The organism is Streptococcus suis (assembly GCF_017601095.1).
Classification (GTDB): Bacteria; Bacillota; Bacilli; order Lactobacillales; family Streptococcaceae; genus Streptococcus; species Streptococcus suis_Z.
Genome location: NZ_JAGFUX010000004.1, coordinates 173,014 through 230,684, shown reverse-complemented (window position 1 = coordinate 230,684; position 57,671 = coordinate 173,014). Strand labels below are relative to the sequence as shown.

Annotated in this window: 62 protein-coding genes (2 of these 62 only partly in view); 5 read left to right on the top strand and 57 right to left on the bottom strand. The window is 42.5% G+C overall.

Annotated features, from left to right (window positions below):
* From J5566_RS05280 to miaA, 31 genes are all read right to left on the bottom strand, one after another.
* On the bottom strand, positions 1-591 hold the beginning of the coding sequence (locus tag J5566_RS05280) for a DUF2142 domain-containing protein (protein ID WP_208562407.1). It extends 762 nt beyond the left edge of the window; the window shows 591 of its 1,353 coding nt (coding positions 1-591); its start codon is at positions 589-591; its stop codon lies off the left edge, out of view.
* A 12-nt stretch (positions 592-603) separates the two neighbouring features.
* Positions 604-1,542, bottom strand: coding sequence for a glycosyltransferase (locus tag J5566_RS05275; protein WP_208562406.1), 939 nt, complete (start codon positions 1,540-1,542; stop codon positions 604-606).
* Positions 1,543-1,548: 6 nt separating this feature from the next.
* Positions 1,549-2,493, bottom strand: a complete 945-nt coding sequence (locus tag J5566_RS05270) for a glycosyltransferase (protein WP_208562405.1) — start codon at positions 2,491-2,493, stop codon at positions 1,549-1,551.
* Positions 2,494-2,495: 2 nt separating this feature from the next.
* Entirely contained in the window at positions 2,496-3,554 is a 1,059-nt protein-coding gene (locus J5566_RS05265) for an NAD-dependent epimerase/dehydratase family protein (protein WP_208562404.1), read from the bottom strand.
* Entirely contained in the window at positions 3,555-4,277 is a 723-nt protein-coding gene (locus J5566_RS05260; protein WP_208562403.1) for an IspD/TarI family cytidylyltransferase, read from the bottom strand. It abuts the gene before it with no gap.
* Positions 4,278-4,279: 2 nt separating this feature from the next.
* Positions 4,280-5,101, bottom strand: a complete 822-nt coding sequence (locus J5566_RS05255; protein ID WP_208562402.1) for a LicD family protein — start codon at positions 5,099-5,101, stop codon at positions 4,280-4,282.
* A 367-nt stretch (positions 5,102-5,468) separates the two neighbouring features.
* On the bottom strand, positions 5,469-6,086 hold the full coding sequence (locus J5566_RS05250) for a glycosyltransferase (protein WP_208562401.1): 618 nt from the start codon (positions 6,084-6,086) through the stop codon (positions 5,469-5,471).
* Positions 6,087-6,089: 3 nt separating this feature from the next.
* Positions 6,090-7,841 (bottom strand): hypothetical protein, encoded by a 1,752-nt coding sequence (locus tag J5566_RS05245; protein WP_208562400.1) that lies wholly within the window; start codon positions 7,839-7,841, stop codon positions 6,090-6,092.
* Positions 7,831-8,187, bottom strand: coding sequence for a DUF2304 domain-containing protein (locus J5566_RS05240; protein WP_027974737.1), 357 nt, complete (start codon positions 8,185-8,187; stop codon positions 7,831-7,833). Before J5566_RS05240 ends, J5566_RS05245 begins: the two co-directional genes overlap by 11 nt.
* A gap of 1 nt (position 8,188) precedes the next feature.
* Positions 8,189-8,911: a glycosyltransferase family 2 protein gene (locus tag J5566_RS05235; protein WP_208562399.1), complete on the bottom strand. Its 723-nt coding sequence runs from the start codon at positions 8,909-8,911 to the stop codon at positions 8,189-8,191.
* Positions 8,908-9,849 (bottom strand): glycosyltransferase family 2 protein, encoded by a 942-nt coding sequence (locus J5566_RS05230; RefSeq protein ID WP_208562398.1) that lies wholly within the window; start codon positions 9,847-9,849, stop codon positions 8,908-8,910. Before J5566_RS05230 ends, J5566_RS05235 begins: the two co-directional genes overlap by 4 nt.
* Entirely contained in the window at positions 9,846-10,994 is a 1,149-nt protein-coding gene (gene cps2T, locus J5566_RS05225) for a beta 1-4 rhamnosyltransferase Cps2T (protein ID WP_208562397.1), read from the bottom strand. Before cps2T ends, J5566_RS05230 begins: the two co-directional genes overlap by 4 nt.
* Positions 10,995-11,082: 88 nt before the next feature.
* A complete protein-coding gene (gene rfbD, locus J5566_RS05220; protein WP_208562396.1) occupies positions 11,083-11,934 on the bottom strand; it encodes a dTDP-4-dehydrorhamnose reductase in 852 nt (283 codons plus the stop codon).
* Between the two features lie 54 nt (positions 11,935-11,988).
* Positions 11,989-13,035 (bottom strand): dTDP-glucose 4,6-dehydratase, encoded by a 1,047-nt coding sequence (gene rfbB, locus J5566_RS05215; protein WP_208562395.1) that lies wholly within the window; start codon positions 13,033-13,035, stop codon positions 11,989-11,991.
* 272 nt (positions 13,036-13,307) lie between these two features.
* Entirely contained in the window at positions 13,308-13,901 is a 594-nt protein-coding gene (locus J5566_RS05210; protein ID WP_208562394.1) for a dTDP-4-dehydrorhamnose 3,5-epimerase family protein, read from the bottom strand.
* Entirely contained in the window at positions 13,901-14,770 is an 870-nt protein-coding gene (rfbA, locus tag J5566_RS05205; protein WP_208562393.1) for a glucose-1-phosphate thymidylyltransferase RfbA, read from the bottom strand. The genes J5566_RS05210 and rfbA overlap by 1 nt, the downstream gene beginning before the upstream one ends.
* 99 nt (positions 14,771-14,869) lie before the next feature.
* Positions 14,870-15,694 carry a ZIP family metal transporter gene (locus J5566_RS05200; protein ID WP_208562392.1) on the bottom strand — a complete coding sequence of 275 codons (825 nt, stop codon included), beginning with the start codon at positions 15,692-15,694 and terminating at the stop codon, positions 14,870-14,872.
* A gap of 371 nt (positions 15,695-16,065) precedes the next feature.
* Entirely contained in the window at positions 16,066-16,860 is a 795-nt protein-coding gene (locus tag J5566_RS05195; RefSeq protein ID WP_208562391.1) for a Nif3-like dinuclear metal center hexameric protein, read from the bottom strand.
* On the bottom strand, positions 16,847-17,533 hold the full coding sequence (locus tag J5566_RS05190; protein WP_208562390.1) for a tRNA (adenine(22)-N(1))-methyltransferase: 687 nt from the start codon (positions 17,531-17,533) through the stop codon (positions 16,847-16,849). Before J5566_RS05190 ends, J5566_RS05195 begins: the two co-directional genes overlap by 14 nt.
* A gap of 1 nt (position 17,534) precedes the next feature.
* A complete protein-coding gene (locus tag J5566_RS05185) occupies positions 17,535-18,221 on the bottom strand; it encodes a DnaD domain-containing protein (RefSeq protein WP_208562389.1) in 687 nt (228 codons plus the stop codon).
* A 7-nt stretch (positions 18,222-18,228) separates the two neighbouring features.
* A complete protein-coding gene (gene metA, locus J5566_RS05180) occupies positions 18,229-19,161 on the bottom strand; it encodes a homoserine O-acetyltransferase MetA (RefSeq protein WP_208562388.1) in 933 nt (310 codons plus the stop codon).
* A gap of 92 nt (positions 19,162-19,253) precedes the next feature.
* Positions 19,254-19,766: an adenine phosphoribosyltransferase gene (locus tag J5566_RS05175; RefSeq protein WP_208562387.1), complete on the bottom strand. Its 513-nt coding sequence runs from the start codon at positions 19,764-19,766 to the stop codon at positions 19,254-19,256.
* A 77-nt stretch (positions 19,767-19,843) separates the two neighbouring features.
* The gene (locus J5566_RS05170; protein ID WP_208562386.1) at positions 19,844-20,908 is read right to left on the bottom strand and encodes a DUF3114 domain-containing protein; all 1,065 of its coding nucleotides are present in this window, start codon (positions 20,906-20,908) and stop codon (positions 19,844-19,846) included.
* A gap of 11 nt (positions 20,909-20,919) precedes the next feature.
* Positions 20,920-23,136 carry a single-stranded-DNA-specific exonuclease RecJ gene (recJ, locus tag J5566_RS05165; protein WP_208562385.1) on the bottom strand — a complete coding sequence of 739 codons (2,217 nt, stop codon included), beginning with the start codon at positions 23,134-23,136 and terminating at the stop codon, positions 20,920-20,922.
* Between the two features lie 112 nt (positions 23,137-23,248).
* Complete coding sequence (gene cls / locus J5566_RS05160) at positions 23,249-24,796, bottom strand: cardiolipin synthase (RefSeq protein WP_208562384.1); 1,548 nt, start codon at positions 24,794-24,796, stop codon at positions 23,249-23,251.
* Positions 24,797-24,969: 173 nt separating this feature from the next.
* Positions 24,970-27,144, bottom strand: coding sequence for a copper-translocating P-type ATPase (locus J5566_RS05155; protein ID WP_208562383.1), 2,175 nt, complete (start codon positions 27,142-27,144; stop codon positions 24,970-24,972).
* Positions 27,145-27,287: 143 nt separating this feature from the next.
* A complete protein-coding gene (locus J5566_RS05150; RefSeq protein ID WP_208562382.1) occupies positions 27,288-28,043 on the bottom strand; it encodes an SDR family NAD(P)-dependent oxidoreductase in 756 nt (251 codons plus the stop codon).
* Positions 28,040-28,969, bottom strand: a complete 930-nt coding sequence (gene rnz, locus J5566_RS05145; RefSeq protein ID WP_208562381.1) for a ribonuclease Z — start codon at positions 28,967-28,969, stop codon at positions 28,040-28,042. Before rnz ends, J5566_RS05150 begins: the two co-directional genes overlap by 4 nt.
* A 10-nt stretch (positions 28,970-28,979) precedes the next feature.
* On the bottom strand, positions 28,980-29,609 hold the full coding sequence (locus J5566_RS05140) for a cystathionine beta-lyase (RefSeq protein WP_208562380.1): 630 nt from the start codon (positions 29,607-29,609) through the stop codon (positions 28,980-28,982).
* A complete protein-coding gene (gene hflX, locus J5566_RS05135) occupies positions 29,593-30,843 on the bottom strand; it encodes a GTPase HflX (protein WP_105106426.1) in 1,251 nt (416 codons plus the stop codon). The genes J5566_RS05140 and hflX overlap by 17 nt, the downstream gene beginning before the upstream one ends.
* Complete coding sequence (miaA, locus tag J5566_RS05130; RefSeq protein ID WP_208562379.1) at positions 30,836-31,720, bottom strand: tRNA (adenosine(37)-N6)-dimethylallyltransferase MiaA; 885 nt, start codon at positions 31,718-31,720, stop codon at positions 30,836-30,838. The genes hflX and miaA overlap by 8 nt, the downstream gene beginning before the upstream one ends.
* Before the next feature lie 68 nt (positions 31,721-31,788).
* On the opposite strand from miaA, the gene J5566_RS05125 reads away from it, so the two are divergent.
* Positions 31,789-31,959 (top strand): DUF3042 family protein, encoded by a 171-nt coding sequence (locus J5566_RS05125; RefSeq protein WP_032502441.1) that lies wholly within the window; start codon positions 31,789-31,791, stop codon positions 31,957-31,959.
* 427 nt (positions 31,960-32,386) lie between these two features.
* Here the strand turns inward: J5566_RS05125 and J5566_RS05120 are convergent, their stop codons facing one another.
* Positions 32,387-33,514 (bottom strand): MFS transporter, encoded by a 1,128-nt coding sequence (locus tag J5566_RS05120; RefSeq protein ID WP_244228957.1) that lies wholly within the window; start codon positions 33,512-33,514, stop codon positions 32,387-32,389.
* A 247-nt stretch (positions 33,515-33,761) separates the two neighbouring features.
* Here J5566_RS05120 and J5566_RS05115 point away from each other — a divergent pair, with 247 nt between their 5' ends.
* Entirely contained in the window at positions 33,762-34,910 is a 1,149-nt protein-coding gene (locus J5566_RS05115; protein ID WP_208562377.1) for a cobalamin-independent methionine synthase II family protein, read from the top strand.
* A gap of 56 nt (positions 34,911-34,966) precedes the next feature.
* On the opposite strand, the gene J5566_RS05110 is transcribed toward J5566_RS05115, so the two are convergent.
* Genes J5566_RS05110 through folE form a run of 5 tightly spaced genes read right to left on the bottom strand, consistent with a single transcriptional unit; the run spans position 34,967 to position 38,532 of the window.
* The gene (locus tag J5566_RS05110; RefSeq protein WP_208562376.1) at positions 34,967-36,280 is read right to left on the bottom strand and encodes a GntP family permease; all 1,314 of its coding nucleotides are present in this window, start codon (positions 36,278-36,280) and stop codon (positions 34,967-34,969) included.
* Positions 36,281-36,301: 21 nt separating this feature from the next.
* The gene (folK, locus tag J5566_RS05105) at positions 36,302-36,796 is read right to left on the bottom strand and encodes a 2-amino-4-hydroxy-6-hydroxymethyldihydropteridine diphosphokinase (RefSeq protein ID WP_208562375.1); all 495 of its coding nucleotides are present in this window, start codon (positions 36,794-36,796) and stop codon (positions 36,302-36,304) included.
* A complete protein-coding gene (folB, locus tag J5566_RS05100) occupies positions 36,793-37,155 on the bottom strand; it encodes a dihydroneopterin aldolase (protein WP_024400723.1) in 363 nt (120 codons plus the stop codon). The genes folK and folB overlap by 4 nt, the downstream gene beginning before the upstream one ends.
* Positions 37,148-37,960 carry a dihydropteroate synthase gene (folP, locus tag J5566_RS05095; RefSeq protein ID WP_208562374.1) on the bottom strand — a complete coding sequence of 271 codons (813 nt, stop codon included), beginning with the start codon at positions 37,958-37,960 and terminating at the stop codon, positions 37,148-37,150. The genes folB and folP overlap by 8 nt, the downstream gene beginning before the upstream one ends.
* An 8-nt stretch (positions 37,961-37,968) precedes the next feature.
* The gene (gene folE / locus J5566_RS05090) at positions 37,969-38,532 is read right to left on the bottom strand and encodes a GTP cyclohydrolase I FolE (RefSeq protein WP_205031229.1); all 564 of its coding nucleotides are present in this window, start codon (positions 38,530-38,532) and stop codon (positions 37,969-37,971) included.
* A gap of 180 nt (positions 38,533-38,712) precedes the next feature.
* Here folE and J5566_RS05085 point away from each other — a divergent pair, with 180 nt between their 5' ends.
* Positions 38,713-39,195 (top strand): NUDIX hydrolase, encoded by a 483-nt coding sequence (locus J5566_RS05085; protein ID WP_208562373.1) that lies wholly within the window; start codon positions 38,713-38,715, stop codon positions 39,193-39,195.
* Positions 39,196-39,240: 45 nt separating this feature from the next.
* On the opposite strand, the gene J5566_RS05080 is transcribed toward J5566_RS05085, so the two are convergent.
* Together J5566_RS05080 and J5566_RS05075 are read right to left on the bottom strand one after the other, a co-directional pair.
* Positions 39,241-39,918: a DUF4956 domain-containing protein gene (locus J5566_RS05080; protein ID WP_208562372.1), complete on the bottom strand. Its 678-nt coding sequence runs from the start codon at positions 39,916-39,918 to the stop codon at positions 39,241-39,243.
* A complete protein-coding gene (locus J5566_RS05075; RefSeq protein WP_208562371.1) occupies positions 39,905-40,648 on the bottom strand; it encodes a polyphosphate polymerase domain-containing protein in 744 nt (247 codons plus the stop codon). Before J5566_RS05075 ends, J5566_RS05080 begins: the two co-directional genes overlap by 14 nt.
* A gap of 149 nt (positions 40,649-40,797) precedes the next feature.
* Here J5566_RS05075 and J5566_RS05070 point away from each other — a divergent pair, with 149 nt between their 5' ends.
* Both J5566_RS05070 and J5566_RS05065 read left to right on the top strand, forming a co-directional pair.
* Positions 40,798-41,838: an endonuclease/exonuclease/phosphatase family protein gene (locus tag J5566_RS05070; protein WP_208562370.1), complete on the top strand. Its 1,041-nt coding sequence runs from the start codon at positions 40,798-40,800 to the stop codon at positions 41,836-41,838.
* A 73-nt stretch (positions 41,839-41,911) separates the two neighbouring features.
* Complete coding sequence (locus tag J5566_RS05065) at positions 41,912-42,214, top strand: hypothetical protein (RefSeq protein WP_172021348.1); 303 nt, start codon at positions 41,912-41,914, stop codon at positions 42,212-42,214.
* Positions 42,215-42,234: 20 nt separating this feature from the next.
* Here J5566_RS05065 and J5566_RS05060 read toward each other — a convergent pair whose 3' ends face one another.
* The 18 genes from J5566_RS05060 to ligA form a co-directional block, all read right to left on the bottom strand.
* Positions 42,235-42,501 carry a DUF2087 domain-containing protein gene (locus J5566_RS05060; RefSeq protein WP_208562369.1) on the bottom strand — a complete coding sequence of 89 codons (267 nt, stop codon included), beginning with the start codon at positions 42,499-42,501 and terminating at the stop codon, positions 42,235-42,237.
* 54 nt (positions 42,502-42,555) lie between these two features.
* Entirely contained in the window at positions 42,556-44,955 is a 2,400-nt protein-coding gene (gene pheT / locus J5566_RS05055) for a phenylalanine--tRNA ligase subunit beta (RefSeq protein ID WP_208562368.1), read from the bottom strand.
* Position 44,956: 1 nt separating this feature from the next.
* Positions 44,957-45,478, bottom strand: coding sequence for a GNAT family N-acetyltransferase (locus J5566_RS05050; protein ID WP_172067519.1), 522 nt, complete (start codon positions 45,476-45,478; stop codon positions 44,957-44,959).
* A 95-nt stretch (positions 45,479-45,573) separates the two neighbouring features.
* On the bottom strand, positions 45,574-46,617 hold the full coding sequence (gene pheS / locus J5566_RS05045) for a phenylalanine--tRNA ligase subunit alpha (RefSeq protein ID WP_172072294.1): 1,044 nt from the start codon (positions 46,615-46,617) through the stop codon (positions 45,574-45,576).
* A 251-nt stretch (positions 46,618-46,868) separates the two neighbouring features.
* On the bottom strand, positions 46,869-47,708 hold the full coding sequence (locus tag J5566_RS05040) for a DNA/RNA non-specific endonuclease (protein ID WP_208562367.1): 840 nt from the start codon (positions 47,706-47,708) through the stop codon (positions 46,869-46,871).
* 29 nt (positions 47,709-47,737) lie between these two features.
* The gene (locus J5566_RS05035; RefSeq protein ID WP_208562366.1) at positions 47,738-47,929 is read right to left on the bottom strand and encodes a DNA-directed RNA polymerase subunit beta; all 192 of its coding nucleotides are present in this window, start codon (positions 47,927-47,929) and stop codon (positions 47,738-47,740) included.
* Positions 47,922-49,205 (bottom strand): UDP-N-acetylglucosamine 1-carboxyvinyltransferase, encoded by a 1,284-nt coding sequence (murA, locus tag J5566_RS05030; RefSeq protein WP_208562365.1) that lies wholly within the window; start codon positions 49,203-49,205, stop codon positions 47,922-47,924. The genes J5566_RS05035 and murA overlap by 8 nt, the downstream gene beginning before the upstream one ends.
* A 14-nt stretch (positions 49,206-49,219) precedes the next feature.
* Complete coding sequence (locus J5566_RS05025; protein WP_208562364.1) at positions 49,220-49,441, bottom strand: DUF1146 family protein; 222 nt, start codon at positions 49,439-49,441, stop codon at positions 49,220-49,222.
* A 101-nt stretch (positions 49,442-49,542) separates the two neighbouring features.
* A complete protein-coding gene (locus J5566_RS05020) occupies positions 49,543-49,959 on the bottom strand; it encodes a F0F1 ATP synthase subunit epsilon (RefSeq protein WP_158456956.1) in 417 nt (138 codons plus the stop codon).
* Between the two features lie 9 nt (positions 49,960-49,968).
* Positions 49,969-51,375 (bottom strand): F0F1 ATP synthase subunit beta, encoded by a 1,407-nt coding sequence (atpD, locus tag J5566_RS05015; protein ID WP_158456958.1) that lies wholly within the window; start codon positions 51,373-51,375, stop codon positions 49,969-49,971.
* A gap of 22 nt (positions 51,376-51,397) precedes the next feature.
* Positions 51,398-52,276 carry a F0F1 ATP synthase subunit gamma gene (locus J5566_RS05010; RefSeq protein WP_208562363.1) on the bottom strand — a complete coding sequence of 293 codons (879 nt, stop codon included), beginning with the start codon at positions 52,274-52,276 and terminating at the stop codon, positions 51,398-51,400.
* 13 nt (positions 52,277-52,289) lie between these two features.
* Positions 52,290-53,795: a F0F1 ATP synthase subunit alpha gene (gene atpA / locus J5566_RS05005; RefSeq protein WP_205031239.1), complete on the bottom strand. Its 1,506-nt coding sequence runs from the start codon at positions 53,793-53,795 to the stop codon at positions 52,290-52,292.
* A 21-nt stretch (positions 53,796-53,816) separates the two neighbouring features.
* Positions 53,817-54,350: a F0F1 ATP synthase subunit delta gene (locus tag J5566_RS05000; protein WP_208562362.1), complete on the bottom strand. Its 534-nt coding sequence runs from the start codon at positions 54,348-54,350 to the stop codon at positions 53,817-53,819.
* Between the two features lies 1 nt (position 54,351).
* On the bottom strand, positions 54,352-54,855 hold the full coding sequence (gene atpF / locus J5566_RS04995) for a F0F1 ATP synthase subunit B (RefSeq protein ID WP_208562361.1): 504 nt from the start codon (positions 54,853-54,855) through the stop codon (positions 54,352-54,354).
* Between the two features lie 18 nt (positions 54,856-54,873).
* Positions 54,874-55,590, bottom strand: coding sequence for a F0F1 ATP synthase subunit A (gene atpB, locus J5566_RS04990; protein WP_208562360.1), 717 nt, complete (start codon positions 55,588-55,590; stop codon positions 54,874-54,876).
* A 34-nt stretch (positions 55,591-55,624) separates the two neighbouring features.
* Positions 55,625-55,825, bottom strand: a complete 201-nt coding sequence (locus tag J5566_RS04985; RefSeq protein ID WP_158456970.1) for a F0F1 ATP synthase subunit C — start codon at positions 55,823-55,825, stop codon at positions 55,625-55,627.
* A 135-nt stretch (positions 55,826-55,960) separates the two neighbouring features.
* Positions 55,961-57,004, bottom strand: a complete 1,044-nt coding sequence (locus tag J5566_RS04980; protein WP_208562359.1) for a diacylglycerol kinase family lipid kinase — start codon at positions 57,002-57,004, stop codon at positions 55,961-55,963.
* 10 nt (positions 57,005-57,014) lie between these two features.
* Positions 57,015-57,671, bottom strand: the 3' portion of a protein-coding gene (gene ligA / locus J5566_RS04975) for an NAD-dependent DNA ligase LigA (protein WP_208562358.1). Its footprint extends 1,302 nt past the window's final position; only the last 657 of its 1,959 coding nucleotides appear in the window; its start codon lies beyond the right edge, outside the window; it ends in the stop codon at positions 57,015-57,017.

The window sequence follows — 57,671 nt, the reverse complement described above, 5'->3', positions numbered from 1 at the left end:
GACCACCATCAGGAGAAATGCAACCGCAACATATCCTGTAGAATCGTAGGAAAGACTTGCAAAAGAGTTTAATGCCACAGGACTTAAGAAAATAGCAAAATAAATCAACTTCCCAAATTTGGCTTTTTTTATAATGAGACCTATTAGTATACTATTCAATATCACAGATAAAAGCCTAGCTACAGTAATCATAACTCCCATAGAAGGGTATATATATTTACCGATAAGTAGTCCAATCCCCGGCACAACGTGCCCCCAGAAAGTAAAATCAAGATAGCTGTATCTAATGTCACGTGGCATATCGCTATCTTCTATAAAGACTGCTTTATTCAGGTAGTACTTTTCAAAACGCGTTCCATTTTTATAAGAGCTCCCCTGTCTTGCCATACCAGAGTCAATCCTATACTCTCCGTATCTTGAAGTGTCAATAATGTTATTAACAACTTTCCCTGAAACTGCCAAATGATATTGTCCATCTGGTTCATTAAAAAAGGGCATGAAAAGGCTGAAAATGGTACCTATGGTCAAAGCCAAAACCAGATATGTTTTATGAATATGCTTTGGTTCAAAGACCTGCATCAATTTTTTCATTCTAACTCCATATTATTTTTTAAATAAGAAAATGGCATCGCGTAAGCGATTTGTCAGGCTGTCATAATAGTTTCCATCCGTCACCATCTGTGTTAAAGTTGCAAAAAATTTCTTCTGCTTTGCATTTGTCAAGCGTCTACGGTTAAAATCCAAATAGGCTTGTGCCTTGGACAAAGCTAAGCTTTTTTTTTCTCTTAGGACTGGGACAAGTACTTGATAATAGCTTTTTACGATATGGAGCTCAGCGATGTGTCTGGCATGATTACTGTGCAGACCAAGAATATTTCCACTAGCATTTCCACCGTGACGAACATGAAGTCCAACCGGTTGATTCAGATTATAACCTGTTTCCAAAATCCCTGAGATACCAGCCATTAAATTATCATGCGAAGTTATCAACTCTTCGGTATAATATTTAACAACAATATCAAGAAAAGTTTTTCGGAGACAAAAAGTCCAACCCTGACGGTAATTATGATAAGAAAAATCTTTTGGATATTGCGAAAGTTGATTTTCCCTATCGGTAAACTCAAAGTTGTTAGGAACAGTCGCCTCCTGCTCAGTAACTTCAATATCAATATCAGCGCTTAATAAATCAATGTCTGTACGTTCTTCCATGACTGTAACTTGTCGTTCGTTTTTGTCAAAATACCATATATCATCTTGATCTGAGAAAAAAACATAGTCCACATCATAAGAAACAACATCTAACATCAACTGGCGAAAGTTTAGACGCCATCCTAAATTGGGTTCATTTTTCTGAATGGACCAACCTGATAAATTATATCTCTGGATATAATTTTTTACCACTTCTACCGTATCGTCTGTCGAACAATCATCCCGCATGAGAACATAGTCCGGAGCCAAAGTTTGCTTACGAATTGAATCTAATTGTTTCTCAATAAATTGACTGCCATTATAGGTAGCCATCAAAACTGCTGTTTTTACCATAATTCCTTACTTTTTAAATGAAAAAATCAAGTCTCTCGCTACTGCATTCATATTTTCATAATATGATAAGTGAGAAATAACAAAGAAGAGATTTTCCATTACTTTATTAGAGTGCGCCACTTCATATCGCTCTTTGTAAAACTCACTAACTTCAGTCAAGATTTTACTATTATCATGCCTGTAATAACTTGCTACTTGTGCAATAACTTCATAAAAGCGATAAAAAACATAAAGTCCTTCTATGTGTTTCTGTTTTGAAGATTTTATCGTAAAGACGTATTTCTTATTTCCACTCGCATTGTTTTCATATCGAATATGGCTCCCAACTTTAACGTTCATGTTAGCCGCCCGATCAGTCATTGCTGCCGCAATTGAAGTCAGATTATCATGCGAAATCTGATCTCCCTCCTTCCAGTAGCTTACTACAATGTCAGAAAATAATTTCCGTAAACAGAATGTCCAACCCGGACGGTAAGTTCTATAAGTGAAAATATTAGGATAGGATGATACCTGTTGCTGCTCATCAAATTGGAACTGATCCGGAACCGTTGCCCGATCGGAACGAACCTCTATATCAATATCCGCACTCAACAAATCAATATCTTGTCGTTCTTCCATGACTGTAACTTGTCGTTCATTTTTATCTAAATACCATATATCATCTTGATCTGAGAAGAAGACATAGTCCACATCATAGGAAACAACATCTAACATCAACTGGCGGAAGTTTAGGCGCCATCCTAAATTGCTGGCATTCCTCTGTATTGACCAGCCAGATAAATTATATTTCTGGATATAATTTTTTACCACTTCTACCGTGTCGTCTGTCGAACAATCATCCCGCATTAGGACATAATCTGGAGCCAGAGTTTGCTTGCGAATTGAATCTAATTGTTTCTCAATAAACTGACTACCATTATAGGTAGCCATCAAAACTGCTGTTTTTACCATTTTTATCCCTCAAAACTTCGAACGGTCTTAATAAGTCCCACTTCAAGAGGAACTTGCTTTGTCCAACCCAAATTTTCAATTTTACCAGTATCCAAATGGCTATCCCCCATCCTGCTATAACCAGCACTCATTGATTGTGGAATATTAAAGACAACTTTCATCGCTTTTTCTGGAAAAAGTTGAACTAAAAGCTGCGCTAGCTCACGTATCATAATAGGTCTATCTTCATTTGCCACATTGTAGGCCTGTGTGATCTCTCCATTTAGCATAATTAGAAAGAGTCCCGCCACAGCATCAGACAAGTAACAAAATGCACGCTCAGCAGTACCAGCACTTTTTAGAATAATATCTTCATTTTTGAGAACATTATTGATAAGATCGCTCATAATGCGACCATCATTAGCCGTTTCCATGCCAGGACCGTAGGAATGCGCAATTCGTGCCACAGTGAATGGTACCTCATACTGATCGTAATATGAACGAAGAAGAGTCTCAGCCATTCGCTTACTTTCTGGGTAACAAGCTCTACTTTCTAAAATATCAAAAGCACCATAGGCTTCCTCATTGATTTTTTCAGCAATCGGTTTTCCATAAATTTCACGTGTTGATAAGAATAAGAAATTCGTTACCTTTTTCTCACGCGCAAAATTCAATAGATGAAGCGTTCCAATCGTATTGGCCTCAATGATACCAACTGGATCATTGAGAATAAAGCGCGGACTAGCATTGCTAGCAGCATGTACAATATAATCAACTTCTTCCTCATAAGCAAATTGCTTTGTCACATCATGTTCTAGCAATTCAAAATAATCGTGCCCCAACACATCAGCAAATCTCAATTTTGCCTTTTCTATATTTCGAGCTGTAGCAACAATCTTGGTTTGGCTATTTTTTTGCTCATTGAGTGCTACTAATGCATAGACCATGTAAGTTGCCAACATGCTGTTAGCACCTGTAATAAGAACTGTTTTTCTTTTTAACCTATCCCAAGCAATGGCCTTATCGTTCAGAAGTCGATTCATATCATCTTGAACAATCGTATTTTTATATGAAATCATCATTTACAACCCAAAAATTTGTGCGTTTTCTTTAGCATCATGAAGTGCTTTGAAGGTGTAAAAATCGTCTGGCGTCGTGATTTTTATATTTTCAGAAGGACCCTCAACAATTTTCAACTTGCGATTATACATTCCCATCAGAGTGCTTGAGTCAATCGCATTGGTAATTCCTTTAGCGATAGCATCACGTTGTACTTCAAGAATATCCTTTAAATAGAAACTCTGCGGTGCCTTTGCAATAAAAGAACGCATGCGATCAACCACTTCATCAATATTGTTGTCACTATCAATTAAAACGACCGTTTCCTTGGCAGGTACAGAAGTAATCGCAGTGCCACATTCCTTCACTGTAGCAATATTATCAGAAATAGTCTGAGCATTGATAAGGGGACGAACACCATCATGAATAAGCACAATAGCTTCTTCATCACCAGCCATATTCTCAGCAGCCTCAAGACCATTGAAAATAGACATTTGGCCCGTTTCACCACCTGAAACAACTGCTTTGACCTTTGTCAAAGAAAACTTGGTCACCAAGCGATTCATGTAATCCAACCAATCAGCCACACAAACCACTACAATGGCATCAATCTCAGGGTGATTTTCAAAAAGTTCAATAGTGTGAACAATAATTGGTTTGCCATGAACTTCTAAAAATTGCTTAGGCAAACCTTTTGATTGCATACGTGAGCCAACACCCCCGGCAAAAATAACACCAATATTCATGACTACTCCTTCCAATACCATGTATAATAATCGTGGCTTTCACGTTTATTCTCTGGCGGCAATTCCATGTAGGAAGCTCCATAGAGCTGATTGAGGTAAACCTTATCCTCTTTAATTTTACGAACGGTCAGATGTTCAAAAGATATGTCTTCATATGTATCAAAGATTTCAGCTGGGAAACATTCTCTCAAGCGATAGCGTGAATCTGTATATCCTCTGTATTTTGCGCTGGTTGCATTATAAGTTGACATCACTTTATCCACTTGTTCTGCTTTTTGCTTAGCTTGACCGTGATAAAGAGCAAAGCGAGGCATACCTAAAATTAAGCGAGCAAAAGCGAAAAGATGGTTTGAACCGCTAGCAAAATTGGGAAAGGTCGTACACTTAAGATTCTCTGCTGCTGACCTCACTTTTTTGAAAAAGCGGTTGCGTTCTTCTTGACTGTCTGGCAATTTATCAATCGGGAAGATATCAATAAATAATCCTGTCCATGGGTGAATACGGTCAGTCTTGCTAATATAACAAGACTTACTATGATAAAGCTTTGCAAAAGGCCAGAGATTACGCTCTGTCGAATGGTGTAGCAATTTAAAATCAGGATTGTTATCTTCAGCAAGAATCTTCATTAGCCGTTCATAGTGACTACGTTCCAGCATTAAATCAATATCATCATCCCAAGGAATAAAACCTTTGTGCCGCATAGCACCAAGAAGACTTCCCCCACCAAGAGAATATTCTATGTGATTGTCCCTAGCAATCTGATCAATGTATGCTAACATATCGAGTTGAATCTGACGCATTTCTGCTTGACTTATTTGACGCATGAATTTATTTTCGGATAGACTAGATTAGAGCGACAAGAATGTCAATCAACATCAACTTATTAAATCCGAATTCTCCTCTTTTTAGTTTTGTAAATTGCAGACCTCTACGATGGATAAGAGCTTTGTATTCTTTCTCAATCCTTAAGTACATCTGTCTTGCATCTTTTTTGATACTAGAATTAGATGTGAGTTCTTGAATACTAGTTAGAACTGTCATTAGGTTTTCATAAAAAATCTTTGTTGTTTTTTTCTGATTTTTTGCTTGTTGAATAATACTTGGAGTCTTTTGAACACTTGTAGCATTACTTGAATGTTGACGATATTTAATGAATTGTCTATTAAGATAGTAAGTACTATTACGAGCAGCTCACAAAATAAACAAGCCCACATCATGCGCAATCGAATTATCTCGATGAGACTGCACTTTTAAAAATTCTTGACGAATGGTATCCGTAAACAAGAAGCAACACCCTAGAAAAGGATGATGTGAAAAATGAGCAGCCTGAGGAACCTTTTCAAGCTCACCATCATTCTTAGAAATTCCTAATTTTTCATAAGAATCGTTCAAAATCTTTTTAACACCAACATCTGAAGTGTAATAATATTCGATGCGATGCATGAGCACCTCGATTTGAGGATTACTTTGCATGGTATCAAGCATGACTTGACACTTATTCAAGTTCCAAATATCATCCTGATCACATAGAAATACAAAGTCACTTGAAACAGCCTCCATTAGAGCTAGAAAGGATTTTTTCCAGCCTATATTCTTACCAGGAATAATATTCCATGATAGCCTCGGATGCTTACCTGCATATTCGTTCAAAATTGCCAGAGTATTATCGCTTGACCCATCGTCTCGGACGAGAAAAGTAACAGATACTTCTGGATTGTCTAGAATCGTTTGCTGGACAATACTATCTAGCTGCTCTTTCAAAAATTCTTGACCATTGTAAGTTGACATGGCAATGGTTACACGAATCATTTTCTATCCTTTCCTAATCACAAGGTAGGCAATATCAGCTACTACCAAAATTGTTACCACTATAAAAATCAATGCCATCCAGTATGGGTTGGGAAGCAAAGTTGCATTCTGACCTTCCTTGAGAATCTGTAATGCATTATACTCCGTTTTTCCATAATCTAAATCAAGGATAAATCCGTTAACCTGATAATCTCCAAACTGTGCTTTTGATTCACTATCCTTAGTTGCTTTAAATATTTGAACATCAGTGGCTTCGGCATATCCCTCAGGTCCATTTACCTGCTTCAAAAAATAGGTATATTCACCAGATAAGCCTCGCAACTTGAATAAGGCCTCATTACTTTTTGTTTGATTACTTTCATCATATGCCCAGATTTTTTCGTTAAATGGCAGAGCAGACTTGTAGCCATCCAAATAAATGATTTGATTGCCAGAAATTGTGAAATTTGACTCAGCCTCTATCAAACGCCCTTTTTCAAGTTCAGATTTCTCCCAACTCAACTCTTTTTCAGAGTTGTAGTTCAAAATAGAGACCTGACCTGATTTATCAAAGCGTCCAAGAATATACTCTGCGCCCGTCAACAGCTCATGACTGTTCCCATCTGTCATAACAAAGTTAACGTTGTTACTATAAACTTGAGGAGTCAAAAGATATTTTCCATCCGCTATGACATAAATACCTTGGCGGATATTTTGATTTTCAACAACTAAATTCTTAGTAAACCTTTTTTCTTCCTCTGTATCGGATTGATAAATATCAATAAGATACGAAGCTGTAGATACAACATGTCCTGTAACTGTTATAAATTCATCAGATCTGCTATTAACGTCAACCTTTATTTTTTTTATCGCTTGTAACTTTGATAAGGCAGTTTCAAATTCTTGTTCATCGGTCTCACTGTATGGTTTTGAAAGTTTAAAAATCTCACCATCTAAGCTTACATTTGCAGGTAAAGGCTCAATATTCACCAATGTCCCATCCTGCCCCTTTTTTTCACGTACAAAATGAACTTCTTCAGTAAATGGTGCATTGATCTCATCAATAATAAAATTTGGAGATACTTCGAGTTCAAGAGAGGAAATACTTTCTAACGGAATTTTATAAGTCACGCTTTCCCCAATATCAGCTGTATGATATCCATCAATTTTAGTTGCATCTACCGTGATAGTCCCTTGGTCAATGAGCGTATTCCCTAAATATACTGTCTCTTCTTTATCATCAAGTTTGATTACTTCAAAGCTATTATCATTTGAGTTTTGGAAAATCGTCCATCCTTGTTTAAGTTCTGCAATAGATAGCCCCTCCTCTGAGGTAAAACGATATCGAGCATTTTCTGGAATATGAAGAGGAACTTGCATTTGAAACTCGTTAAGTACATTTAGAAAGGGCCGGTTATCTCTATACAAAACTTCCAACACAGCCTTACTTTCCTCTTCGGTGAGTTCAACTCCCTCTCCAAACACAAGTGTGTCTGATAGTCGAATTGTCTTCCCCTTAACTTCATAAAGTTTTTTGAAATCGTCTACAGTATAGTGGTCAAGTTCATTGTTCTCAAACGTGCCAGACCGGATTTTTTCAAAGGCAACTTGATAATTTGTCGCCTGAATTTGAATACTATAAATAGGGTTATTATTATAATAGTAATAGGCACTAACTTGTGATGTTTGGTTTTGCTCCTTTGCCTGTGTAGTTGGCATCAATAAAAACAATCCCAAAATTAGAGCGATAAACGCCATTTTTTTCTTATTTACCATCTTTGTCTCGTTCATGTAATTCTTTTTTGAGGAGGGAAACTTCCTGTATTAAGGTTTTAATTTCTTGTTCTCTCTTAGCCGAATGTGTTGTGTCACTAATTTCTAAGAAAAATAGAAAAACTAATGCAGAGAAGAGCAGAAAGTTAATTGTAAATCCAAAGCCTATTTTGTGAGCAACGTAGGCAACACTTGTCGGAAAGATACTGATAAAGATGAGCATCAGACCAACTAAGAGCCAAGGTAGGGCTTTTTTTACTGAAAAGGAATGACGATTGACCATACGGACAATGAAAAACATCAGCAATACTGCTAGGACAATCATCTCAACTTGTAACAGTAAACTCATGTTAATTCTCCTTCATGTAAGCTGCCAAGATGATCGATGTCAGTACATCAACCATATAGGTGACTGATTTTAGGGCACTAATGCTAGAGACACCTTCTGTCCGTTCAAACATATTGGCCGAGATCTCTTCAACACGATAACCCTTTTTCAAAACACGAACAATCGTCTCCGGCTCAGGATAAGCAACCGGATAACGTTTAGCAAAATAGGAAACAATTTCTTTATTAGCCACACGATAACCGCTAGTGGTGTCATAAATTCGCTTATGTGTTGTTAATTTAATCAAATTTGAAATCAGGTTAATCCCCATACGGCGCATAGCGGTTGATTGAAAATTTTCTTTTGTCTTGTCCACAAAACGAGAACCAATAACAAAATCACAACTTCCATCTAAGACAGGTGCAACTAGATTTACAATACTTGCAATATCGTGCTGTCCGTCACCATCAAACTGAACCGCAGCATCGTAGTCATTGCGCTCAGCATAGATATAACCTGTTTGTACAGCTCCGCCAATTCCTAGATTTCGAACCAAATCCACATGATTTATGTTATGTTCATCTAAAATCTGAGGTGTCTTATCCTTTGAGCCATCATTGATAACCAAGTAATCTAATTGAAAGGCTAGATGATTTCTCTTTTTAAAATCTTCAATAGACTGAACGGTTCTTAAGATGCTTCCTTCTTCATTGTAAGCTGGAATGATAATTAGAACTTTTTTCATTTGTTTCTTTCGTTATAAATATTTGTCAGTAACAAAAATCTAAAAACAAAAATATGTTTCCATTGATTTTTAGAATACTTGTATTTCAAAATCCTTGATAGGCGCCCAATAAAACTTTGCTTATCGATATCAATAAATTTTTCAATCATTTCACGAGCATCTTTGGGAAGAGCTAAAAATTTAAGAAGATAATTTGCTTGCTTTTGAGTATCGTGAATTAATTTCCAATAGCGAGTAAATATATATCTTGGACCTAATCTAAAAATTTTAAATCGCTTATCCAGAGTTCTAGCGCCTAATACATTGTTACCATGTTGACGGTAGAGTTCACCAGGTTGGTCGATGTAAATAAGTTTTCCGAGGGCGCTGGCGAGGAGGGCTAGATACCAGTCATGCATGATGATTGTTTCGTCACCTTGCCAGAGTTGAGCTAGGGCATGATTGAACATGGCAACGCCACCGGTTACGGTATTCTCTGTCAATTCTTGGACCAATTGCGTATTGGCATGGTGAGACTGGCTTCGAATCATGCTTTCGTTTAAAACTCTCAGGTTTTCGTCAACCACCTTGAGATCCATATAAACCATAATTGGCAGATCCTCAGGATGTTTTGCAATCTCATCTAAACAGACCTGCATCTTATCTGGCAGCCACACATCATCTTGATCACATAAAAAATAATAATCAGCAGTTTCTTCTGTCAAAACTGCGTGAAAACTAGCGATGACTCCGAGATTTTGTCTATAATTTTTATTGATAAATCGTATGCGAGAATCCTGTTCACAAAAAGATGAAATGATATCACAAGTTTTATCTGTTGAACCATCATCGCGAATCAATAAGTTCCAGTCTTGGAATGTCTGGGCCTTAATAGACTCAATCTGCTCTGCTAAAAATCGTTCACCATTATAGGTGGACATGAGAATATTTACTTTCATTCTTGAAATAAAGCCTCGTATTGTTTCACAATTGTATCCCAAGTATATCGTTCAGCTATCAACTTTTTAGCAGCAATACCTCGGTCTTTTTGCGCACTTGAAATAGTCAGTTGGTCAATCCACTTTGTTAGGTCATATGGCGATTTGTCCCAGTAGTAAACCGTATCTAAGGCGACTTTTTTATTAAAATCAACACCTAATACCAAGTTTTCATCGGTATGGCCAAGGGCCTCTAGCAAGCCTGGATTGGTTCCTCCGACCTCGTGACCATGTATGTAGGCACGACAGGCCTGACGAAGGTATTTCAAGAGGTCTTGCTGATAGATGGTACCAATAAACTTCACTCGTTTATCTTTTGAGAATCCTGTCTTCTCATCTAGCTTTTCGAAATATGCAGATCCTTGGTAGTTGCATACAATTACTAAATCCATCTGAGTCTTGGATTGTAAAAACTCCTTAAGAATCCACTCATAGTTATTTTCAGGTACAAATCGACCGACCACCAAGAAATACTGACTTTCTTTCAAATCCCACTGTTCAAACAATTCTCGAACTTGAGGTGAATCCGAGGTGAGTTGGGAGGGCGTCTGATCGGTACCATAGGCGATGAACTGGGTCTTGACACCTGGATAGACCAGATGTAAATAGTCTTCAATGCCCTGGTTATCAGCAACAATCAAGTCAGCCTTTTGTGCCATCATTTTCTCAGAAAATTTCAGGTAGGCCTGAACTAGTTTGGGCCATTTAGCACGTTTCCACTCCAATCCGTCAGGGTTGACAAGGAGCTTACCGCCAACAGAGTGAATCATATAAGCAAAGGGAACGATAAAGCCACCTATGGTATTTCCCAAAATATAGAAAATAGGAGAATCAATTGCCTGTTTTTTGACTATAGAAATCGCATAGCGGATAGCCAACATGTCATAAGCGATTACACGAGCTGGACCGAGTTTAGGTGGATTAATAGTGAAACAATCTACACCATTAAAATCAAAATGTGTCTGATGTTCCGTATCTGAGAGACAAGCCACATGGTATTGAATTGTTGGATCTTGTTGATGGGTCACTAGCTGTTCAACGAAAGTCTCAAAACCACCGTATTTAGCCGGAAGTCCTCGACTTCCAATGATAAAAATATGTTTCATACTACCTTCGCTTAAAAATTGTAATCAGATAATTATACCATATTTTCGACTGGATTTCATGAAAAAAGCGAGTCCATGCTCGCTTTCCTTATTTTTCATTTTGCTTATAAAAGGCTTCCAATGCTTCTTGCCAGGTTGGGATAACAAAGCCTGTTGCCTTAGCCTTGTCCAAGCTCATGGTTGAGTTGAATGGACGTTTGGCTTTGGCCGGGAACTGGCTAGAATCCACTGGCAATACTTTGGTATTAGTATTTTTGAGGATTTCAGTCGCAAAGTCAAACCAAGTCGTATCTTCTGCCGCATCATTTGACAAATGGTAGTAACCAAATTCTTGACCAGTTTCCACCAAGTGTACCATAAATTCTGCCAAGGTACGTGTCCAGGTTGGGCGACCGTGTTGGTCATTTACAACCGTTAAAGTATCGCGGGTTTCAGCAAGATTTTGCATAGTGAAAACAAAGTTTTTACCATAGTTACCAAAGACCCAGGCAGTACGAACTGTGTAGAACTTGTCTGCGAATTTCTCGACCGCTTCTTCACCCAGACGCTTGGTACGACCGTATTCAGATTGAGGATCTGGTTGATCATCTACTTGCCACTCTTGACCGACTGGCAATTCCCCATTGAAGACGTAGTCTGTTGAGATATAGACAAGGGTCGCATCGTATTTAGCGGCTGCCTTGGCAACATTTTCAGAGCCTGTTACGTTAATCTTGTAGTTGAGTTCCTTGCCCTCATCTTCTGCCATATCAACAGCTGTGTAGGCTGCACAGTGGTAAACGACGTTCGGCTTGACTTCTGCAAAGAAGGCATCCACTTTCTCTGCATCCGTAATGTCCATTTCTGCTACGTCAGCGGCAACATACTCGACACCACGCTCATCCAAGAGATAACGCAATTCTGTACCCAACTGACCATTTGCACCTGTAATTAAAATCATGTTTGCTCCTCGTTTCAAGAAAGGCTTGGGCCAAAGCCCCAGCCTTCAATTGTCTTATTTAATAACTTCCTGTGTCTTAGCATAGTTGGCTTCAACAGCTTCTTTTTCAGCCTTCCACCAGTCTTGGTTGGCTGTGTACCACTGGATGGTTTCTTCCAAACCTTCAGAGAAGTTTGTAAACTGTGGTGTCCAACCAAGCTCGTCACGAAGTTTACTTGCGTCAATAGCATAGCGCAAATCGTGTCCTGCACGGTCAGTCACGTGGTCATATGCATCTTTTGGTTGACCCATTTTTTCAAGAATCAATTCAAGCACTTCTTTGTTGTTCTTCTCACCATCAGCACCGATTAGGTAAGTTTCACCCATACGGCCTTTTGTCAAGATTGCCCAAACACCAGTCGAGTGGTCATTGGTATGAATCCAGTCACGAACGTTCTTACCTTCACCGTACAGTTTTGGCTTAATTCCCGCCAAGATGTTGGTGATTTGACGTGGGATAAATTTCTCGATGTGTTGATAAGGTCCGTAGTTATTTGAACAGTTTGAAATGGTTGCTTTAACGCCAAATGAACGTACCCATGCTTTGACAATCAAGTCTGATGCAGCCTTGGTTGATGAGTATGGCGAAGATGGGTTGTAGTTGGTTTCCGCAGTGAATTTCTCACCTGGACCTTCGCCATGACCTGGCAAATCTTCACGCAAAGGAAGATCGCCATATACTTCATCAGTTGATACATGGTGGAAACGGATGTCGTATTTACGAGCCGCTTCAAGCAAAGTGTAAGTACCGATAAAATTTGTATGGATGAATGGGCTTGGATCGTTGAGGGAGTTGTCGTTGTGGCTTTCTGCCGCATAGTGAACAATGGCATCTGCCTTAGCAGCCAATTTGTCAACCAATTCAGCATCTGCAATGTCGCCAACAACAAGCTCCACACGGTCACCAAGAATAGCTTCCAAGTTGGCCTTGTTTCCAGCATAAGTCAATTTATCCAAGACAGTCACATGGACGTCTGGATGGTTATTGTAAACGTAGTGCACAAAGTTTGAACCGATGAAACCAGCTCCACCAGTTACGATAATATTTTTAAATTGAGACATTTTTTTCTCCGAAAAGTTTTTTCTTTAGTTGATAGTTTCCTTAGGCAGTGGGGACGCCAGCACCCCTTCGGGATCATGACTAAATTTTGAACCTAAGGTTTCAAAATTTCCCTGAAAGATTACGCAATTCGTAATCTTGCTTTCACTACGGCGGAAACTATCGATTTGGGCTCGCAATGCTCGCTCTCTTTGATTAAGGGGCTACTTGACTATTTCTTTCAAGTAAGTAATCTTGCATAATCTTTTTGATTGTTTGGGTCAGGCTTGATAATTTACAAATCTTCTTTTCTCAAAGGCTTGACGTCTTTGAGGAGTGGATGATTTTCATCTGCTTCTGAAACTTCTGCTTCTTCGAGGTTTTCCCACTTGATGTCGAGGCTAGGGTCAGCGTAGTTGACAAAGGCATACTTAGGCTTAAGCTCCAAAGCCCAGTAGTCGTTAACCAAGTAGCTGTAGGCCACGAAATCTGACAAGACTTGGAAACCATTGGCTACTCCGCGCGGAACGAAGATACCTTTTGAAGCATCGATAACGGTTTGGTAGGTATTACCGAAGGATTCTCCTTCACGAAGATCAACCCAAGTTCCCAAAACCTTACCGCCGTCTGCTACTGAAATGTATTTATCCCAAGGCTCTGCGTGAAGACCACGAAGAACGTTTTTGCGAGAAAAAGAAACGTTGTTCTGCAACTTTCCTTCTGCGAAGAAGCTTTCAGGGAAGCCGAGCGGAAGCATTTTTTCCTTTTGGAAGTTCTCCTTAAACCAGCCACGGTTGTCGCCATGAACTGGGATATCAAATTCCAGCATTCCTGGAATGGCTTCGACTGGGCGAGCTGCTAGTGTTTTACCGAAAAAGTTTTCTGTCATTAGGCTTCTCCAATCAAACGGAGCAAGTATTGTCCGTATTCATTTTTCTTAAGTGGTTGTGCCAATTCATATACTTGTTCTTTAGTGATATAGCCCATGCGATAAGCAATTTCTTCCAAATTAGCCACTTGAACGTTTTGCAAGCGTTGAACCGTTTCGATGTACTGTGCAGCTTCCAAGAGGCTTTCATGCGTACCTGTATCCAACCATGCAAAACCACGTCCCATGAGTTCCACAGACAAGTCGCCACGGTCTAAGTAAGCTTTGTTGACATCTGTGATTTCCAACTCGCCACGAGGTGATGGTTTAATATTTTTCGCGATTTCCACAACATTATTGTCATAGAAGTAGAGCCCAGTGACTGCAAAGTTTGATTTTGGCTCTTCTGGTTTTTCTTCGATAGAAATGGCATTCATGTTTGCATCAAATTCTACAACACCAAAGCGTTCTGGATCTTTGACCTGGTATCCAAAGACAGTTGCACCCTTTTCTTTGCTAGCTGCGCGTTGCAACATCTTGGTTAAACCATTTCCATGATAGATGTTATCACCCAAAATCAAGGCTACACTATCTGTACCGATAAAGTCTTCACCGATGATAAAGGCTTGCGCCAACCCATCCGGACTTGGTTGTTCTGCGTATGAGAGAGATATTCCAAGCTCGGACCCGTCTCCCAACATATCCTTGAATCGTGGCAAATCCTGAGGTGTAGAAATAATTAAGATTTCTTTAATACCCGCCAACATAAGGGTTGACAATGGATAGTAAATCATAGGTTTGTCATAAATTGGCATCAATTGTTTTGAAGCCGCACGAGTCAGAGGATAGAGGCGTGTACCTGAACCACCTGCTAGAATTATACCTTTCATATAAGAGTACCTTCCCTAAATTAATATCAGTTCATTATACCATAATTTTTCTGAAAATGTCTTAGGAAAAGAGCTTGTATAACTACAAGCTCTCTTTTTTTAACCTAATGCCACATCCAAAATCATCATAATGACAAATCCTGCCATGAGACCTAAGGTTGCAATATCTGTATTCCCATTTGTTTGGGATTCTGGAATCAACTCTTCTACCACTACAAAAATCATTGCTCCTGCCGCAAAAGACAGGGCATAGGGCAAGATAGGAGTCATCATAGTCACCGCAATTGCTCCAATCACAGCTGCAATCGGCTCCACAATCGCTGACATGGATCCCCAGAAAAATGCTTCCTTACGCGATTTTCCGTCTGTCCGAATAGGAATGGACAGGGCCGCACCTTCTGGAATATTTTGCAGACCAATGCCCAAAGCCAAGCCAATTGCACCGATAAATGCTGCTGGAGTATAATTGCTTGCCAAGGCCCCAAAGGTCACCCCTACTGCCAAGCCTTCTGGGATGTTGTGGATGGTGATAGCCAAAAATAGCAGAGCTGTTTTAGACAGATTCTTCCTGTCCTTCTCGCCCCCACCTTCTGCCTTTTCTCGTTCATTTCCTAGATGCAGATGAGGAATAAGGGCATCGACCAAACGCAGGAAGAAACCACCTGCTAGAAAACCAACCGCAGCTGGAATCCAAGACCATTTGCCATAGGAAGCTTCGGCGTACTCAATAGACGGTGCCAGTAAGGACCAAAAAGATGCCGCGATCATCACTCCCGCTGCAAATCCCAGCATGGTATCCAGCAAACGCCGACTTACCTTGCGAAAGAAAAAAACAATAGCTGAGCCTACAATGGTACAAAACCATGTAAACAAACCACCTAACAAAGCCTGTATAATAACAGACTGCTCTGTAAACCACGTCATATTCAACCTCTAATATTAATCATACATATTATGATAATTAGGATAACCTAATTCATCAAATAAATCAAGAGACTATTCCAAAAAAGGGAGTGGGAAAGAACTCGACTAGTTAAAAAAGAGTTCGTCAACAATTTCTCGTTTCAAGTTGTTGAGCTGAAACAGTCTATCCCCAGACTGTTTCACTCCCACCCCCGCATAGCTCCAAAGGTTTGGGGAACCTTTGGAGGTTGGAGATAGAGCGAACAGAGTTCGCAACAGTCGTAGAGGTCAGATTTGGAGTATAAAACACGAACAAATCTGCCAATCAATCACTGCGCTGAGATGTTGACACGAACTATGAAAAGTGGTGCTAGACTTTTTGCCCAGCCTCTTTATAGGTGTCTAAATGGATTGGTTGAAACGGTTGAAGGCATAATATCCACATCCCAACCTTCTTCTGCTTTCCAAGTTTCTAGCAAATCTGCAATTTTCTTGACAAACAAGGCTTCGATATGGTGACCTGGGTCAATAGCTAGCAAGCTCTGAGTCAGCATGTCCTGTCCAGTATGGTAGTAGATATCGCCTGTGATGTAAACATCCGCTCCCTTGGCAAGAGCCTCATGGTAGTAAGAGCCGCCACTACCACCACAGATTGCCACACGGTTGACATACTGCTGTGCTTGATGCCCATAAGTCACCAAACGGACAGCGTCCAGACCAAAGACCTCCTTGACTTTCAAAGCCAACTCCTCCAAGGTCTGCTCTGCTATTGTCCCCACACGACCAAGCCCCTGCCCCTCGGCCGTTTCAATCAGATAAGTGGTGTCCTGAATGTCCAGAAGCTCACAGAACCAGTCGTTGAGGCCGCCATCTACCACATCAATATCCGTATGGCTGACATAGACCGCAATATCGTGCTTAATCAAATCCAGATAGATCTTGGTCTGAAGATTGTCCGCCACCAAATCCTTGATCGGACGGAAAATCGGAGCATGCTTGACGATAATCAGATCCACCTGCTTGTCAATAGCCTCCGCCACCGTCGTTTCACGAATATCCAGAGCCACCATGACCCGACGAATGTCCTTCTTGAGCGTACCAATTTGCAGGCCTTTCACATCACCTTCCATGGCCAAAGATGGCGGACAAAAAGCCTGGTATCGCTCGATTACTTTACTTGCTAACATGAAGCACCTCCTGAATTTGATGGATTTTTTGAGAAATGGCAGAGCGGTCAGCTTGGCGTTCAAGAGGCACTTGCTCCAAAGCGTAGGTCATCTTGTCCAGTTCCTTAAGCCACTTTTTCTGGAAGGTTGCAGACTGCTCTTCCAGCAAATAAGGACCAAACCGCAACTGGATTGCGGTCAAATCTGACTGGCCTTTCTCCGCCACTAAGATTTCATAAATCTTGTCATTTTCTTCTAAGATTTTCTCAGCAACCAGCTGAAAATCATGGGCGATTAACCAACGACGAACATCATCTTCACGGTTATTTGGCTGTAAAACCAATCGCTCAACCGAAGCAAGCTTGTCTTTTCCTGTTTCCAAGATTTCAGCTATCAGACGACCACCCATTCCAGCAACGGTCACGGTGCTGACTTGGTCATCTAGCTCAACTGCCGCCAGACCATTTGCCAGGCGGACAGAAATCTTGTCGGCTTGACCTGCCTGTTCCACATTTTGTAGGGCAGACTGGTAGGGACCTTGAACCACTTCGCCTGCTATGGCAAAGTCAATCCTGCCCTGTTCCACCAAAAAAAGAGGGAGATAAGCATGATCACTCCCTAAATCTGCTAGTCGAGCCCCTTGAGGCACAAAGAAGGCAACAGCCTCCAATCGTTGTGATAATTTGGTTTCCATATTAGTCTTTCCAAAGATTCATTGCATCATAGAATTCAGCTGATGCTGTTACTTGTTTGGGATTTACTTGTTCCCGCTCTGCATTTTTCGCTTCTACTTGGGCCACCGTTGTAATTCCTTCTCGTCGCCAGTTGCGCAAAATAGCCTGAATATAACGCCAGTTTATCTTGCCGCTAAAGACGGACTCACGAAGGGCTGCCCTAATTAAGTCGGCGGATGTCCCTTCCTCCAAGGATTGTTGCAAATCTTCTAATTCAAACGGAGACAACATTCTACCCAATTCTCTCTCAAAATCTGAAACAAGCTGCAACAAATCATTCTCAAACTGAGGCGGGGCAACCACCTCAAGCGGCAGACTTACTTGTGGCTGATTCAATTCTTCTAAGCGATCAAAGAGAGGAAAGGCATTGAACAAGATATCCACTTCACCAGCAACACTGATTTCTTTTAACTCCAAGAGTCCTTTTTCTACTAGACCTTCAATCAAGTCATTAATGACCATCAGGTCTTGCCCAGTTGCCTGGGCGATTTCGCTAGGTGCAATCGCTTCTAACGAACTGGTATTTTGAAAATAGAAAAATTGCCAAATGACAAATTCTTGAGCAGAATCAAAAATTTCCTGAAAACGAAAGAGGAGGTCAGCTGGCAATACCAGGTGACCTTCTTTGAAATGACGAAAAGTGGACATTTTCCTCTTAATCCCTTTCTGTGTTATCGAATTGACTCCAGTCAAACGGAGTTTCTTGGTAAACAGCATAATTTATCCAGTTGGTGAAAAATTGCGCCGCTGCCAAATTCCATGTTAAACAAGGCAGACGATTCAAATCATCTTCTGGAAAATACTGATGAGGTAGATAGGGAGATTTCCCTGCGGCACAATCACGCTGATATTCTCTTTGCAAGGTGTCTCGGTCATATTCTAAATGCCCAAAACTATAAACCTCGCGCAAATCATGACTGGCTAGAATGGACAGGCCCACCTCTGGACCAGCAGATAAGATTTTCAAATGCGTTAGCGATTGAATATCTTCCTTTCGAACTTCCGTATAACGTGAATGCGGAGCTTTAAACTGGTCATCAAAACCACGCATCAGCGGACAATGTGTCTCCAAAACTTTTTGAGAATAAACCCCAGAAAGTTTCTCCTTCAAGACATGTTTTGCAACGCCATAACGAGCATAGAGACCAGCTTGCGCTCCCCAACAGATGTGAAGTGTTGAATAAACATGGCTCTTTGCCCAATTAAAGACTTCAAGCAACTCAGGCCAATAATCCACCTCCTCAAAAGGTAGATTCTCAACAGGGGCGCCAGTCACAATCAAACCATCAAAATACTCCTCACGAACCTCAGAAAAATCTTTGTAAAATTGGTCCAGATGATCGCTATGAGTATTTTTGGATTCATGACTAGCCATATAGAGGAATTCAACTTCCAACTGCAGGGGTGTATTGGCTAAAAGACGGAGTAGCTGAGTCTCCGTCACAATCTTATTAGGCATCAAATTCAGTATGAGAATTTTGATTGGCCGAATATCCTGACTGCCTGCGCGTAGATGATCCATTACGAAAATATTTTCTGTCCGTAAAATATCTACTGCTGGCAAATTTTTCTCTAACTTAATAGGCATAGCAACCTCCATCTCTTTTTATCTATTATAAAAGAGGAAGCTATACTTTTCAATTAGAATAAAAATAGGAATTGTTATAGTTTCAAGCTATATTAGTAATGCATCAAAACCTTGTAATCGTAGTCTCCGATTGCTTCACGGCCTTTTAATTCATCTAGTTCAATCAAGAAAGCACAACCAGCAACCACACCACCCAATTTTTCAATCATTTCGATTGTGGCTTTAACAGTTCCACCAGTTGCCAACAAATCATCGACAATCAAGACACGTTGACCTGGTTTGATGGCATCAGAGTGCATAGTCAAGGTATCAAGACCATATTCTTTTTCGTAGTCTGCTGAAATCACTTCGCGTGGCAATTTACCTGGTTTACGAACAGGTGCAAAGCCGATTCCCAATTCAAAAGCAACTGGGCATCCAACGATGAACCCACGCGCTTCTGGCCCAACAATCATATCGATTTTCTTGTCCGTCGCATATTGGACAATTTCTCGAATGGCATAACTATAAGCATTGCCATCAGCCATCAAGGGGCTGATATCACGGAAGGTAATTCCTTCTTTTGGATAGTTTTCAATAGAGGCAATGTAATTTTCAAGTTTCATTTTATTCTCTCTTTATTTTTTATTCTACTCTTCATTATAGCATGAATTTCCAGTTTTTGGGACAAAAATCCCTTTTATTAACCAGATTTCAATTGGCACTTCAGCTTTTTAATCTCTCCTTGAACTTGACGATACTTGCTGACACCATTTACCGAGCTTAAACCCCTAGGGTTTTTATAATGAGTGGCCCAATTCTTAAATGAAATCACAAATTTTTTCCTAGGAAATAAACTAGGGGCAATGTATCGGCCTGCCTTGGTCTTAAGCATTTTTCTACGAAAGTCGGGATCAAACTTTCTAACTGGGGTAATATCCAAGAGCCAATGGAGTCTATCGTTACGACTAGCATAGTTAAATGAAGCACCATTTACCGTTCCATTTTTGTCAAACTGACCATCCCCTATCAACAGAAAGTGCCCTTCTGATGACAGAATAAATTCGGAATGAAAATAGATCAAAATTTTCAAATTCGGCGAAAAATGATGGACTCGTCGGTCATTTTCTGTAAGAAAAAATTTATTGTGGAGGCGGGCAGATTCATCCAAGTCATAGGCATCTTTTTTCAAGTTTCTTAGATAAGAAACCAGGGCATCTCTGTCAGACTGTCCATTTTTGCCATACTGACGACGAACCCAATCAGCTTGCTGAACAGCTATCAAATAACGTAGTTGATGCAGTTCCTTCCACAGTCCCCCAAGTGATTCATCCATAAAACATTCGGCAACAAAACCTGAAAAATCCTTCCAAAATGGATGGTGAGGAGGAGTTTCTTTCGATATCTTGTCCAACAATGCGGTAGCTTCTTTTTCACTTCCCTTCCAGTTCTCTGGAAAATTTAGAAATGAAAGGAAAAAAGCCAGATGTTTTTGTTTTTCTTTCCTAGTCCCTTGCCACTGGGCCAAGCAGAGGCGGTGAAAGCTAGAGCTAGCAAACAGACCTGCTTCTTCGCTCCTAATGTCTCCCTTAACCCTAGCAATGGCAAATTGTGACCATCCCATCTGGGACAATTCTTGCAAAACAGGATCACTGTTCTCTAACTGCACATCCTCTTGCTGCTTATCACTTGGTTCTTTGAGCATCAATTTGTAGACAATCCAGAGCAAAATGACAAACATGCAAAGGTAGATGAACCAATATGTCATAGATTCTTCTCCTAGTTTTCCATCAGCCAGTCATAGATTTCTTGCACAGGTCCCAGGGCCATAAGCTCTTGTTCCATGACCTGCTGTTTCAACTCTTGGTAAATTTGGCTTTCTGAAATGGCACGTTTATCAGCATCCGCATTGACCGTCATAACTCCGTCTGCAATGGTCACAAAACCAAGTTCTTGGAAAATCTGAATCATCTTGACCAAGAGGGGCTGCTTGATTTTCAGATAAGTTGCCAATTCTGCCAGCTTGTAGCGGACATCAAATTCCTTAAATTGATAGATGGTTTTGTAGAGCTTGGCAAATTGCTCCCGACTACCATAACCGTCTAAGTAATAGGGAGTCGCTATTTCATTCTTGAAATAAATCGCTTGAAAATCATGGTCTTGGAAAACGGATTTGAGGTCCGATAGATTTTCGGGTAAATTGGCTAAGACAAGCGAATCCGCACCTGCTAGATTGGACAAGTCAGCCATATCCAAGACGGGCACTCCTTCTGGAAGATTGTGCTGTTTACCGCGAATATTGTAGAGCTGAACACCTTCTACACGGGCATCAACCAGCATGAGTTGGAGGCTGGTATTGCCGTTCCACTGATTGACAGACAGGGTCACGGCCAGCTCTAAATTCTTCGCCTGAGAAAATTCCAAGGCCTGATTTCCTTGACCAAAGGCAACTAGGTCAAAGGCTGCTTCTCCCTTGACCAAACGAAGCTTGAGGTGGGCATTTCCCTGCCCCATGGTCCGTGCGGACTCAACCTGCACATCTTTAACATAGAAAATCGGTTTTTTATTGTCCATACCGTAAGGAGCCAGCTTGTCAAAGGACTTGAGCGTATCCAGTGTCAATTCCTCCAAATCCAGCTCTTCGTCCAAGACCAAGTTGGACTTGCTGGCTTCTTCCAGTTTATTGTCACGGATATAATCTGCCAAGGTAGTAGCCAAGTCTGCCAACTTATCAACTTCCAAGGTCATGCCAGCCGCCCCAGCGTGACCGCCAAAGGCGATAAAGAGATCTTGGTGATTCTTGAGGGCTTGGAAAATATCCACCGCTTCAACCGAGCGAGCGGAGCCTTTGGCACGTCCGTCTGCAATGGACAAGACGATAATAGGCTGCTGCAATTCTTCCAAGAGGCGACCTGCCACAATCCCCAGAACGCCAGGATTCCAGCCTTCCTTGGCTAAGACCTGCACTGGCTGATTGTAGTCAATCATTTCCTTGGCTTGATCATAAATATCCTGCACAATTTCCTTGCGTTCGGTATTTTTGGCATCTATCATGAGGGCAATCTCATGAGCTTCTTCTTCATCAAATCCTGTTAACAAATCAACCGCAGGATTGGGATCATCCAAACGACCCAAGGCATTCAAGCGTGGAGCAATTTGAAAACCAACTGTTTCCTCATCCAGACTAGCCACATCAATCCCTGCCACCTGCATCAGCTCCTGCAAACCTGCACGCTCCGTCTGCTTGAGAAGAGAAAGCCCATACTTGACCATGATGCGATTTTCATCGGTCAAGCTGACCATATCTGCAATGGTACCAATGGCAACCAAATCCAGTAAGTCTGCATGAACCGTTTCAAGCAAAGCACAAGCCAGCTTAAAAGCCACGCCACATCCGGCCAGATGTTTGAAAGGATAGTTGCCCTCTGGGTGCTCTGGGTGAACAATAGCATAGGCATCTGGCAGGGTTTCCTGAAGGGAATGGTGATCTGTCACCACAACATCCACTCCCATTTCCTTGGCATAGGCAATAGCCTCATGCCCCGCTACTCCATTATCGACGGTGACTATCAGTGAAATTCCCTGCTGCTCAATAAAATACTTATAGACAGACTGGTTGGGCCCGTAGCCGTCTGTAAACCGATTGGGCAGATAAACTTGCACCTCCGCCCCCAGCTCCTCCAGGGTTTCCTTGAGAATGGAAGCCGAAGTCATACCGTCCGCATCATAGTCCCCATAGATCAAAATCTGCTCATAATCCTCTATGGCACGGCGAATCCGTTCCACCGCCTTGTCCATATCATGCAGAAGATAAGGGTCATGCAAATCCTCTAAACTCGGTTGCAGAAAACTGACTAAGGCTTCCTTTGTTTGGATGCCTCTTTCATAGAGGAGCTTGGCTGCAAGCGGGTCTAAGCCTTCTTTTTTTGCTAATTTGATAAAGTCATTATCGGAAAAACCTGGAAGAATCTCCCAGCTATAGGTTGATGTAATCACTTTTTTCTCCTTTAGTCATAGACTACTATTATATCATTTTTCTTAAAAAAAAGAGAGCCCGGACTCTACCTGACTCTCTCTATTTAAAATGGATTTCATCACAATTTTCAATCTATAAAAGTGGTGAAATAATGTTCATCAAGGCACCACCCAGACGTTTAAACCATGGATAGGTATTTTCAAAACCGACCAAGGTAATCTGCTCTGCTTTGGCAAAGGAATCTTCAAAATCCTGCAATATGTCTGCCAAAACTTGTTTGTGGTTATAGACATACAAACCACATTCAAAATTGAGATAGAATGAACGAAAATCCATATTGACTGTGCCGACAGTTGCCTTCTTATCGTCAACCAAAACAACCTTTGAATGGACAAAACCAGGTGTGAACTCATAAATTTCAATTCCTGATTCCAGGTAGGTTCTAAAATCCATCCGAGCGGCCAGATAAGCTGACTGCTTGTCATAGATATGCGGCAAGAGTAATTTAACTCGTACACCACGTTTAGCAGCATAAGTCAGGTTATCAATCATCTCGTCATCCAAGACCAGATACGGAGTCATGATGTAGATGTAGTCCGTTGCTGACTGAATCATGTCCAGATAGACCCGCTTGGCAACTTCGTCATTATCGAAGGGATTTTCACCGTAGGCCAGAAAATAACCTTGACCTGTCACTTCTTCCACTTCTGCTTCACGCGCCGCTTTCAGGTATTTCAAGTCATCTGTTTGCTTTTTCTCATTGTGGTTCCACATCTGCAAGAACATAAGGGTAAAGTTGGACACTGCCTCGCCCTTGATCATGATGGCCGCATCCTTCCAGTAGCCAAAACGCTCCCGCTTATTGATGTATTCGTCTGCTATATTGACACCACCCGTGAAGGCCACCTTGCCATCAATCACAGCAATTTTACGGTGGTCACGGTTGTTCTGAACGGTCGATAAGGCAGGGATAATCTGTGAGAATACTCGAGTCTTAATACCGTAGGAACGCAAGGTTTTGTAATAGGAATAAGGCAGAGTACTCAGCGAATTCATTCCATCATACATAAATCGGACTTCCACACCCTGGGCTGCTTTTTCCTTCAGAATATCCAAAATCGATTCCCACATATAGCCGAAATCAACAATGAAATACTCCATAAAGATATACTGCTCTGCTTTTTTCAACTCCTCCAAAAGGGCTTCAAACTTTGCTTCTCCTGATGAGAAATAAACAGCATCGGTATTGGTATGAAGAGGATAACCAACATACTCGCTCATGTAGTGAGCCAGTTTCAGCTGCTCCCTGTCTTCTTTTGCCAGACCTTTCATCACCTTTTCAGAGGTCTTACCGTACTGACGCAAAATCTCTGCCTGGCGCTGAAAGGTTTTTCGATAACGACGGGTCTCGATATTGGACTGCAGGATAAAGTAAAAGAGGGCACCGAAAATAGGAATACCGATGACAAACAAGATCCAGGTCAGCTTAAAACTAGCGTTCATGGGGCGATTGATGATGGAAATGGCTACAATAATAGAAAAAACTTGTAATGCCGTCAAGATAGCTGGGACATAGACTGCTAGTGAACCAACCACCCAAACTATCGCAAAGACTGTCAATAATAAAAGGGCAAGAACTATAAAAACCCGACTATAAATAATTTTCCACAATTTTTTCATACTACACTCTCACGATGTTTTTTCCCATTATACCAGATTATAGTCAAATATCATACTAATTATCGCAGTAGATTTCTCGCAGTTCTTACTTGAAAACAGCACCCCTATCTCCTACATCATAAAACACCGACATAGACCGGTGTTTTACTTATATATATTATCTGTCAAAATTTCTACGGTTTACCGTAACGTAAGCCCATAGCATTGATAGCGACAATAACCGTCGATAGACTCATGAGCACAGCCGCCAATAAAGGATCCACCATAATGCCCATGCTTGGATAGAGGATTCCAGCAGCTAAGGGAATGGCAATGATGTTGTAACCTGCCCCAAACCAGAGATTTTGCTTCATTTTGCGGATGGTTGTCTTGGCAATGCTCAACATATCCAAGACCGCTGATGGATTGGATTGAACCAAGACTACATCTGCAGAGTGAATGGCAACAGAAGTTCCTGCGCCAATGGCAAAGCCTAAATCTGCCGTCGCTAGAGCAGGCGAATCATTGACTCCATCGCCGATGAAAAGAACTGCCCCACGCGCCTGATAGTCCTTGACCAGTTTTGCCTTATCCTCTGGTTTAAGTTCAGCTCGGTAATCCTCTATGCCCAACTGACTGGCCACTTTTTGTGCGGTAGCTGGATTGTCACCCGTTAACATCACAGGACTAATACCCTGCGCTTTCAAGCCTGCTACAAAATCTTTAGCATCTTCTTTTATCTGGTCTCCCAAGGCTACAAATCCCAAGACCACATGATCAGTCACCAAAAAACTCACGGTTAGACCCAAATCAAGATAGGGAGCAATCACGTCCTGATCCACTGACAAACCTATTTCCTGCAGACCTTTGTAGGACATGATTTCATAAATCCTTCCATCCAAGACGCCTCGAATCCCACTACCAGGGATATTCTCAACCCGTTCTGCTTGATAGAAAAGTGGACCTGCCGCCTCCACAATCGAAAGGGCAATTGGGTGGGTTGAAAGAACTTCTAATGCTGCCATTTTGGCCAGCGCATCCGCTCCCTCAACCAAATCTTGGCTGTGGCGAACTTGAAATTTTCCGTCGGTCAAGGTTCCGGTCTTATCCATCAAGGCAAACCGAATCTGGTTAACCTGTTCAAGAGCTGTTCGGTTCTGAACCAAAAGACCATTTTTTGAAGAAATCGTGGTCAATCGCGCCACAACAAGGGGAATGGCTAGACCAAGGGCATGCGGACAGGCAATGACAAAAACAGAAACTGCCATCATCAAGGCAAAGGCAAGATTAGCCGTCATGGTCCAATAAATAAAGGCCAAAATCCCCACAATTAAAGCTGCATAGAAGAGCCAAGAGGCTACGCGGTCAGCCATATTTTCAAGCTTGGATTTCTGGTTTTGCGCTTGACGGACCATTTCGGTCACCTGCGCCAAAAAGCTATCCTTACCAAGACTGGTCACTTCCATTTCAAAGGGCATGTTTTGATTGAGCGAACCACCGAATACCCTATCCCCCGCCTCTTTTTTGACAGCTCGAGATTCCCCAGTAATCATGGATTCATCAATATGAGCAACACTCAAAATCTTACCGTCAGCCGGAATTTTTTCATTTTCCTTGACTAAGAGGAAATCCCCAATCTGCAAGTCCTCTACCGCAACATCTGTCCCATCCTTGAGATGGGCTTTTTTCGGAATGAGAGAGGCCAAGTCTTTCAGGGCATCGCCTGCTCCCATAACCGCCTTCATCTCAATGATATGCCCAATCAGCATAATGACAATCAGCGTAGACAACTCAAACCAAAAGTTCATGCTTTCTTGTCCCAATAGCGCTAAAATTGTTGCATAAACGGAGTAAAGATAGGAAACAATAATCCCCATGGAAATCAGGGTCATCATTGCAGGTTTTTTAGCTTGCAACTCCCCTCTAGCTCCGTTAAAGAAAGGTGTTCCTGAGTAGAAGAAGATAATAGAACCTAATATCAGCTGGACAAGTTCAACACCCGGAAAACGTAAAAGAGTGAAACCTGCAATTGGGGAAATGGCAAGTAGGGGAATCATGACTGCCACTGCGACTTTGAGTTTTGTATTCATATCCCCCATGTGCATCATGTGCCCACCATGCTCCATCATGTCATGGTCATGCCCTTGGTGATGCTGATGAGCATCATGAGTATGATGAGAATGATGACTGACGTCAGAGCCCCCTACATGATGATGGTCGTGATGGGCGTGATGGTCAGAATGATGATTGGCGTGAACCCCCTCTTCATGAGGATGCTCCTGCTGATGAGAATGATGGCTGGTCTGACCAACTTCCTCAGAATGCATCATATGTTGGTGTTCCTGCTTATTTTCTTTTGAATGGTTCATAAGATAACTCCTATTTCTGTCTACATTTGTAATCGATTTACAATTATAGTTTACACTTGGAGTCAAAAAATGTCAACCGATTAGATCAAAAAAACCTAGAATGGCATTAATCCATCTAGGTCATATTATGTGTTCACTTTTCTTTATTTCAAATTAAAGACCGTACTGGCCAGATAATCAGCCAGTCTTGGAAAGAGTGTATAGAGTTTGTGAGCTGCAGCCAAGGTCCAAGGCAGGTTGATCTCCCGTTTCTTCTTGCCCATGGCCGCTACAATCTTCTTAGCAACATAATCTGGTTGCAACAAGAAAGCCTTGACGCTCTCTTGATAGCTTCCGTCAGGATCAGCCTGGTCGAAGAATCCCGTCGCAATAGGACCTGGGTTGACCGTGGTCACCGTGACAGCGTAGGGAGCCAGCTCCAAGCGAATGGTATTGGAAAAACCCATGGCCGCAAACTTGGTTGCCGAATAAACCGAAGACTTGCTTGAAGCGATTAAGCCTGACATGGAAATGATGTTAATAATCTGCCCGCTTCGTCTTGACTTCATCCGCTTGCCTGCTAATCGACACAAGGTCATGAGGGCAAAGGTATTGATGTCAAACATAGCCTGCACCTGCTGGCTAGAGAAATTCTCAAAATCATCATAAATTGCATAGCCAGCGTTATTGACCAAGATATCCACCTGACTAAACTGGCTATCGACCTGCTCAAAAAATGCCGTCAGAGCTACTTCATCTCGGATGTCTACATCAAAGACAGCCTTTTTTTCATGGTAAGTATAGAGCTGCTCAATTTTCGCCACATCTCGCCCCAACAAAATCAAGAAATCATCTTTGAGCAAAGGTACCATCTCCTGCACCAAACCGCCAGAAGCACCTGTTATCAGAATGGTTCTCATACTTCGATTTCCTCTAAATCCTTGACAATATGAACATGTTCAAAAACCTTGCTGGCATCATTACGCAACTGGCTAACATCCTTAGCTAGAAAACGTGGACTGATATGATTGAGCAAGAGTTGCTTGGCACCAGCTTCCTTGGCAACCTGAGCAGCTTCCATATTGGTCGAGTGTCCGTGTTTTCGAGCGATTTGCTCATCTCCCTTGCCGTAGGTTGCCTCATGAACCAGCACATCGGCATTAACTGCCAAACGTACACTAGCATAGCACTTGCGTGTATCACCAAGAATGGTCACTACCTTACCAGGCCGAGGTGGAGAAAGATAATCACTCGCGATAATTTCAGTCCCATCTTCTAGCGTCACGTTTTGACCATTTTTGATTTTTCCAAAGAGGGGACCAAATGGTACGCCAGCCGCGCGCAGAGCCTCTGCATCCAATGTCCCTTCCAAATCTTTTTGGATGACACGATAGCCGACACAAGGTATGGTATGGTCTAGTTTTTCAGCGAATACCGTGAATTTATCTGTTTCTAGGACCTGACCTACCGTATCCGCATCAAACTCATGAAAATGAATGCGATAAGGCAGTCGAGTGCCTGACACTTTCAGACTAGATAATACAAACGAACGAATGCCCACAGGTCCATAAATATCAATATCCGTCTGCTCCTCACTAGACTGGAAAGAACGGCTAGACAAAAAACCAGGCAAGCCAAAAATATGGTCACCGTGCAGGTGAGTGATAAAGATTTTTGCCACCTTACGTGGGCGAATAGTGGTTTCCAAAATTTGATTTTGCGTTCCTTCGCCACAGTCAAATAGCCAAACCTGATTGATTTCATCCAAGAGTTTCAAGGCCAAACTGGATACATTTCGAGCCTTGGAGGGCTGACCAGCCCCCGTACCTAAAAATTGAATTTGCATTGTTTACTTTCTAATGTTTTATATATAAAATTGCAGAGCGACCCGACCAGGTGTAGTAATACTGACCAGCATAGCCGTCCGCAACTTCCAGCACTTCTTCCTGATTAAAGCCTGAAATCTTGACCAAACCTTTCGATGTCGCCACTTGGGTCAAAAGGTAGTCTGTTTCAACTTCCTCTAACTCGGCGTCCTCAAAGGGATTGACTTTCATGAAAATCTTGCCCTCCTCCACAAAGACGACATAGTGGGGAAAGACTTGGGCGATTTCAAAGAGCAAACTTCCTGTCACTTCCTCTACACCTTCCGAAAAAACCTGGGCCAGACCGTCCGCCGACACATAGGCAAATCCGAAGGACTTACCAGATAAATTCAGGCGGACAAAGGGCTTGTCCTCAGCAAAGCTGGGCTCTTTTGGAAAAAGGCTCAGCTGCTGAGAAAGAGTCAGATAGTAGTTCGTCGCTTTCTCTGCTCCTTGTTTTTGGTAGATTTCCGCAAAATAAGCATTGATAACCGAAGGTGGTGGCGTGATAAAGTCTAGTTTTTGTTGGTCGGTCAAATCGGCTAATTTCTTAGCCAGATAAACCTTGTCCAGACTAGTAAAGCCACCGTATTTGATTGCCAAATCAAGATAATCTGTCATAAAATTCTTCCAACTTCCATTTATTGCTGGAAGCGATATAGCCTGATACCACTTCCACATCCTCTTCGTAGGTCCGATGTTCTATCAGTGCCAGGGTTGCCAAATCATGCAATTTATAAGATTCAGCAAGTGGCACCCTGACCTCAAATCGTTCAAACATGGTCTTAATCTTGGCCAAGACCATCATTTGAATATGGCCTTTGGCATTTTCATCCTTAGCGGACAGCATTACATGAGGAAACTGACTAGGAGTAAAGCTGTCATCGGTCTTGTCCAACTTGTTGTAGAGAGCTAGACGTGGAATGTCCAGCATATCCAGGTCTTTTAGAATGTCCAAGACTACCTGCTCCTGCTCGCTATGATTGGGGTCAGAGGCGTCGATGACATGGAGCAAGAGGTCCACGTTCATGGACTCCTCCAAGGTGGACTTGAAGGCAGAAATCAACTCAGTCGGCAGGTCCTGAATGAAGCCAACCGTATCGGTCAAGGTCACATTGAACTTGTCAGCCAAGTTAATCTGCTTGGTCGTAGCATCAAGTGTCGCAAAGAGTTCGTCCGCCTCGTACTGCCGCTTATCGGTCATGGCATTCATAATGGTGGACTTACCAGCATTGGTATAGCCAATCAAGCCGATTTTGAAAACACCTGATTGCAGACGGCGTTCACGGACAGTTGCTCGGTTCTTCTCCACCGTTTTGAGTTGGCGTTCAATGTCGTGAATCTGGTTGCGAATGCTTCGACGGTTGAGCTCCAATTGGCTTTCACCTGGTCCACGAGAGCCGATACCACCCGCCTGACGGCTGAGCATGATACCTTGTCCAACCAAGCGCGGCAACATATACTTGAGCTGGGCCAAGTGAACCTGCAGTTTACCCTCGTGACTCCGTGCTCGCATGGCAAAGATATCCAAGATCAACTGCATGCGATCGATGACTTTAACCCCCAGAATCTCCTCCAAATTGACATTCTGACGGGGTGTCAGTCGGTTATTGACAATGACGGTATCAATCTCATCAGCTTCGACCATCTGGGCAATTTCTTCTAGTTTCCCTGAGCCGACAAAGGTCTTGCTGTCATATTTTTCACGTTTTTGAGTGTAGACTCCCTTGACCAGAGCACCAGCCGTCTTAGCAAGACTTGCCAACTCCTCCATGGACATGTCAAAGTTGTCTGTCTGCTGTAATTCCACTCCAACCAGGAGGGCGCGTTCTTGTTCTTTCTGGGTTTCAATCATTTAAAAATTCCTCCACGGCGGTGAAAATCTGTGACTTGTAATCTGGCTGGCCTACTGAATAGAAGGGAACCTGCATCCGATTTCTATACCAGGTCAATTGACGTTTGGCAAAGCGGCGGCTATTTTGCTTGACCTTATCAACTGCTTCTTCTAGGCTGATTTGACCTGCTAAGTATGGGAAAAACTCCTTGTAGCCAATTCCCATAGCAGCTTGGGCTTGGGGATGTTCTTGGTAGAGCCAGCTAACTTCATCTAGTAAGCCCGCCACCATCATCTTATCCACTCGCTGATTGATGCGGTCGTAAAGAACCTGTCTGTCATCCGTCAGGCAGATGTAAAGAGGCTCAAATTCTGACTCTGTATTTTCTAAGTTCTTGCCAAATTTTTTCAACTCTAACCCACGAATGATTCTCCGTCGGCTGTTTCCCTCGACTGTCAAACCTACCTGCTCTGCCATTGTTTCCAAAACCTCGTCAGACAAGCAGTCGAGTTCCGCCCGATAAGCAAGAACTTGCTCCTGATCAACCTGCCCGCCCAGATGGTAGCCTTCAAGCAAGCTCTGAATGTAAAGTCCAGTTCCTCCAACGATAATGGGCAACTTTCCACGACTAGTAATGTCAGCAATTAAGGCCTTGGCTTCTGCTACAAATTCATAAGCCGAATAGCCCTCGGTTACATCTCGGACATCAATCAAGTGATGAACCGCAGCAGCCTGCTCTTCAGGACTAGCTTTTGCCGTACCAATATCTAGTTTGCGATAGACTTGCTGGCTATCACCGCTGATAATTTCTCCATTGTAGCGCTGGGCCAACTCAATGCCTAAGGCAGTCTTTCCTACCGCTGTCGGTCCAATGACCACAATTACTTTTGTTTTCATCTTTTTCCTTGAAAATATTTTGTTTTTTCGCTAAAATCTATTATAACACAAGTAAAGGAGAATTCACTATGGCTAAAGGTTTTGGTAAAGGATTTTTAACTGGCGTTTTATCAACCGTTGCTCTTGCCGCAGGTGCTATCTTCACCGTTCATAAAACAATCATTGAACCAGAAGAGAAAAAAGAGGCTTTCATCGAAGAAAACCGTAAAAAAGCCGCGCGCAAACGTGTCGCACACTAATTAGAAAAGGGAAGCTTGACTTGTCTTTTCAAATCGCTTTAAAAACCTATCTCCTATACGAGATAGGTTTTTTTACGAACAGTTTCATTTCCGAAAACTTAAAAATAAATGTTTCGAACACGTGAATACATTGTTGTGACAGGAAAATCAATTTTTAAATATGTTAATTCAATGCATTTGCGTATTTTAAATTGTTAAAACATGTCATTTCAATGTATTTGCGTATTTTTACATTTTAAAACATGTCAATACAATGCTGTGGCTTATTTTAAATGTTTAAAATAGATCATGTAACTATTTTGATGCATTTTACAGTTTTAATGACCTAATCATGCTCTCTGAGTTCCTATTAGGAGTTCTAAAGTTTTCTAGTCTACTCGTCAAAGAAAACAGACATAAAGAAGCTGGCAGTTGCCAACCTTTACATTTAGACAATGATATCTTCTTTTTCGATCAGGACAATGGTCCACATCATGGAAATGGTCACGACTGCTAGTGCCAGAATTAAAGGCATCCAACTTCCAAATAGAGGGAAGCTATAGCCAAGAAGACCTGGACCAAAGGCAGCAATCAAGTAGCCACCTGTCTGTACCATACCAGATAACTGAGCAGTCGCCTGGCTGTTGCTGGTTTTCAAGGTAAAGCCCAACATCATGTATGGGAAGAGGGCTGCATTTGAAAAGCTAAGAATAATATGGAGAACTGACCAGAGAACAAAATTGGCTGGAATTATTGCCATCATCACCAAACCTAAAAGGGTCACTGACGAGATAGCTAACATGATGTTTCGACGCATTTCCTTGCTTTGACGAGAGAGGATTGCTGGGATAATCATGGACATGGGAATGGCTGTCATGTTGAAGAAACCAGCCATCAGTCCTGCTTCCGCCTTGCTAAAACCAACAGACTGGGAAATCGTCGGTAGCCAAGTAATCTCTGTATAGTAGAGAACCGACTGCAACCCTCCGAAAATCAGAAAGGCCAAGGCTGCCTTATTTTTCCAGATGGAACTACTTTGCTTACTCTGTTTTTTAGCCTCGAAGCGGTGATTGTTGCGCGTCGTAGGCAACCAAATAATAAATGCCAAAAAGACTACGCCTGTGATCAAAAGGACAAAGAACTGCCAAGAACTTGATGAAACAATTGGCACAGCAATCATCGCTGCAACTGTTGCTGCCACCCCCATCAGGGTAATGTAGATGGTCGTATAAAGCCCGATTTTCTTTGGAAAATTAGCTGTTACCAAACTAGGTAACAAAACGTTGATAAAAGCAATCGTCGCACCAACAATGACAGTTCCTAAAAATAGGAATGGGAGTCCCAAAATGCGCATACCTGATCCAATAACCATGACAAACAATACAATCGCCATGAGTTTTTCCATCCCAAACGTTTCAGCTAACTTTGGTGCCAAAGAAGAGCACAAGGCAAACATAATCAAGGGGATAGAGGTTAAAATACCTAACGAACTAACGTTTACTCCCAAATCTGCAGCAACATCCGTTAAAATAGCCGGTAAAGCTGTAAAGGGAGCACGCATGACGACCCCAAGCATCACAATTCCCAAGGTAGTTAGTAATAATTGATTCTTTTTCAAGTAATTCTTTCCTTCCATTTTCCATAAAAATGCACTCTAGATTATACCATAAGTCCCCTTGCTTCCCAAGTAAATTTATCAAAAATCACAAAAAAGAAAGCTTTACCTATAGTTTAGAACTATATATTTGTTGACTATTTAACTATTTTTCAAGTTGGAGAGTTTCAGGTAGAATAAAACCATCACTTTAAAAGAGAGAAATGATATGACAAGTTCTAGATTTCAACTAGTTGGTTCCTTGTTACGACCATCTGACTTAGGAAAATACAAGCGTGAGATTGAAGTACGAGACGACATCTCCTACCCATTTTACCAAGATTTTGCAGGCTACCAAGAAACAGAACTGGCAGACATCAAGGCTGTCATTGCGGAGCAAAAAGAACATGGTATTCCTTATCTAACAGACGGTGAGTTCTCAAAATCTATGTGGCACCTTGATTTTGCCTGGGGCTTGCATGGCATTGAGCGTTACATCGCTGAGCATGGCTACCCTTTCAAGGACCATGATGGGAATATCTATGAAACCCGAAAAGATATCGGTCTGCGTATCGTCGATAAATTGTCTGGTAAAAATCATCATTTCATTGACATCTACAAGATTGTCAAAGCTGAGGCTGGTGATGCAGCTACCAAACTGACAGTTTGGGGACCAGCTCACGCCTTTACAGAAATTGCTGTCTTCAATGGACAAGTTGGTCCTGACCAAGTCTATCAAACACGCGAAGATTTGAAAGAAGGCTTGATCCAAGTCTACAAGGAGTTTCTGACGGACTACAAGGCAGCAGGTGGTGAAATCGTACAGTTCGATGACTGCCTTTGGGAATTGTTTGACCCCGCAAACCCTGTTCCATTCTTCCCACAGGATGATCCAGAAGCCTTGGCTGCACTTGCTGATGAATTCGTAGCCATCAACAACGCTGTCATCGCTATCGGTCATGACTTGGGTCTAACAGTTTGGACACACAACTGCCGTGGTAATTATGAAAGTCGGCACGCTGCTGGCGGAACTTATGAAGCCATTGCAGAGAAATTCCTTCGTGACCAGCAATATGACCGCTTCTTCCTGGAATGGGATGATGAACGAGCTGGTGATTTAAAAGCTTTGGAAAGCTTGCGTGATAAAGATGTTGAAGTTGTCTTAGGTCTTCTATCTAGTAAAACAACTGACCTAGACGATGAAGAACGCGTATTCCGTCTCTTGGAAGAAGCAAGCAAGATTATTCCAAAAGAGCGTCTCTACTTGTCACATCAATGTGGATTCGCCTCATGTGATTCAGGTAATGAATTGGCCATCCCAGAACAATGGGCGAAAATTAAACAAGGCCAAGAGATTGCAGAGAAGTTTTGGGCATAGCCTCTTCTCCTTATTCGTGCACTACAACAGCCCCATCTTTGATGGGGCTGTTGTTTTTATGGATATAAAATTGGAATAAGCAAAAACATCACCAGTAAAGCCAACAAATGACCAACTGTCACCAGTACAAATGAATACTTGAGACCACGCTTCATGCTGATTTTTGACAGGTTATGGAAGGTAATCATAACACCGGATTGTGGTACAACAGTCAATATAGCCGAAGCTACGACAACCACACGGTGGAGGACTTCCGGATTAATCCCCATTTCCAAGTAGGCTGGCAAGAAGTTATTAGAGGCAATGCCTACCGCTCCAGAAGAAGATCCGATGATACCACTAATCAAGGCTGTTGATAGTGACAAACTAATCAGTGGAGATCCTGGAATCTGTTGGATCCAGTCTTGAATGACGGCAAAACCTGTCGACATGGCAAGAACTGTTCCAAAAGCTACTGTGCTAGATGTAGCAAAGGCTGGGACAATAGAAGCTGTCGCGCCTGAGTTCAACATATCTTTTTGATTTGGAAGATAGGAATGAAAAATCAGGGCTGCCAATAGAATAGAGACTGTCAGTCCAATGACCAAGATATTTGGTGTTTGACTCCATACGAAAATCACTCCAATCAAACTCAGCAATGGTAAGATAGAAAGCACAACACTAGGTTGCTTGCCTTCTTCCGTCGAGACAGATGCTTCTTCGACCTCTGTATAAGTTTCTCCCTTGGCAAGACTTTGCTTAAGGCAATATGCCATGTAAAATAGACCAAAGAGCAACAAGGTAACACTGGCCGCTAGACTAAGTAGGGGAGCTGCTGTCAGGCTCGTTCCCAAAACCTTGGTTGGAATCACGTTTTGAATGGAAGGTGTTCCTGGCAAGGATGTCATGGTATAGGTACTTGCTCCGAGAAAAACGGGGAGGGGAAATAGGGCCCAATTGATATTCAACTCTTTAAATAGTGGTCGAGAAAGTGGAAGTAGGGTAAAAATCACTACAAAAATACTGACCCCACCATAGGTTAATAGGCTTGTAATCAAGGTAATTGCCAATAAAACCTTATAGGGACTGTCTTTTCCGACAAGTTTCAAAATACTATTGGCGATGGTCTGGGTAGCTCCACTTGCTTCCATATATCTAGCTAAAATCGATCCCAACATGAAAATGGCAAAGTTATTAATCAGAAATCCTGCTAGACCAGTCATATAGGACTTCTCCTGTCCAAACATGACCTCTAACACATTCATCTGATTGGTCAAGATGATAATCAAACTAGCCAATGGCGCTGCAACAATTACATGTAGATTCTTTGCAGTCCAATAAATAATGGCCACAACGGCCAGTAAAACTCCTAAAATTGCTAAAATTGCCATAGTTCTCCTTATTTTCCCTTCTTAGTCAAGAGAGATTTTTTTAATATCTGACGTATCTCCTAAATTACTTACTAGCTCTTCTACCCTTTGACCAAAACTTGGATGTCGATAATCTGCTGCAATATCAGCCAGTGGTAAAAGAACAAATGCCCTCTCATGGGCGTAGGGATGGGGAACGATGAGGTTTTCTTCCTCAATCACTTGCTCATCCCAAAAAATAATATCCAAATCAATGGTACGTTGGCCCCACTTTTCAATCCTGACCCGATCCAGATCCAATTCAATCTGCTGGCAAAGGGCTAAAAAGTCTTGGGCAGATAAATCTGTTTCAACCTGACAGGCCAGATTGAGGAAATCAGCCTGATCTGTCTTGCCCCAAGCTGGTGTTTCATAGATGGGAGAAACCAAACCTAGTCGGCAGTCAGGATGACGATCTACGGCCTCTAAAGCCGCCTTTAAATAAGCTAGACGGTCCCCCATATTTCCGCCAATGCTGAGATAGGCTAGATGCTTCATGGTCGTTCACGCTCCAATTCAATTCCGACAGAATCATAGTGTCCAGCAATGGGCGGATTTTCCTTGTAAATGGCCAAGCGAATCTTCTCCACCTTTGGAAATTGATCAAAAATCTCCTGACAAATAACACCTGCTACCTTTTCTATAAGAATGTAGGGCTTGCCTTCCACAACTGCTTTAATGGTATCAAAGACCATACCGTAGTGAACTGTGTCTTCTAAATTGTCAGTTTGTGAAGCTGCTGTCAGGTCAACAAACAAATCACAGTCAACTGTGAAAATTTGACCAAGAACTTGTTCTTCTTTGAAGGCACCATGGTAGCCGTAAAAGCGACATTTATTAAGAGAAATCTTATCCATGTTGACCTCCAGAAGTCAATTGGTCCCAAACTTTAACGATGTCACGGTTGGCAGCGACATTGTGAACACGGACCATTTTACAGCCTTTTTGGACTGCCCAGGCAGACAAGGCTGCCGTTGCTTGATCGCGGTCAGTCGGTAAGCTATTTCCACCAAGCAGATAATCTACCACGCGCTTACGAGATATTCCAAATAGAACGGGATAACCGAGAGCAGTAATCTGTTCCAGACCTTGCAAGAGGTCTAGATTATGTTGGACATTCTTCGAAAAGCCAAATCCTGGATCCAACCAAATCTTGTCTGCGGAAACACCTGCATCCAAAGCAGCTTGTGCTCGTTCAGCTAGAAAGTTTTTGACCTCTCCAACAACATCCGCATAGCTTTCTTCTTTCTGGTTGTGCATGAGAATAATTGGTACCTTGTACTCCGCAGCCAGTGCTAGCATATCTCCATCATAAAGTCCTGCCCAGACATCATTTAAAATATCTGCGCCTGCTTCAAGCGCTGCTCGTGCTGTGCTTGTTTTATAGGTGTCGATGCTGACAAGACAGTCATAGTTTTCTTTGATAGCGCGGATAGTCGGAACCACGCGAGCAATCTCATCTTCTTCAGACACAAAGCTTGCACCTGGACGAGTGGACTCACCACCAACATCGATGACAGTCGCGCCGTCTGCCAACAACTTTTCTACTTGAGCCAGGGCTGCTTCTACCTCATTATAGTTACCCCCATCTGAAAATGAATCTGGGGTCACATTGAGAATCCCCATAATGGTTACTTGATGGGCTAATCGTTCAATAGACATAGAACCTCCTATTTATTGTGAATCATGGACAAGAGTTCACGGCGCAAGATGGCATCTTCCTTGTATTTGCCAAGGGCAACTGTGGTCACTGTCTTACTACCTGGCTTGCGAATGCCACGCATACTCATGCACATATGCTCTGCTTCAACCATGACAAAGACGCCTTCTGGGGCAAGGGCATCTTGAAGTGCATGAGCCACTTGATGAGTCAAGCGCTCCTGCAATTGAGGGCGACGACTTGCTACCTCCACTGCACGCGCTAACTTGCTCAGACCTGTCACTCGACCCTTGCTCGGAATATAGGCTACATGAGCAATGCCATAAAAGGGCACCAAATGGTGTTCACACATGGAGTGGAAAGGAATATCCTTGACCAAAACAACCTCTTCATGACCCTCTGAGAAGACAGCCGTAAATTGGTCCTTAGGATCCTCTTGTAGGCCGTTAAACATCTCTAGATACATTTTAGCTACACGTTTTGGTGTATCTAGCAAACCCTCACGGTTTGGATCTTCTCCTAATAATTCCAATAATTGATAAATGGTTTGTTCAATTTGTTCTTGTTTTGACATAGTACATCCTAAATAATTTGATGTTCTTATTATACCGTAAAATCCCCTTTCAGAAAAGGGCTTTCAACTTCCTAATGCAGAAACTGTCCCCGACCAACCATCATCTAGCCCATTCCCATCGACTGGCTTTGTGATATAGCTTTGTGATATAATGGAGGAAATGATTTTCAAGGAGCTACTATGACCAAAAAACCTGTCCAACTAGCGACGATTTGCTACATTGATAATGGCAAGGAATTTCTCCTCCTCCATCGCAATAAAAAAGAAAACGATGTCCACCAGGGGAAATGGATTGGGGTCGGTGGCAAGTTGGAGCCTGGTGAAACACCGCAAGCCTGTGCCATTCGCGAGGTCTTTGAAGAAACGGGCCTGACCGTCACCAAGCATGCCCTCAAAGGGGTCATCACCTTTCCAGATTTTACTCCAAACACTGACTGGTACACCTATGTCTTTAAGATAACAGGTTTTGAAGGAAGTCTTATTGATTGTGACGAAGGTGATTTAGAGTGGGTTCCCTATGACCAAGTCTTGTCCAAACCAACCTGGGAGGGCGACAGGCATTTTCAAAAATGGCTTTTAGAGGACAAACCATTTTTTTCCGCTAGCTTCCGCTATGATGGGGATAAGCTGCTGGATTACAGCGTTGATTTTTATGAAGAATAATTTAGAAAAGAGAAAAAGCCTTGGAAATCCAGGGCTTATTTGATACTACAAATACTTCTTCTTAGGCATTTGCTTGTTCAATACGACAGCCAAGGGACCTGCTGACAATACTGTATCAACCAAGTGTTTATCTGTAATTTTTTTATCGAGGAGAACTTGATATTCTAAGATTAGCGCTTCTTTTTTCTTCTTGTACTTAAAGGAAATGAGATCCGCTTGCTTGCAGGATGTACCAAATTGTTTCTCAAAAAATTGGTCGTAGTCAAAGTCCATTGGTACTGTCACCAAGAGATGACGTCGATTTTGATTGACTTGGGCAAAACTAATGTTTTCAAAAATCATGATACAAGCAGATAGGATGACCGTCATAAAGACAGCCAAACCTAGGAAGCCCATCCCTGTCGCGAGACCAATAGCCATTGCAAGAAGGACTGCAAGCATCTCCTTTGAAGAACCTGCCGCTGAACGGAATTTAATAAGACTGAAAGTCCCTGCTACTGCAACACCCGCTCCTAAGTTACCATTTACCAATGCTATGATTACTGCAATCAATGCCGGCATTAGACTTAGTGTGATGACAAATTCTTTTGTATAGTTGGATTTATACTTATAAACAGCTGCTAAGAGTACCCCCATAGACAGACTGACTGCAAAGACCATTGCCATCTGTGTTAAGGTGATACTGCTATTGGCAGTTGAAAAGATACTGTTAAACAGCTGCATGTTGACTTACTTCCTCTCCAGTGATGTTGTGGGCAAGCTTATAGGCATTGCCATATTTAGAAAATGATTGTTTTTCAATCTGGTATTTTTCGAGTAGGGCTACCAACCAGTCTGGTCGTTCTTCTGGAACTTTTACTTCCATGATGACTTTTGTTGGATCCAAAAGGTTCTTACCAAATTTACCTTCCATTGCATCTACATCGTAATCTCGATAAAGTAAGTTCTTATCAATTGTGAGACGAACCTTTTTGTCTTCGATTCCTTTGTAGGATACGCGATCGTAGTAGATATACATTTTAGGCTTAATTGTTCCGTAGCGTTCTCTCAATTGCTCTAGTTCTGATGTAACTTTATCGTCTTTAATTGTGGAATCAATCACTCCATTTTCAATATAGTTTGTTACAGAAACAGGGTTTGAAGTTAAGCGGTATTTATAGCCAATTTTATTTTCTTTTTTCTTGATTTCAAGAAAAGCTTGACTGGATTCAGAAGGTTTAGAATCGTAGACACGCATCCGAATTTTTTCTCGACCATTCTTTTTAGCAATGGAATCTTGAATCATATCAAAGTTTTCATTATCGAAATATATATTTGTAATAGTTGATTGAGCATATTCATCCGCCACCATGTATTCTTTCAAATCTTCTGCTAAGAGAGCAAAGGTTGCCTTGTCCAAAATGTATTTTGATTCAATGCGTTTAAACTGTTTTTGTACGATTCTTGTCTTCATGGGATTACCTTCTTATCACTTTTTTCGAGCACCTGTCTCGTTTACAAGTAGTAGTTTACCGCCCGAAAGTTAAAAGAAGCTGAAAGAAATGTTAAAGAAAACTTAACTCAACAGCTCTACTATGCTACAATAAAGCAAAGGAGAAAATCATGTTAAAAAAGATTATCAAATGGTGCCTGAGCATCCTGGCTCTTATCCTGCTGACCGTCGGCTCCTATGTAGCCTACCTCTTTCTTGACTACCACAGGCTTGAAGACAATCTTGCTCTGGAGGTGACCAATCAGACCAGTCAGGACGAGTTTGCGGTCGGTCAAACTTACTCTATGATGACCTTTAATATCGGCTACGGCTCTTATCCGAGCGACTACTCCTTCTTTATGGACGGGGGTAATGAGGTCCGGGCACGGAGCAAAGAGGCTGTGGAGGAGGCTCTGGCTAATGATAAGGACCTGATAACTTCTGCCGATCCCGACCTCATTCTCTTTCAGGAGGTGGATCTGGATGGTGACCGTTCCCAGCACGTCAATCAGGTCGCTTATTTCACACAGGAACTGGCGGATTACTCCTGGTCCTTCGCTCAGAACTACGACTCATCCTACCTCTTCTACCCTGTCACCGACCCGATTGGCCAAGCGACTTCTGGATTGCTAACCCTCTCTAAGATAGATTTTCAAGATGCCACTCGCTACCAGCTGCCCATTGACACGGACATCAGTAAGTTCTTTGACCTGGATCGCGCTTATTCGGTCAATCGCTTTGCGACAAATAGCGGAGCGGATTTAGTAGTTATCAATGTCCACCTCTCTGCCTATACTAAGAATGCGAGTATCCAAAAGGCACAGCTGGAAAAAATTAGTCAAACCATGGAAAGCGAGTATACAAAAGGTAACTATGTCATCGTTGGCGGAGATTTCAACCATGCACTTGATGACAAGGCCCGCAACGACCTGACCTGGATGAAGACTTTCCCCGTTGACCAGCTACCAGCAGGCTTTACTCTCGCTGCTCCAAGTAATGCACCAACTGTCCGCAATATTGACCAACCCTACAATCCCAACTCTACTCTGACAGGAACAATCGATGGTTTTATCCTTTCAGACAATATCATTGTTGATACGATTAAAACTCTCTCAAACGATTTTGCGTCCAGCGACCACCATCCTGTCCTAATGACCATACGACTCCAATAACCCCATAATCAAAATCGTAGGAAAAGGGTTGCAACTATGCTAAAATAAAGAAAACGAACGCAAGGAGAAACCCATGTACGAATTTGTCTTAGAATACGGCTCTTTCCCCGTAAAACTCATCGACGGTTTTGTCAACAATCGCTCAGAAATCCCTGATTTTCTCAAAGAGGATGAAGAAATGATTGCCCGCTTGAATGAGATTAATCAACTCTTCCACCAACTTTTCTTAACAATCGAATGCAAGTTTGACTACATCGGCAAGCAATTCCCTGACAAGATTGAACAACTACGAACACTCTATCATCCGCTAGCAGAGGATTTACTAGCCAAGTATGGCAACCAGATAGAGTTGAAGATTGAACCCTTTATTTTATAAGACAAAAGAGATGACCGCAATCATCTCTTTTCTTCTATTCTGTATTCCAAACCATACTGGTCACGCGATAAGTAGCCATAATCCACCAAGTAGCGTCTCAATATAGCATAGTCAACATAAATCTCAGCTAGAAAGCCATTAACCTCTTTTTCAGTGAATGTTGAGCCTTTCTTAGCCAATTCCTCCTGCAAGTAGGCAAACAAGACCTGCTTACTTTTCAATTTTTTAGGAATCACGATAAGCTTGCCTTGTCGGAAAAATTTTTCGTGAATATCTTGAGCCTTCATATCTCCCTCCCAAAAATCCTAGCACGCAGACTAGGATTTGATAAGATTTACAAATTAACGAATCTCAGCACCAAGCTCAACAAGAGCCTTACTGATTTTCTCCATGTACTTAGCCACTTCCTCATCCGTCAGGCTATCCGCTGGATTCTGGAAGGTCAGGTTGTAAGCCATAGATTTCTTACCAGCCTCAATATTGCTGCCCGCATAGACATCAAAGAGGGTAACCTTGGTCAAGCGTTTCACGCCCGCACCAGCAATGGCATCCAGGACATCCTGATGCTTGACATCGCTGCTCAAAAGCAGGGCAATATCACGGCTAACCGCTGGGAATTTGGAGATTTCGGTAAATGGCTGAGCAGGCTGGAGAGCTTGCTCAATCGCATCCAGATTGATTTCAGCCACGTAAGTTTCAGGAATACCGTAGTCCTTAGCCGTTTGAGGATGTACCTGACCGACAAAGCCGATCACAGCCTCATTCAAATGGATTTCAGCTGTACGACCTGGGTGCAAGGCCGCAATCTCACTAGTCGCCACAAAGTCAACAGCCAACTTGTAATGAGCAAAGATTGCTTCCAAAATCCCTTTGGCATGGAAGAAATCAACAGGCACAGCTGGTGTCTGGAAGTCTTTCTCAGCTACCAAACCAGTCAAGACAAGGGCAAACTTGTTGATTTCTTGTGGCAGGTCCTCTTTTGGATTGCCAGACTGTTCAAAGATTTTACCGATTTCGTAAAGAGCCAAGTTCTTGTTCTTACGAGCCACGTTGTAGGCAAGAGTTTCCAGCATACCAGACACCATGTTCTGACGAAGGGCAGAGCGGTCAACAGTCATTGGCCACATTAGTTCGGTGACTGTGGTTGGACGTGCTGCAAACTCCACAGCCTTTTCAGGTGTTGTCAAGGCGTAGGAAATGATTTCTGTCAGGCCTGCACCTTCTGCCAGGCTACGTACTTGGCGACGGATGTTCTGGGTCAGGGTCAACTCACCTGCTGTACCGTCCTCTTTTGGAAGAGTGGTCGGCAGATTATTGTAGCCATAAATACGAGCGATTTCTTCTACCAAGTCTGCTGGAATGCGAATGTCCCAACGACGACGCGGTACTGCGACTGTAAACTGACTTGCATCGCCAGTTGTTTCCATACCTAAACGACGGAAAATGTCTGCAATTTGAGCATAGTCGAGGTTGGTCCCGAGCGAGCGGTTAACGTAATCAATGGTTGCTGTGACTGGAACGTCCGAAGTGTCCACGCTACCCGCAGAAACGATGCCAGACAAGACCTGACCGCCAGCCAATTCCGCAATCATAGCAGCTGCTGTGTCCATAGCTTCCGTCAAAGTTGCTACGTTGATGCCTTTTTCAAAGCGAGAAGAGGACTCAGAGCGAAGGTTGAGGCGACCTGAGGTCTTGCGGATAGACTTGCCGTCAAAAAGGGCAGCTTCCAGCACAACGGTCTTAGAGTTGTTGTCAATCTCTGTGTTGGCACCGCCCATGACACCACCGAGGGCAACTGCCTTGTTCGCAACGGAAATGACGATATCATCGGCAATCAAGTCACGCTCTTCACCGTCAAGGGTCACCAAGTTTTCACCCTCTTTTGCCTGACGAGCCACGATTTTCTTGCCATCAAACTTATCAAAGTCAAAGGCGTGCATTGGCTGACCGAAGTAAAGCAAGATGTAGTTGGTGATATCGACCACGTTGTTGAGCGGGCGAATACCTGCATTCATGAGCAGATTTTGCAACCACTGTGGACTTGGTGCGATGGTCACATTTTCGATGACACGAGCCGTGTAGGCAGGTACCTTGTCTGACTCAATGGCCACTTCAATCACATCGCTGGCCTTCTTGTCACTTTCCTCTAAGACCACAGGCTTGAAGTTGACCTTGCTGTCATAGATAGCTGCCACTTCATGAGCCACGCCACGCATGGAGAGGGCGTCGGCACGGTTTGGTGTGATGGACAGCTCGATAATCTCGTCGTCAAGGTCTAGGTATGAAAAGACTGGCTCACCCACCACTGCATCTTCTGGCAGGTGGTAGATTCCATCCGCATAGACCTTTGGCACAACTGAGTCGGACACGCCGATTTCGCTCAATGAGCAGAGCATACCCAAGGACTCAACTCCGCGGATTTTGCCTTTCTTGATCTTGTAGTTTCCAGCGATACGAGCTCCTGGCAGAGCGACGATTACCTTGATACCAGCTTTCACATTCGGAGCACCGCAAACGATTTGCGTGATTTCTTCGCCCACATTGACCTGACAAATATTGAGGTGGGTATCTGGAATTGGCTCAGCAGACACAACCTGCCCGACAACCAACTTAGAAAGGCCAGCACTCTTTTGCTCAACCCCTTCTACTTCAATTCCTGTTGTTGACATTTTTTCAGACAAGTCATGGCTTGTCGCATCAAAGTCAACCAGTTCTTTTAACCATTTGTAACTTACTAACATATTATCCTTTCTGGTGCAAAGGCCGTTTCAGAAGCCAATCCACATCAATCTTATCACCGACCGCAAATTCATGCTGGCCAAATTTTTCAAATCCGTATTTTACATAGAATTGCTGAGCCTTGTAATTACGTTCCCAAACTCCCAGCCAGACCCAGTCACAGCTTGACTGCTCTGCTTTTTCCAAAGCAAATTCAAACAAGACCTGCCCAAGACCGCGTCCCTGATAGGCCTGCAAGAGATAGATACGCTGGATTTCAAAGGCATTTTCCAACTCCTGCTCCGTCTGCGCAGAACCTTGGTTGAGCTTGAGATAACCAGCCACCTGATCATCAATCCTTAGAAAATAATGCTGGCAATTGGGATCAGACAACTCCCTTGTCAAAACATCCATGGAATAAGCCTCCTCGAAGAAAGCCTCCAGCTCCTCTGGATCATTATCGTGAGCGAAGGTTTCAGCAAAGGTCTGCTTGGCCAACTCCTGCAAAACGGAAACCTCTTCTAAACGTATAGGATCAATCTGCATCTCATTGCCTCTCATTTCTAACTGGGTTAAGTAAACTGCTAGAGCGGCTACCGTCCTGTTTCTAGATACTTTCAGTATCATAAACAGGTCTCACATCAGAATTGCTCCGAGAATCGTACATCGCCTTGATAGAATCCACGGATGTCGTTGATACCGTAGCGGAGCATAGCAATGCGTTCCTGACCAAGACCGAAGGCAAATCCAGAGTACTTGGTTGAGTCAATGCCACTCATTTCCAATACTTGTGGGTGGACCATGCCGGCACCGAGAATTTCAATCCAGCCCGTTTTCTTACATACGTTACAGCCGTCACCACCGCACTTGAAGCAAGAAACATCCACCTCAACAGAAGGCTCCGTGAATGGGAAGTATGATGGACGGAGACGAATTTGACGCTCTTCACCGAACATCTTCTTAATGATCATTTCAAGCGTACCCTTGAGATCGCCCATGGATACATTTTCACCGACAACCAAGCCTTCAATCTGGTGGAACTGGTGGCTGTGGGTCGCATCATCCGTATCACGACGGAAAACACGTCCAGGCGAAATCATCTTCAAAGCACCTTTTGAGAAATCATGCTGGTCCATAGTCCGTGCCTGAACAGGTGAGGTATGGGTCCGCATTAGGATTTCTTCTGTGATGTAGAAGGTATCTTGCATATCACGCGCTGGATGATCTTTTGGCAAATTCATGCGCTCAAAGTTGTAGTAATCTTTTTCCACTTCAAATCCATCAACGATTTGGAAGCCCATGCCCAAGAAAATATCTTCTATTTCTTCAGAAGTTTGAGTCAGGACATGGCGTTTTCCGACCTTGACCTGGCGACCTGGCAAGGTCACATCAATGGTTTCGGAAGCTAATTGCTGTTGGATTTTTGCGGCTGCAACCTTCTGAGCAGTTTCTTCAAAGGCAGCTGTCAGCACATCACGCACTTCATTGACCTGCTTACCAACGATTGGTTTCATATCGTTAGAAAGATCTTTCAAACCTTTCAACAGGTCCGTCAAGGACCCTTTTTTACCCAAAACTGCAACACGCAGGTCTTGTAGTTCTTTTTCTCCTTGGTGCTGGATTTCTTTTAGCTTTTCTAGTGTCGTTTGGCGCAAATCGGCCAACTGTTGTTCAATGTTTGACATAATTCCTCCAATAAAAAAACGCATGACACCACTCGTATCGGAGCGTTGTCACGCGGTACCATCCGTTTTCATCTGCTAGGCAGACCTTAGTTCTAAGTCCTTGCGTGAGTGAATTCGACCAACTTTCACTGATTGAGCTTGCAGTCACGGCTCAACTCCCTGGGCAGTTTCCATAGGTGTACTAGTCTCACAGACTTCTATTCAATTATTTCTAGTTTAACAAAATATAGGCAGTTTAGCAACTGATTTCTTTATTCATTCACCGTGATTTCACCGCTATGGTAGTTAATGCTGAGGCCGCTCTGTACATTGGGAACAAATACATTGAACTCTAAGCTTCCATCAGAAGATTTAGCTTCGATTTGTCGGCCAACTGCGACTAAATCATTCTCTTGGGCATAAATCAAGGTTACACGGTAGCGGACACGTTTGTTCTTGTCTAGTGCTTTTCGTACCAAGGTTTCAAAATAATTCTGTCCTGTCGATGTTTGATCATTGGCCTGGTTGGACCAAGCTGTTTGAACTGCAATATTTTGAGGATTGCTGGTTGAAGCATCAAAGCCAGATAGACCGCCAATGATTGCATATCCTAGCAAGTGCCCACGATCCACAGCATGGTCATATTCCCCAGTTAAATCATGAACCTGATGCCAACCTGCTGGAGTCCAAGACGTAGCACCATTTCCAGTCTCATTACGGTCCTTGTATTGTCTGGTTGCTTTAGTCATCAAGGCATTAGCTACCGTTGGAACTGTTTCTCCCTGGGCTGTTTTAGTTTTGGTATCTGCATAAGGCAGGCTGGACACAGAAGCATCTAGATCAGTCTTATTGCCGTTGATAAGAAATGCGCCAGCTCCATTCCAGTCAATTGAATTGCCCACTTGTTTTTTTACACTCTCCGTTAAAACAGAACTAGCTAATTCCTCACTTGGGGTAGACTCACTTGCCTGCGATTGATTCACATAGTACGAATAACTAGCTGTACTATTGCTACTCGAATTATTTAAAAGATAGCCTCCGCCTACTACAACAATAGTTGCTATCAAACTAAGCAGGCTCATGGCCTGTTTTTTTACATTTTTCTTTGCCATATATCTCCCATCAAAAAAGTAGGTCTAGCCTACTTTCCTGTAAATTTACTCATTAATTCTTGCCATTTATCAGGTGATAAAATAGCCCAGGCATTGTCTCCATCTCCGACAACACCGTAGCCTACCATGAGACCTGCCGCCAAAAATAGTAGTGCCAATATGAAAACTAGAAAGACAATCAACCATTGTCGTCCGACAAAGCCAACATTTTCTTTAAACATCACTGTCTTCTCCTTTGATTCGTTCAATTTGAGCACCAAGTTGGGCTAATTTTTCATGAAATTTATAATATCCGCGGTCCAAATGACTAAGTTTTCCGACGATTGTTTGGCCTTCTGCTACTAAGCCAGCCAAAATCAGAGCGGCACTTGCTCTCAAATCTGTTGACATGACTTGAGCTCCTTCCAAGGCTTGCCCTCCATGGATAATGGCCGTATCACGCAAAATTTCTGAATGGACATTCATCCGTCTCATTTCTTCCAAGTGCTGAAAGCGATTTTCAAAGACTGTCTCAACCATGGTTGACTGGCCTTTTACAACTGACATTAAGGCTGTAAATTGGGCTTGCATATCCGTTGGAAATCCTGGATGAGGTAGGGTTGTAACAGAAACAGGTTTAAGGTTTTTCACAGTTGAACGAATTCGAATACCTTCGTCTTCCTCAAGCACCTCGACTCCCATCTCCTGAAGTTTTGAGAGAAGGGGACGATTATGTTCCCAAATAGCATCCTGAACCAGTACATCACCACCTGTCATGGCAGCTGCAACCATAAATGTTCCCGCTTCAATCCGATCTTGAACTACCTGATGAACTGTTCCTTTAAGATGTTCAACACCTTCAATGGTAATGGTTTCGGTACCTGCACCACGTACTTTGGCTCCCATCTTGTTCAAGAAAATCGCCAAATCAACAATTTCAGGCTCCCGAGCTACATTCTCAATAACAGTTTTTCCCTCAGCCAAACAAGCTGCCATCATCAGGTTTTGAGTAGCACCTACGCTTGGGAAATCCATGAAGATATGTGCTCCCTTTAATTTCTCCGCATGCGCTTCAATGTAACCTGAGCGTTGCGTAATGCGTGCCCCCATCGCTTCCAAACCTTGTAAGTGTAAATCAATGGGACGACTGCCAATTGTACAACCACCTGGCATAGAGACCTTGGCATAACCATTTCGTGCCAAAATTGGACCAAGTACAACAATTGAAGCCCGCATTTGGTTCACATATTTATAGGGTGCCTGACTACCAATCTGACCACTTGCATCAATGAAAACCTGTTTTTCTTCTTCATCAAAAGTCACATCGATGTCCAAACCACGAACAACGTTATTCATGGTAAATACATCTGATAAAATGGGCACATTGGTTAAAGTTGAAGTCCCTTCTGAAGCTAAAATCGTAGCTGCTAACAAGGGCAGAACAGCATTTTTTGCTCCTTCTATCGCGACCTTTCCTTGCAAGGGATTTTTACTTCCAGTTACTATAATTTGATCCATAAGTTCTCTCTTTTCTATTGAAGTACAAATAGCTTACTGAGGGCAACGATATCTAGGAAGAAGCCTGACACGATATAGCCCAAAGCAATTGCGAAAAAGAGAAGTAAGACCTGAATCTTTCCAGTCTCTCGACTCCCCTTAAAAACTGATTTCCAATCAATGACCGATGTCAACAATATATGGGAGAGGTATATAAATAACAAGTGACTGGATAATTGAAATAACGAATTAAGCATGACTCTATTATAACAAACTTCCCCCAAAATTTGCCAAAAGAAACACAGACCTTCTTCTGTAATCCTATCAAACAAAAAAAAGCTAGGAAAATTCCTAGCTGTTAACGATTACCACAACGAATCCGGTTAATAGCTCGTTGCAAGGCGATGTTGGCGCGCATTTCCAAATCAATATTGTGGGCATTGTGAGCTTCTTCCAGCTCTCTTTCAGCCCGTAATTTGGCACGTTCTGCACGACTGACATCAATATCACGTTCCCGCTCTGCTGAGTCAGAAACAATGGTAATCAGGTCTTTATTTACTTCGATGATACCACCATTGACCGCAATCCAGTCCACATGGTTTTCATCATCTACCCGACGAACTTTGATTTCATCGATTTCCAAAACAGCAATCAATTCCAAGTGACCTGGATAGATTCCCAACTCACCTTCTTTTGTTTTACACAAAACAAAGGCAGCGTGGTGATCGTATTTGATGCCATCCGGCGTTACGATTTGAACGGTCATTTGAGCCATGATTCACCTCTAAAACTTCATCTTATCCGCTTTGGCAAGTACATCTTCGATTGAACCAACGTTACGGAAGGCATCTTCTGGAAGATGGTCATGTTTACCCTCTAAGATTTCCTTGAAGCCTTTGACAGTTTCTTTAACTGGAACATAAGAACCTGGCATCCCAGTAAATTGCTCTGCCACGTTAAAGTTCTGTGACAAGAAGAATTGGATGCGACGAGCACGACCAACCAGGGTCTTCTCTTCATCTGACAATTCATCCATACCCAAAATGGCAATAATATCTTGCAATTCTTGGTAGCGTTGAAGGACACGTTTGATTTCCATGGCAACGGCATAATGCTCCTCGCCCACAATCTCTGGAGCAAGGGCACGTGATGAGGAAGCCAATGGATCAACCGCTGGATAGATACCCAACTGGGTCAATTTCCGTTCCAAGTTAGTTGTTGAATCCAAATGTGCGAAAGCAGTCGCTGGGGCTGGGTCTGTATAGTCATCGGCAGGCACGTAAATAGCCTGAATTGATGTAACAGAGCCCTTCTTCGTTGAAGTAATTCGCTCCTGCAACTGTCCCATTTCTGTTGCAAGGGTTGGCTGGTAACCAACGGCAGAAGGCATCCGACCCAAGAGGGCTGATACTTCTGAACCTGCTTGCGTGAAACGAAAAATGTTATCGATGAAGAGCAGAACATCCTGACCTTCGACATCACGGAAGTATTCCGCAATAGTTAAACCGGTCAGAGCAACCCGCATACGAGCACCTGGTGGCTCATTCATCTGACCGAATACCATGGCCGTTTTCTCGATAACACCTGATTCCTTCATCTCCCAATAAAGGTCATTTCCTTCACGAGTACGCTCACCGACACCTGTAAAGACAGATATCCCTCCGTGTTCTTGGGCGATGTTATGAATCAACTCTTGGATCAAGACAGTTTTACCAACACCGGCACCACCAAAGAGGCCAACCTTACCACCTTTTAAGTAAGGTGCCAAAAGGTCAATAACCTTGATCCCAGTTTCTAAAATTTCTGTCGAAGTAGACAATTCATCAAAACTTGGTGCCTTCTTATGGATTGGCTCACGCTCTGCATCTTCCGAAAACGGCTGATCCAAGTCAATCGTATCTCCCAAAACATTAAATACACGACCGAGTGTTTCCTTTCCGACAGGAACGGAGATTGGACGGCCTGTGTCCAATACTTCCATTCCACGTGTCAAACCGTCTGTGGACTCCATAGCAATGGTACGTACGACACCATCACCCAGTTCCAAAGCGACCTCTAGCACTACCTTTTGCTTGCTGTCGTCATTTTTATATACCACTAAGGCGTTGTTAATCTCAGGAAGCTTATCCTCAGCTGCGAAGGCAACGTCAACAACGGGACCAACAACCTGAGTAATTTTGCCTGAACTCATACTGTTTCCTCTATTTTCTAATCTATTCCAATGCAGAAGCTCCTGCTACAATCTCCGTAATCTCTTGCGTAATCGCAGCCTGACGAGCCCTGTTGTATTTGATGGTCAAATCTGAAATAACATTTTTTGCATTGTCTGTTGCTGTCTGCATGGCTGTCATACCAGCAGCATTCTCAGCAGTTTTTGCATCTAAAATGGCTCCATAAATAGTCGATTCTGCGTACTGAGTCAATAATTGCTCCAATATCGCATCACGGCTTGGCTCCAGTTCAAACGTCGCTGTATAACCTTCTACTTCATTGTGGTCCAAGTCTTCAACCGGCAACATTTGCTGTACACGCACCTGACTAGTCAAGCTATTGACATGGTGGTTGTAACAAACATAGAGTTCATCAAAAATTTCATTTTTGTACATTTCAACCGATTTTGAAATGATTTTTTGAACATCTTCAAAGCTTGGGTTATCAGCTAAGCCACGCAATTCAAAGACAGGATTCATTCCCCTTGCGCGGAAAAAATCTGCGCCCATACTACCAATAGCAATGATTTCAAATTCATCATTTGAACTATGATCCTGTTCAATCATCCCCATAACAGCTTTGAGAATGGTTGAATTATAGCCACCCTTCAAGCCGCTGTCTGAGGTGATGACAATGTAGCCTGATTTTTTAACAGGTCGACGAATCAACATAGGATTGGAAGTATCAGAAGCCATCAGTTCTGCGTGCAACAAATCCGTCGTAATTTGACGGACCTTGCTAGCGTAAATTTGAAAGGATTGGGCCAACTGCTCAGACTTTGCTAATTTTGAGGCAGAAACCATTTGCATGGCGCCTGTGATTTGACTGGTTTTCTTAGTAGAAGCTATTTTTGTTTTAATCTCATTTAGAGAACCTGCCATGCTCTACACTCCTTTACTTGAAAACAGACTGGTCTTTGAAGGCTTGAATAGCTGCATTCAACTCGTCTGTATCTGGCAAATCTTTGGTTGTACGGATGACTTCCAAGAGATTATCATAGTGCAAATCAAAGAAGTCATAGAGTTCCTCTTCAAATGCCAAGACATCTGCAATCGGAACAGAATCCAAGAAACCATTGGTAAGAGCATAAAGAATCAAGACCTGTTTCTCAACTGGAAGTGGCTTGTGCAAGGGCTGTTTGAGCACTTCCACAGTTCGACGACCGCGGTTGAGTTTGGCTTGCGTAGCTGCATCCAAATCCGAACCAAATTGCGTGAAGGCTTCTAGTTCCCGATAAGAAGCCAAATCGATTCGAAGAGTACCTGCCACCTTCTTCATAGCTTTAATTTGAGCCGAACCACCTACACGTGATACAGAAGAACCCGCATCAATGGCTGGACGGATACCAGAGTTGAACAAGTCATCCTTCAAGAAGATTTGACCGTCCGTGATTGAAATCACATTAGTTGCGATATAGGCTGAAATATCCCCTGCCTGGGTCTCGATAAATGGCAGAGCTGTAATGGAACCGCCACCTAATTCATCTGAAACTTTAGCTGAACGCTCAAGCAAGCGGCTGTGCAAGTAGAAGACATCCCCTGGATAAGCTTCACGACCTGGAGGTCGACGAAGCAAGAGGGATAATTCACGATAGGCCACCGCCTGTTTTGACAAATCATCATAGACAATCAAGACGTGTTTGCCTTCATACATGAACTCTTCTGCCATCGCAACACCAGCATAAGGAGCCAAGAAAAGCAAGGGAGACGGTTGAGAAGCCGAAGCCGTTACCACGATTGTATAATCCAAGGCACCGTACTGACGAAGGGTTTCCACCTGAGTACGAACCGTTGACTCCTTTTGACCAATCGCCACATAGATACAAATCATATCTTGTCCTTTTTGGTTAAGGATTGCATCGATAGCAACTGATGTTTTACCTGTCTGACGGTCCCCAATAATCAATTCCCGCTGGCCGCGACCAATCGGAACCAAGGCATCAATAGCCTTAAGACCAGTTTGAAGTGGTTCATTAACCGACTTCCGTTGCATAACACCTGGTGCTGGATATTCAATCGGACGGGTTTTACTTGTCCGAATATCACCAAGTCCATCGACTGGTTGACCTAGTGGATTGATGACACGACCAATCAAGGCTGAGCCAACAGGAACTTCCATGATTTTGCCAGTACGACGAACGACAGAACCTTCACGAATATCAGTGAATTCACCCAAAATGATGATACCAACATCGTTGGTTTCTAAGTTTTGAGCCATACCGATTGTTCCATTTTCAAAGACTAATAGCTCGCCACTCATGGCATTGTCAAGACCGTGGGCCCTGGCAATTCCATCACCAATATAGGTTACAACCCCTGTCTCTGTGTAGTCAAAGTCTGGTTGAAACCCTTCAATTTGTTGTTTTAGTAAAGCGCTAATTTCTTGTGCATTAATCACCAAAAGAACACCACTTTCTATTTTTTAAAGTTTATTTCTAATTTCTTTCAACTGGGTTCGAACACTAGCATCAATCACCTTGTGATTGACCGTTATGATAAAACCACCAAGAATACTTGGATCAAGTTCTTCGATAATCGAACGGACCGTCAAAGAAAATTTCTCTTGTACAAGCTTTGTCAATCTGTCTTTTTGTTCGAAAGTCAAAGGATAGACTGAAACCACATGGGCGTCAAACTTATTCTTACTTTTACTAATCGAACGGTTGGCTGCTTCTAAAGTCTCCAACAAGAGGTCAGAATGACCGTCGCGAATGACTTCTTCAATCAGTTCATTTACTTGATAGTAGGAAGATTGGCGAACCGTTCGAACAAATTCTGATTTTTCAGCAGCTGATACGGTTGGTGACAAGAGGATGCGATTCAACTTGGTTTCGTGAATAATCGCAATCAAATCTGAAATCTGGTCATACATGCCCCAGATTTCTTGCTTATCACTTACTTTTTCAACGAATGACTGAGCATATTTTTGCACGAGGGCAGTTTCTCTTGCATTCATCTTATTTGTCTCCTAGCTTGTCAATATACCGATCAATCAAAGCTTGATGGGCTTCCTGGCTCAAATCTTCTAAGATAATTTTTCCTGCCAAGTCTACAGCCAAATCTGCAACTTGGACACGAAGATTTTCTTGGGCTTCGCGTTTTTCAGCTTCAATTTCCATTTGAGCCTTAGTTTTTAAGCCTTGAATTTCAACATCTGCCTGTTCTAAGATACGTTTTTTTTCAAGTTTTGCACGTTCAACAGCATCTTGTACAATTTGCTGCGCTTCTACTCGCCCTTGTGCTAACTCAGATTCACGCTGTTCTACCAAATCTGATGCAACTTGCAATTTTTCTTCCGCAGCATCAATATCACCTGAAATTTTTTGCTCACGTTCTTCAAAAATACCTGTAATACGATTCCAAGCAAAGATACGAATCAATAGAATCAACAGGCCGAACGAAGCCGTTACAAGGATAAAATTGCCGAGAATGGTACTACTTGTACTGAGTAGTCTAATCATAAATCTTTTCTTCCTTTCCTATCCGTGTTCGTCACCAATTTTATTGCTCAAATACATGGACACCAGCATAACAAAAACATAACCCTGTAAACATGAAATAAAGACAGAAAAGGCTGTCCAAAGCACGTTCAAAAGAAAGGCAATCGGATATGCTAGAGCGCTCTGTTGAGACAATTGTAAGAGAAGAGACACCAGTACTTCACCCGCGTAGATATTACCATACAAACGCAAGGCCAGAGATGCTAAATTTGTCACTTCTTCTAAGATATGCATGGGAGTCATGGCCCAAGGTGTCACAAAAGCTTTTAAATAACCTTTGAAACCTTTACGGCGAATACCTTCTACATGACAGAAAACAATTGCAATCGTTGCTAGACCAAAGTCATAGGCCATATTGGCTGTTGGTGAGGTCCAAAGATTGTGTCCTTCTGCTGTTTCGATTTTGGTCATCAAACCCAAATTATTGGCAACTAAGAGAAAGGTAAAGACTGTGAAAAAGAAGAGTGAATAGCGTTTTGCATCTTCATCACCCAGATTTCCCTTGGTGAAATTTATGGTTAATTCATAAATATATTCCAGGACATTTTGTTTTCCTTTAGGTTTTAATTCCATACGGCGACTTGCCCAGAAAACCAGGAGGAAAATAACGAAAATGGTAATGAATGAAACCAATACCATGGTCAAGTCAAAGGTTACGGGACCAAGGGTAAGGGTTGGACTTGCATGTTCTTCCAATGGAGGTTCCCCCTTTTTCTAATCTCTCTTTTTCTTAACCGAGTACAAATGCCATCGCGAGTGTTACGAAGAAAGTACCTTCGATAAAGGCTACACCCAAAAATACACCAGCCATTAATTTGCTTTGCATCTCTGGTTGACGAGCAGTCGAACTAAGGTAAGAAGCTACCAAAAGACCCTCACCGATACTTACTCCAAGACAGGCCAAACCTAAAGCCAATGCACCTAAATTCATGTTGAATTCTCCTTTAATTTTTTATACCATGTAAGCATACTCCTATTAAATGCGTTTGTCAAGAAAATACGATCAATGTAAACGCTATATTCAGCTTTTGACAAAAAGAAAAAGAGCCTTTTGGCTCTTTTCTTCCTATTTAATAGTCTTATCAAACCGGGCTGATTCTTCCAAGAACTTTCTGGTCATCTGTTCCAGATTGAGTTCTTCTGTATCAACCGTAATCGCATGATCGGCAATCTCATCCGTATCAGCAAAAAATTCAATATGGTTCTTGAGGTTAAATAATTCCACAGGTGCATTACCACCATACTCGCCATCCAAGTTTAACAACATCGGATGTTGAGCATCCAGAGAGCGAACATGCAATGACTTTGTTTTAATATATTCAATCTTATCGCTATCGATATGTTTGCCTCCATCAATGACCAGTCGAATCAGGTGCAATATCTCAAACAAATTATCGGTTTTTACCATAATCAAGGTAAACTGCCCATCGTCTAGCTTGGCATCAGGGACAATCTGTTCAAAACCTCCTATAGAATTGGTCAAAGCGACGAACATCATAGAAATCTTGCCTTCAAAAATACCATGATCATGCTCAACCAAGACAGGTGTGAATTGAACTTGTGGCAAAAGCTCTGCTCCTTTTACCACATATGCTAAATACCCGAACATTGTCTTAAGTTGACTTGGTACACTGTAGTTCAATTCTGTCAGAGTTCCTGCGGCAGCGATATTAATGAAGTAATGTTCTTGATAAACTCCTTTTTTATGGTTCTTAGCCAAGCCAATATCCATCAAAATCGTCTGATTTTTGCCAATCAATTTAGCTGCTTCAACTGGATTACCACGAGGGACCTTGAGGGCACGAGCATAGTCATTGGTGGTTCCTGTCGGAATGATAGCCATTTTAGGTCGTTTTTCTAAAGGAGCAATTCCATTGACCACTTCATTAATGGTTCCGTCTCCGCCCGCTGCGATAATCAAGTCAAATCCCGCTTCTGCTGCTCGTTTCGCCTCATTCTTGGCAGAATCTTTTGCAGCGGTTGTCTGGAAAGCAGAGGTTTCATAGCCATAACTTTCTAGAATTTCCAGTACGTCTGCCACATTTTTCTTCATGATTTCCTGACCAGAGGTTGGATTATAAATCAATCGTGCTCTTTTTTGAACTTCCATATTCTATACCTTAGAGGCTTTCTAGCCAAGCCTCGTCTTTTATTTCAATACCTAATTCCTGTGCCTTGGCTAACTTGCTTCCCGCGTCAGCACCTGCGATGACCATATTGGTCTTTTTGGAAACGGACCCTGCTACCTTGGCACCCAAGGCTTCTAGCTTAGCTTTGGCCTCTCCCCGCTTCATCCGTTCCAACTTACCAGTCAAGACAACTGTTAGTCCAGACAGGGCAGCATTTTCATCTGCCACCTGTCCTAGATAGGTCAAGTTTACGGCATTTTCCTTAAGTTCAGCTAAAAGTTGCTGGGCACCTGAGCTGGCAAAGAAGCTGGTCAGGGACTTGGCAATCACCTGGCCCAATCCTTCTAGGGAAGCAATCTCGTCTTGGCTGGCTTGAGCTAGGACTTCCAAGTCGCCAAAGTTTTCCAGCAAAATCTTACTGGCCTTACTGCCGACATGACGAATGCCCAGACCGAACAAGAGCCGTTCTGCTGAATTTCCTTTTGATGTCTGAATGGCCTGATAGAGCTTGTCAGCTGATTTTTCTTTGAAGCCTTCCAAGGTCAATAGGTCATCAACAGTTAATTTATAAATATCTGCAACATCGTGTACCAAGCCGGCTCCAAAGAGTTTTTCAACAATGGACGACCCTAGACCAGCGATATTCAT

Coding starts and splice junctions, on each gene's coding strand:
- J5566_RS05025 (WP_208562364.1), bottom strand. CDS start 49,441: ATGCTTAATTCGTTATTTCAATTATCCAGTCACTTGTTATTTATATAC.
- J5566_RS05010 (WP_208562363.1), bottom strand. CDS start 52,276: ATGGCAGGTTCTCTAAATGAGATTAAAACAAAAATAGCTTCTACTAAG.
- J5566_RS05200 (WP_208562392.1), bottom strand. CDS start 15,694: ATGACGTGGTTTACAGAGCAGTCTGTTATTATACAGGCTTTGTTAGGT.
- metA (WP_208562388.1), bottom strand. CDS start 19,161: ATGCCTATTAAGTTAGAGAAAAATTTGCCAGCAGTAGATATTTTACGG.
- J5566_RS05240 (WP_027974737.1), bottom strand. CDS start 8,187: ATGAGTTTACTGTTACAAGTTGAGATGATTGTCCTAGCAGTATTGCTG.
- rfbA (WP_208562393.1), bottom strand. CDS start 14,770: ATGAAAGGTATAATTCTAGCAGGTGGTTCAGGTACACGCCTCTATCCT.
- J5566_RS05075 (WP_208562371.1), bottom strand. CDS start 40,648: ATGAAGACAAGAATCGTACAAAAACAGTTTAAACGCATTGAATCAAAA.
- J5566_RS05210 (WP_208562394.1), bottom strand. CDS start 13,901: ATGACAGAAAACTTTTTCGGTAAAACACTAGCAGCTCGCCCAGTCGAA.
- folK (WP_208562375.1), bottom strand. CDS start 36,796: ATGAAGCATCTAGCCTATCTCAGCATTGGCGGAAATATGGGGGACCGT.
- J5566_RS05265 (WP_208562404.1), bottom strand. CDS start 3,554: ATGATGATTTCATATAAAAATACGATTGTTCAAGATGATATGAATCGA.
- murA (WP_208562365.1), bottom strand. CDS start 49,205: ATGGATCAAATTATAGTAACTGGAAGTAAAAATCCCTTGCAAGGAAAG.
- J5566_RS04985 (WP_158456970.1), bottom strand. CDS start 55,825: ATGAATTTAGGTGCATTGGCTTTAGGTTTGGCCTGTCTTGGAGTAAGT.
- J5566_RS05000 (WP_208562362.1), bottom strand. CDS start 54,350: ATGAATGCAAGAGAAACTGCCCTCGTGCAAAAATATGCTCAGTCATTC.
- J5566_RS05120 (WP_244228957.1), bottom strand. CDS start 33,514: ATGCTTGGGGTCGTCATGCGTGCTCCCTTTACAGCTTTACCGGCTATT.
- J5566_RS05195 (WP_208562391.1), bottom strand. CDS start 16,860: ATGTTAGCAAGTAAAGTAATCGAGCGATACCAGGCTTTTTGTCCGCCA.
- J5566_RS04980 (WP_208562359.1), bottom strand. CDS start 57,004: ATGGAAGTTCAAAAAAGAGCACGATTGATTTATAATCCAACCTCTGGT.
- J5566_RS05065 (WP_172021348.1), top strand. CDS start 41,912: ATGTACGAATTTGTCTTAGAATACGGCTCTTTCCCCGTAAAACTCATC.
- J5566_RS05230 (WP_208562398.1), bottom strand. CDS start 9,849: ATGAAAGTAAATATTCTCATGTCCACCTATAATGGTGAACGATTTTTA.
- J5566_RS05170 (WP_208562386.1), bottom strand. CDS start 20,908: ATGACATATTGGTTCATCTACCTTTGCATGTTTGTCATTTTGCTCTGG.
- hflX (WP_105106426.1), bottom strand. CDS start 30,843: ATGATTGAAACCCAGAAAGAACAAGAACGCGCCCTCCTGGTTGGAGTG.
- cls (WP_208562384.1), bottom strand. CDS start 24,796: ATGAAAAAATTGTGGAAAATTATTTATAGTCGGGTTTTTATAGTTCTT.
- J5566_RS05125 (WP_032502441.1), top strand. CDS start 31,789: ATGGCTAAAGGTTTTGGTAAAGGATTTTTAACTGGCGTTTTATCAACC.
- atpD (WP_158456958.1), bottom strand. CDS start 51,375: ATGAGTTCAGGCAAAATTACTCAGGTTGTTGGTCCCGTTGTTGACGTT.
- miaA (WP_208562379.1), bottom strand. CDS start 31,720: ATGAAAACAAAAGTAATTGTGGTCATTGGACCGACAGCGGTAGGAAAG.
- cps2T (WP_208562397.1), bottom strand. CDS start 10,994: ATGAAACATATTTTTATCATTGGAAGTCGAGGACTTCCGGCTAAATAC.
- J5566_RS05155 (WP_208562383.1), bottom strand. CDS start 27,144: ATGAACCATTCAAAAGAAAATAAGCAGGAACACCAACATATGATGCAT.
- atpF (WP_208562361.1), bottom strand. CDS start 54,855: ATGATTAGACTACTCAGTACAAGTAGTACCATTCTCGGCAATTTTATC.
- J5566_RS05035 (WP_208562366.1), bottom strand. CDS start 47,929: ATGTTTAAAGAAAATGTTGGCTTTGTCGGACGACAATGGTTGATTGTC.
- J5566_RS05235 (WP_208562399.1), bottom strand. CDS start 8,911: ATGAAAAAAGTTCTAATTATCATTCCAGCTTACAATGAAGAAGGAAGC.
- J5566_RS05150 (WP_208562382.1), bottom strand. CDS start 28,043: ATGAGAACCATTCTGATAACAGGTGCTTCTGGCGGTTTGGTGCAGGAG.
- J5566_RS05190 (WP_208562390.1), bottom strand. CDS start 17,533: ATGGAAACCAAATTATCACAACGATTGGAGGCTGTTGCCTTCTTTGTG.
- J5566_RS05255 (WP_208562402.1), bottom strand. CDS start 5,101: ATGCGTCAAATAAGTCAAGCAGAAATGCGTCAGATTCAACTCGATATG.
- J5566_RS05085 (WP_208562373.1), top strand. CDS start 38,713: ATGACCAAAAAACCTGTCCAACTAGCGACGATTTGCTACATTGATAAT.
- pheT (WP_208562368.1), bottom strand. CDS start 44,955: ATGTTAGTAAGTTACAAATGGTTAAAAGAACTGGTTGACTTTGATGCG.
- J5566_RS05050 (WP_172067519.1), bottom strand. CDS start 45,478: ATGCAGATTGATCCTATACGTTTAGAAGAGGTTTCCGTTTTGCAGGAG.
- J5566_RS05115 (WP_208562377.1), top strand. CDS start 33,762: ATGACAAGTTCTAGATTTCAACTAGTTGGTTCCTTGTTACGACCATCT.
- J5566_RS05175 (WP_208562387.1), bottom strand. CDS start 19,766: ATGAAACTTGAAAATTACATTGCCTCTATTGAAAACTATCCAAAAGAA.
- J5566_RS05260 (WP_208562403.1), bottom strand. CDS start 4,277: ATGAATATTGGTGTTATTTTTGCCGGGGGTGTTGGCTCACGTATGCAA.
- folE (WP_205031229.1), bottom strand. CDS start 38,532: ATGTCAAAACAAGAACAAATTGAACAAACCATTTATCAATTATTGGAA.
- J5566_RS05040 (WP_208562367.1), bottom strand. CDS start 47,708: ATGGCAAAGAAAAATGTAAAAAAACAGGCCATGAGCCTGCTTAGTTTG.
- J5566_RS05070 (WP_208562370.1), top strand. CDS start 40,798: ATGTTAAAAAAGATTATCAAATGGTGCCTGAGCATCCTGGCTCTTATC.
- J5566_RS05245 (WP_208562400.1), bottom strand. CDS start 7,841: ATGGTAAATAAGAAAAAAATGGCGTTTATCGCTCTAATTTTGGGATTG.
- folP (WP_208562374.1), bottom strand. CDS start 37,960: ATGTCTATTGAACGATTAGCCCATCAAGTAACCATTATGGGGATTCTC.
- pheS (WP_172072294.1), bottom strand. CDS start 46,617: ATGTCAAACATTGAACAACAGTTGGCCGATTTGCGCCAAACGACACTA.
- J5566_RS05250 (WP_208562401.1), bottom strand. CDS start 6,086: ATGATTCGTGTAACCATTGCCATGTCAACTTACAATGGTCAAGAATTT.
- J5566_RS05270 (WP_208562405.1), bottom strand. CDS start 2,493: ATGGTAAAAACAGCAGTTTTGATGGCTACCTATAATGGTAGTCAGTTT.
- folB (WP_024400723.1), bottom strand. CDS start 37,155: ATGGATAAGATTTCTCTTAATAAATGTCGCTTTTACGGCTACCATGGT.
- J5566_RS05060 (WP_208562369.1), bottom strand. CDS start 42,501: ATGAAGGCTCAAGATATTCACGAAAAATTTTTCCGACAAGGCAAGCTT.
- J5566_RS05140 (WP_208562380.1), bottom strand. CDS start 29,609: ATGACAGATTATCTTGATTTGGCAATCAAATACGGTGGCTTTACTAGT.
- J5566_RS05020 (WP_158456956.1), bottom strand. CDS start 49,959: ATGGCTCAAATGACCGTTCAAATCGTAACGCCGGATGGCATCAAATAC.
- J5566_RS05080 (WP_208562372.1), bottom strand. CDS start 39,918: ATGCAGCTGTTTAACAGTATCTTTTCAACTGCCAATAGCAGTATCACC.
- J5566_RS05275 (WP_208562406.1), bottom strand. CDS start 1,542: ATGGTAAAAACAGCAGTTTTGATGGCTACCTATAATGGCAGTCAATTT.
- J5566_RS05110 (WP_208562376.1), bottom strand. CDS start 36,280: ATGGCAATTTTAGCAATTTTAGGAGTTTTACTGGCCGTTGTGGCCATT.
- rfbD (WP_208562396.1), bottom strand. CDS start 11,934: ATGATTTTAATTACAGGTGCAAATGGTCAGTTGGGTACAGAATTGCGT.
- rfbB (WP_208562395.1), bottom strand. CDS start 13,035: ATGTCTCAATTTAAAAATATTATCGTAACTGGTGGAGCTGGTTTCATC.
- J5566_RS05185 (WP_208562389.1), bottom strand. CDS start 18,221: ATGTCCACTTTTCGTCATTTCAAAGAAGGTCACCTGGTATTGCCAGCT.
- rnz (WP_208562381.1), bottom strand. CDS start 28,969: ATGCAAATTCAATTTTTAGGTACGGGGGCTGGTCAGCCCTCCAAGGCT.